This window comes from Bradyrhizobium sp. Rc2d, from assembly GCF_900099855.1.
Classification (GTDB): domain Bacteria; phylum Pseudomonadota; class Alphaproteobacteria; order Rhizobiales; family Xanthobacteraceae; genus Bradyrhizobium.
Genome location: NZ_FNCU01000009.1, coordinates 57,672 through 115,342 on the forward strand (window position 1 = coordinate 57,672; position 57,671 = coordinate 115,342).

The window sequence follows — 57,671 nt, forward strand, 5'->3', positions numbered from 1 at the left end:
CGTCGACAAGGACCGGAAGTTGGCTTGAATCCACGATCCGCTCAACGGCGTCGACAAGCTGGCTCCACGAGGCTTCGTTCGCGTCGCGGTAACCTAGAGAACAGGCAATCGACAGACCGGACGCCCAGAGCCCCTTGAATCCCGAGCGCTGGGCGATTGTAGCGGACAGGCCGTCATGCGCTTCCATCAGAAACGAGAGCTCACCATTCGAGCAGACCTGGGCGCGAAGTATTTCGACAGGCGACGGCCGAGTGCATTGATGACCTGCGTTGGGCCGATTGGGTTGTGATTGATCCTTCATACAGAAGTCCTGAAGGCCGGCCTTCGATTGGCGCAAACCGCACTGCTCATACCTTTTTGTTGTGATGCCGATCAATGACCAGCGTTGGTAGTTGATTGGGACGTAAAAGCTTGCATTATCGCCATAGCATGGCGCCGAACGCGGGGCTGTTGTGATGGGTGGATCGGAGCCGACACGTTGGAAACGAAAGCTTTGGTGCAAATGAAGGATCTCGGCTCGCCAGCCGGGTGCTACGGCCCTTCACAGAGCATTCACCCTTGCAGGAGGAACGCCTGGCCAAGGGTGATATCCAGCTCACACAGATGTTGAGCAAATATCGACTGCTACGGTTGTCGTAAATACTGCTGTTGCGTTTTCGACATATGTCGCAATCCCGTCGATATGGCTGCAGTTGGATGGCAGTCTCCGGAGAAGTGAACCGGCAATCTCCCAAGATCTTGTCCTGCTGCGAGAGTTTGCGGTGCTACTGACTGGTACGGCATTTGCTGATCTCATGCCACGCCCTCTCGGCTCCAGGAGAAACTCATGGCGAATATGCAAGAGGTTGTGCTGTCGGAACGGCAAAAACAGTGTTTGCGATGGGTCGAGGAGGGGAAGTCATCCTGGGCCATCGGAGTCATCCTGAAAGTAAGCGAGAACACCGTCAACTTTCACGTCAAGAATGCGATGCGAAAGCTGGAAACGACCAGCCGTACCCAGTGCGTCGTCAAGGCGCGGCGTCTGCGTCTTATTGAGTAGCGGCCGCGGTTCCGTTGCCGCTGATGCAGAGCGAAATGTAAGGGGCGACTGTGGGTTGCTCCGGCGGAATGCGAAGCGAATTACGCGCCCGCAGCTGTATAGCCATAATACAGGCGTTGTTACGATGAACAGGGCGTGCTTCTATTTCGTCGCCGATCGTCACTGCGGGGCGCCGCGGACCACTAGGCGAGGTGAGATCATCGGCGCATAACGCTGTTGAAGGCTCGACGGCCGGTCGGATCCCAGTGTCAACGTTGTGATCAATTGCGAGAACTGGTAGGTGACGCATCAATGGAACGTATCGCTGCGGATGAGATGGCGTGAAGCCCGCGAACGCGTTCCACCTCAAGGTAGCGCGATGCAATGAAACCGACGAGTTCTTTGGCGTTATGCTTACGTAGTGAAACTGTTCCAGATGGACAGTCGATGGCGCGTCCTTGGAGTTCTCCTCTTATGTCGTCGCACGGAACGAGTCAGGACGGCTCATGTTCAGGTGCATAACGATGTAACGCTCATCGAGCGGAGGCAATGATTGGCCGATGATTGTCGTCCGACAGAATCTGCCCGGAAGGCCTCTGAGCTGCCTAATTGAATGCTTGAAGTGAGCACGCTCAAGAAATCGGCTGGCCGCGGTTGGTCCTGCGACGATTAACGAGTGGCCCGGCTTCGACAGGGCAGCAGGTGCAGAAGAACGGTCACATCCTTAATGTTCTGCAGTTCACGGGCTGGGAATATCGAGCTCGATCTCACGCGTCACTTCGATGATGCTCTCTGGATGGCGTCCGTTCTTGAAGAGAGCGTATTTCAGAGCTTCAGCGCGGTTGATAAAAAGCCCGCCAAACGCGCCCCGTTGTTCACGGGCAACCCAGTTACCGGCCCGATTTCTGCCGACAAACACAATCGGCGGAGCACAGTCACTTGAAGGGGAATCGAGGACCTGAATCAGCATGCCCCTTCGGTGAGATGACAGCTCACATTCATGTGGAATAATCCATAGCGGAGGTGCTCCGGCTCGCGATCGTAAAGCGATTGTTGACTTTTCGTGCTACTCACATCGCGGCATTCGAGAACCAGCATCAACGACTTCAAAGCTTGGCTATTGGCCGCCAATCGGCTGTGGCCTTCGCTGGGTGGCAAGTATTCATCAACCTGGAAGGAATAGCTCAAACGGGAACGGAGTTCTCCTATCAGTTCTGAGAAGAGAAGAGGGTTTCGCGAGGATGCGCTGCCCGAGCGCGCCAACGGCGAAAAATACCGTGTGTGTGCTTGCGGGGTGTCGCTGTTGATTTGGGGCCAGACGATGCGGTGGATGCTTAAGGGCTTTAATACGTCCTCACCACTCCGGCTGTTTGCAGGTCTTCATTTGATTTCGGAAGCGAAGATGTTCACCTTCGGCGCATAGTTGATAAAGACGGCAACGCTGTCGCGAGATGGAGAGTGGCCGCCCCAAGGACACGCGGTCGGGCAACCGTCTGTCCTTCGGATCACGATAGCTGCTGGTATGCCAGGTGGGGGTGACGGCACGCTCGTTCCTGATCCACTGCCGGCACTCGCGTCCTTCACGATGCCGCCGTCCCACATCCTCGTCGGCGCAAACGGGGTGGCAGACGAACGATGATCGCGTCGCGCTGCGCTCCCTCGCACAGTGTTCAATGACTTTCCGCAACACCCGTGGCTTGTTACCGTGGTCGATCGAGAGGTAAACGTCGCATCATATGAAGCGTTGTGTGAAGCCGGAATTCTGCTCAAAGGACGGTGCACGCATTGAATCTGCGGCCGTGCGCGCCGCTCGGCGGAAAGAAGCTTACCCGTCTATTTCGGAAGTAAGCATCAGGCTGGCCAGCGGTGCAGCGCTGCGTCCCGTTCACGGTCTCTGACGATCGAAACGACCGGCGCTGGCTGCAGACGACGGGTGGTCCGGCCCGGCGCTCGCCAAGGTCAGCTTCGCAACCAATGAGATGGTCATGCGGAGTGTCGGTCCAGTGCAGGAGCTGGCCGTCCGTTTTTACGCATGGAGAACAATCACCCTCTCAATCCGCTGATCCGGTCCCGCGCTGCCCGTGTCCAATTGGAAGAAAGCCAAACACTCTTGCCATGTGTGCGCGCCACACCCGATCTCTGCGGTAGTCGAAAAGTCGCCTCTCTGGAGGCTCGCGAGGTCAGTCCTATGTCTGCCGAAGGCGTTGGACGCTTGGACGCGGCTACCGCTTCCCCAGTTTGGGCTGCACCCGAGGCCGCCTCTCCGACGTGGGTGCGCCGGGTGCTTTCGAATGAACTCGGGCCCCCGAAGGTGCATGCACCATGGGGGGAAGTGAATGTTCTAACCGCAGCGCTTTTTTGGAGCGAAGTGTGGATGTCGCGCCCAGTAGCTTTCCGCCTTCGTTGCGCCCATCCAGCGATCCTGCTCGAGCAGAACGCGGGTCCGGTTGTCCAGCGTGGCCCGCTAATCGCCGGACCGCATCTCGCGGCTGAACGACGACGCTTCAGCGTCGCGACAACCCCGCAAGCTGACCAACCCGCGTATCGCCGGCGATCGGTTACCCACCGCCAGCTACACGGCGCAACGGGAACAATTGATTTGTGACGTGGCCTTTCCCGGTGGGGAATTGCCTCAACTTCGCGTCACAAGAATCGAGAGGACGCAGAACACCAGTCGCGAGTTGCTAGCTCGCCTGTTCTTCGCCGAGAGTGCGGACTGATGAGGAGGCATAGGCAGCTGAGACGAGCTTGTAGCAACAGCATGCTTTCTCTTCGAGCAATTTGGGTTCATCGATCTGCAAGACGCCCCGCATCTTGCGAATCAGCCCTTGCTCCTCGAACCGGATCAAGGTTTCGGTCACCCCGGCGCGGCGCAGTCCCAGCACCGAGGAAAGGTAATCGTGGGTGACTGGCAGCACGCGGGCGTCAACAGCTTCACTAGCAAGGCAAATCCAGCTCGCGAGGCGCTGTTCACGATGGTGCCGAACCCCGCACAATCCTGTCTGGACGCACTGAAATGTCAGCGCTTGCACGTACTCAAACAGATGGTCTCTGATCTCGGGATGCGCCTTCATGATCCGACGAAGATCCTCGACGCGAATTCTGTGCGCGCTTCCGGAGAAGACGACGACAGATTGATGGGTTGAAAGATGTCCTCCCCACAAGAAAGAAGTGCCGACCGCGCCCCGATAGCCTATGACTGCCGTTTCGAGCATACTGCCCGCGGCAACAACTCTGAGCGAGACGAGGCCGCTCTCTACAAAGTAGACGTGCTCGACCGGCCTTTTTGGCTCTTGCAGAACCATCCGTTCTTTCAAGACGACCGGCTCGAGGCACTCCCCTATTGCCGCAAGCTGTTGGATAGAAAGACGCGCCAAGATGACGTTCTTCACAAAGGGCCGTTTCGCAGGACGCACCGGAAGAGAGCGCAGAGGCTCCTGTCGTGTGCCGGGCAGCTGCTTGAGAGCTCTATCTTGAGAGCAGTCAAGCACTTCGAGGACGGCAGGCACGCGATCGGTCATGGGTCCCTCTCCTGGCAGGAGGCTTTTGCTAGCCTGCGCCTGACCGTAACGAGAACGTGATTACGAACTATAGCAACCTCTTCATCTTGATTGATGCAACGAGTAACTCAACCGCGCCCAAATCACGCGTTGAGGGGCCTGTCTTCGACGAATTTCGACTAAGCGAATGGTGGCGCTCGCTCCGGCTCGGACTCAACGCGCCACATTCTTGCTTTTGCATCTTGTCGCTAGCGATACGATGATTGCGTCCACGACATTGCAGTGTGACCGGGCTCTACGAGCGTCTTTTCTCGCTATCCCTGATTGAGGTCCTACGAAGCCACCGCAGAGGTGGAACGGTCAGGTCAACACCTTGATTGCGGGCGCGAGACGATCGCCCGCATCAGTGCGATCAATCGTCTGGGGGAAGCTCAACCGGAACAGCAAATCCAACCTTTACGCGATCCAATATAACCATGCTCTTGAAGCCCTTGATGTCGCGATTTTCGTAGAAGAAGCGCCGCGTGAACTCCTCGTACTCCTCCATGGACCGCGCGGTAATGTACAGGACGAAGTCGGCATCGCCCGTGACGTAAAAGCCGTGGACGACGTCGATTGATGATTTGATGGCTTTTTTAAACCTATCGATGATATCGGCGCTTTCCCGCTCCAAGGTTACCAGTGCAAGCACTTGAATAGGTCGTCCGACCGCCCTTGGCGATACAACCGACACGTCGGCCTGGATGATGCCCTCCGATCGGAGTCTCTTCAACCGTCGTTGGCACGCGGTAGGAGAAAGCCCGGCCATCTCGCCAATCACATCTGAAGTCAGACGATTATTCTTTTGCACGATCTCGAGAATGCGGGCATCTATTCGGTCGTACTGCATAACCACCTCCCAGCCTGTGACGAATTTCGCCGCGAGATGACCACTCCGCGCAGGAAATCCTCGAGGGTGAAAAATACGAGGAAATCTTCCGTGACAAAGGCCCAACTTGGATGGGTGTTGTCGCATACCACTATCAAAGTAGGGATGAGGGGCCTTGCCATGGGCATTTTGCGGCGCAGCAGGGAGCGAAGCCGCAAAGCCGGCCTTTCGGATGAGAGATCCGGGCCTTCGTTTTCGACAAAGATGTGAACCAATGCGAAGCCGAAACGCAACCGAGCCGTGCCGTGTGATAAATTCGTGCGGAAACGGGGATTGAGGTTAGCCAGCTACTCGCCCGCTGACGAGCGCGCGACAAGGCGCCGTTTTGCCTCCGAGAGGTGAACCTTTGGGTCGACTTCGTCCTGCAGCTCGATAACAGCCGACCCGCAGCTCATTCCATTTTGCTGGGCCGGTCAGCTTCTCGAAAGCTAGACCTACCATCCTGGCGAAGTGGAGATATCTCGGGGCTGATCTGCGACTGCACCAAACGTACACATCGTCAAACGGAGTTGCGAGATGGTTCGAATCCAAGACACGCTCGATGCGGCAACGTTAGACTCCGGCAGCACATCAGCGGCCACTCGGCAAGATGAAACCATAGGTCAAGCGGCCTTTGACCAGCACCTGGACGAGAGACCGCAAGAGCAACACGCTAGTGCAGGTCCTTCCGATCCTACTGTATCGGACGAGGTGGAGGATCGCCTTGATGCTGTCAACCAGCAACCCGATCTGAGGCTTGTCGTCATTTCGAACCGCGTTGCACCCTTCGACCCCAATAAACCCCAGACCGGCGGGCTCGCCGCGGCTCTCGAGCCGGTGGTGGAACGTTCCGGCGCGGTTTGGATAGGCTCTTCGGAGACCCGCGGCGACGGGATCGAGCGGCCCCTGCCACTGGTGCCGACTGGTGCAGGCCACGTCGCCAGGCTCGATCTGCCGGCCGCGGACCATCCTGGCTACTATCGAGGTTATTCGAATTCAACACTGTGGCCAGCATTGCACTCCCTGCCGGACCGGATGTCGGGCTCGGAAGAGGATTATGGCAGCTATCGAAGGATCAACGACTTCATCGCGCGCGCGGCTTTCGACGTACGAGATAGGGACGCATTCTGGGTGCATGATTATCATCTGCTCCCGCTTGGGGCCGAGCTGAATGATCTCGGCATTGAGCGGCCAACCGGCTTTTTCCTCCATACGCCATGGCCCACGCCCGACATGATAGAGTGCGTACCCAACCATCGCGAACTGATGAAATCGATGCTGAAGTACGATCTGCTCGGCTTTCAGACGAACCGGGATCTGAACAATTTCCTGGCCTGCCTGAGAACCCATTTCGGGCTGGAGAGCAAGGATGGCGTTGTGACCACGGAACGTGGCCAGACGCGACTTCAAAAGTTCCCAATCGGTATCGATCCCGAGCAGTTCGCAGCGTATCTTGCGGCAGACCTCTCTCCTGCAGAGGAAGAAAAAGTCTCGTCATTATTGCAAAACTTCCAAGGCGCCAAGTTTGCCATCGGCGTAGACCGGCTCGACTACACGAAAGGCATCGATAAACGGGTCGAAGCGTTCAATGAGCTTTTAACGAAGGAGCCGCAGAGCATCTCGCTGTTACAGATCGCCCCGTCCTCGCGCGCCGACGTCGACGAGTATCAGAAGTACAAGGAGGACGTGGAGAATGCGATCAACCACGTCAATGACGAGCATGGCACCGACGAGTGGAGGCCGATCCACTACACGAATGACTCGTTTAGCCAGGCTGCGCTCGCGCGTCTCTACCGCGAGGCACTTGTAGGTGTGGTCACGCCGCTGCGGGACGGCATGAATTTGGTAGCGAAAGAATATGTTGCTGCCCAAGACCCGAAGGATCCCGGCGTTCTGGTACTATCGAAGTTTGCGGGGGCGGCTGAAGACTTCAACGAGGACGAGGCGCTGCTGGTGGATCCAAATGATCCCAAAGAAATCGCAGATGCTATTTCAAGAGCGGCCAACATGCCGCTTGAGGAGCGTGTCAAGCGCTGGCGGTCGATGATGGATAAGATTGAATCCTATACCATCCACGACTGGTCGGCGGACTACGTCCGGGAGCTGGACAAAAGCCGTGTCACCGTTCCGGCTGATCAGTGCCTTATTCTCGGTCGCGGCTGGACCAACGTGGCTTCGATGCCGCTGTACCGGAACCATGCCGAGGCGCTGGCCACCTATAACGAGATCGACCCCGCGGATGTCGCCCTGAAGGAGGCTGCCTATGCAGACGAGAAGAAGGCCTATGAGGCGCTAGAGGCCCGACTGATGCACACACAGGGCAGACTCTGGGATCTGCCGATACCCACAGCTTCGCTCAGCGGTCGTCCCGAAGAAGAGCCCGGTGCCGGGGAGGACTGAGCAGACGAGGAGCGCAGCACGGCAGATTACGCTGTTCTGCAGCAGCACAGAGCAACAATCCAGATCTTTAACGCTGACGCGGTTCTTGCAGGTTGCGCAAGCCTGGATGATGACCGGGAATGTTGAACGAGCTGCATCAAGGTATCACGCGAGTGATCCATAATGGAACGGGAGGTGTGCCGCCAACGCGTTGTTCCGTACCCGTAAACGACGCTTCTGCAAGTGGCGTCGGCATCAGCGAACTGTTGGTCGTTCCGCGCCGGAAAGTGGCGGCTACCTGTTGCAATGGAGGGCCGCAACAGCACCGTTAAAACAGAGCAGCATGGCTCGCACTCGCCTCGCGCCTGCCAAGCTGCTCCGCCTGCAGCCGGGCTCTCTATCGACATCTCGCCCCTTCGTCCTTTGCGTGGTACGCTTCGATGAAGGACCACGGGCTCGTGGGCCCGTTGCCACCGGTAGATTCAGGATCATTTGAGCCTGACCCTAGCGACCATAAGAACTGCTGATGACAGCTTCGTTTCGTCATCTTATCGAAAGATTGAACCTGACCCGGCGCTTGAACCCGTTTGGCTAGGGGCTCGACCTTAAGACGCGTTGCGACTTAGAGCCGTAGTCGGTGCTTCTGCCCTCATCGTCTTGAGTGCACTCTGAGAAACGCGCTGCTCTTTATCATGACGACCCCCGTCGACAAGTCTGCCAAATGAACTCGCTCGAAAAGCGTTGCGATTGGAGGCGGGGGCGCATTCTTGGCCGCTGAAATCGAAAAACCGGTGCCGTTTGACGGACTATCCGGCCGACACGCTGTCGGTGTCTGCTTGGCAACCAGTGTCGGGAAGCGGACATGGTGCTGCAGCCGGAGCGGCTGAAACTTGCGGCTTTGGTCGGCACGCAGTTTGCAATGAGTGGTCCGCGAGATAGCGCAAGCGCTATGTCATGCGTGCGTGCTTTCCGCCGCTTGTGCTTGACGCGCCAGGCCTGCGAGCGCAGCCCTTCGACCTCTTCGGGAGAAAGTCCATGAACACGTCACTCCGCTCCGCCGCGCGGCCTTCGGCTGCCCGCGCCACCTCTACGGCGCTTTCACAGGAGCAAACGGCTGGAGCCGCCAGTGATGATCCATTCCTCTGGCTCGAGGACATCGAAGGAAAAGGCGCATTGGCTTGGGCTCGCGCCGAGAACGAGAAGACGCTCGGCGTGCTCCAGTCAGACCCCCGCTATCGGCGCTTCTACGAACAGGCGCTGTCCATCCTGCAGGCCAAGGATCGGATCGCATATGTTTCATTGGAACGGCGCGGTTTGGAGAATTTCTGGCGAGACGAGAACCAGGTGCGCGGCGTCTGGCGGCGCACCACGCTCGAGAGCTATCGTAGCCAAGACCCACAGTGGGAGACCATCCTCGACGTGGACGCCTTGGCCGTCGCCGAGAACAGGAATTGGGTCTTTCAAGGTGCCAGTTGCCTTCCGCCTGAAGAGCGCCTCTGCCTGATTGGTCTTTCCGATGGCGGCAAGGATGCCGCGTCCATGCGAGAGTTCGACCGCGACGCCAAGACCTTCGTTGCGGACGGCTTTTATCTTCCAGAGGGCAAGCAGCACGTCAGCTGGGTCGATGGTGACACACTCCTTCTTGCACGGGACTGGGGCGAGGGGACTTTGACGCAAGCCGGCTACCCCTTTGTCGTGAAGGAGCTCAAACGCGCTCAGCCGCTCAGTGAGGCTCGCGAGATCTTTCGTGGTGAGCCCACCGACGTTCAGACGCATCCCTTCGTGCTTCGTGACAGCGAGGGTCATATTCATGTGACGGGCGCGACTCGCGTGATCAGCTCTTTCGAGTACGAGTATGTGGTCTTCCGCCCCGATGGGCCCGTCAAGCTCAATCTGCCGAAGAAGGCCGCGATGATCGGACTAGTGGGTGGTCGCCTGCTTGTGAAGCTTGACGAAGAATGGACGCCGCCCGGGGATATCAGGTTCGCCGCCGGATCGCTGATTTCGTATGACCTGGCCCAATGGAAACAGGATCCGCTGCGCGCCAAAGCCTCGCTTGTCTTCCAACCTGGGCCCCGCCAGGCCCTGAGCGAGTTAGGCGCCACAAAGAATTTGTTGATCTTGACGATGCTTGACAACGTTCAGAGCAAAGCGTTCGTTTATAAGTACGATCAGGGAGCTTGGTCGGCGACGCCGATCCCACTGCCGGAACATACAAATGTCAGCCTGTCAGCCGCCTTCGATCAAGCGGACCAGGCCATGTTCACCGTATCGAGCTATCTCAGACCAACGTCAGTCTGGTATTTTGATGCCGAAACCAAAAGCCTTGAGGAATTGAAGAAGACACCTGCCGCCTTCGATCCGTCCAACCATGTCGTGGAGCAGTTCGAAGCCACTTCGCGTGATGGCACGTCAATTCCTTACTTCCTGGTGCGACCGAAGAACGCAAGGTTTGACGGCGCAATCCCGACACTTCTCTATGGCTATGGCGGCTTCCAGATTCCGCTTCTGCCCTCTTATCTGGGACCGGTGGGGCGGCTATGGCTCGAACAAGGCAATGCTTATGTCGTTGCGAATCTGCGCGGGGGCGGCGAGTTTGGCCCGCAATGGCATCAAGCGGCCCAGGCGGCAACGAAGCAGACGACATGGGATGATTTCATTGCCGTTGCCGAGGACCTGATCCGCCGGAAGATCACAAGTCCGCGCCGGCTAGGCGCGATTGGCGGCAGCCAGGGCGGCCTGCTCGTTGGCGCCGCAATCACCCAACGTCCCGAGCTCTTCAACGCGGCGATCATCCAGGTGCCGTTGTTTGACATGCTTCGATACACCAAGTTGAGCGCGGGCGCCTCCTGGATCGGCGAGTACGGTGACCCCGCCATTGCCGAGCAGCGTGCGTGGATCGAAGGCTACTCGCCCTACCAGAAGCTGGTGGCGGGCAAGACCTATCCCGCTCCCTTAATTCTGACCTCCACCAAGGACGACCGCGTGCATCCAGCGCACGGCCGCAAGGCTGCCGCGAAGCTCGCCGCGCTGGGCCAGCCTTACTTCTACTATGAGAACATCGATGGGGGACACAGCGCCGCGGCCAATCTCATGGAATATGCGCGTCAACTCGCCCTTGAATTCACCTATGCATCGAGGCGGCTTTGTTCTGAGTAATTCGGTGGACGGCTGATCGAAGCGGGTAAAATCGAGACAAGTGGTTATCTCAACGTCTTCACGTTGCTCAGCTGAACTCATCGAGCCCAACGCGAGAGGCTGACGAGTCGCCGGCGGCGCGATGAAGCTCGTCAGATGCGCAAGTTACCGGTTTGAACAGCCTCCACCTGTGGCGAGCGGGTTTCCTGGCTTCCCAAACACAACATGACGAGCGGGCGGTAAGTTGCCAGATGCGCTTCCCTGAGGATTGTCTCGGCAGACCCCTGTTCGTCCGAAATGGCCCGGCGTGCGGCTGACATGCAAAGGCGAACAGCCAAAGCGCAGCCCTGCGAGTGTCTTCGTGCTTGAGAAAGCATGTCACGTATCTTCAATGCAGGCATGCCGCGGATTGATGATCCTGCTCCAGGCTGCGCGAAGGAGTTCACCGCCGCCCTGTTGTTCAACGTCGATCAAACCCATCCGCTCTAGCTCGGCTTGGGATGAGCGCGGCGTTTCGAGGCTCTGCAACTCTTCTGTAAGCCGGTAGCGCGCGACGAGTGAAGCGAAGGTCAAAACGTCACGCGGATCTTGAAGCCTTGAAGCGAAGTGCCGTCGACGACAGGGCGCTTTCTATCGTTTGCACAACGTCGCGGCAGCTAGAGTCACGCGACAAAAAAACGAGCACGTGACCTGCGCAGCGACGCCGGGCGTCGCTTGCCGCCCGTCTTGATAGACGGGAGACTCTTCGCTAGATCACAACGGTTCACTATGGAGATGCCGCCGTGGCAATGGGTATTGTGAAGTGGTTCAATTCGACCAAAGGTTATGGGTTCCTCAGGCCTGAGGACGGAGGTCCCGATGTCTTCGTGCACATCAGTGCCGTCGAAAAGGCCGGTTACACCACACTCGAAGAGGGGGCCCGGGTAAGTTATCAGCCCAAGGCCGGGCGTTCGGGCAAGATGTCAGCTGAGGATCTCCGGGTTGGCTGATCCGACTGGTCTCCGGAAACTGCTCTCTGCAAGCGTGTTCTCGCACCTGTCCGGCGATGCCTTGTCACGGCGCGCCGAACCGTTTGGCCTTTCGACCGCCTAGCCATGAGGCGGTCTCGCAATCATGACAGCCTTGATCTCCTGAAGCCGTCGACAGATCACTGCCGCCAGAGTTACAGGAGTTGCCAGCCCGGCCGCAATGTGGGCGTGGAAAGATATTCCTGCGAGCGGGCCACGAACGGTCCGAACGTACGCTCGTGACCAACACGCCGGGAAGTGCACGCCGCACGGCTCGTCGCAGCTGATAATGCACGGGCTGGTGCTCCCCTGTCCAGGCGTGATGCATGTAGCTCATGAAGGTGCTCGCACAAGCGGGTTCGTCCGTTGTGGACCATACTGGCCGGCTGCGCTGCGGCTGCAGGTCTATTTCTGCTACGCTGATCCGTGAGCCTTCGAGGGCCGGTGTAAGCAAAGCCGCATTGGCTTGATGCGGCGCGGCGACGTCAAATCCCGGGGCGCCGGCGCTTGGGGTTAGCCAATCTAGTTGACGTTAGCGGCGCCATGTTGTTGACGATGCGCGCCTGACGTCGATCCACTACAGGGGAACTGCACAAACACACAGCCGTTCGGAGACACGGCAGGTCTCCTTCCAGCTGACCGTCCTGAAAGTGCTGGCCGGCCAGCCTGCGGCGGGCTTCCGTTGCCGAAGTCCGACGCGCCGTGGAGATCCTGATGAACGCGCTGATCTGCCGGTACAGAGGTCGCCCATCCGACTTTCGTGATCTCAGGGATGAACCACCGGACGGCGATCCCGATGGTGTATTTTTCGGGATGCGCTTGCGCGTTGGATATTCATCTTAACGGACAGCGGCAGCCTCAAAGAACGGCCAGCGCGACAAGTCTAGCGGCTCGATCCGCGGATCGGAGTTGGAGCGTGGCCTCCTAGTGGTATGCTAGGGGCATCCATCGCAACGCTCGGGACTCACACCGTCTATCCGCTGCCGACTGGCCTTCCGACGCAGGAGGATCGGCCCGTGCTCATCTAGCACATTGCGGAGATCCTCGATCAGCCCACCGCAACTCCTCGTGCGATGACGCGCAGCTGATCGATAGATTGACGAGTATTCTGTTGTCCGTCGCGATGGTGTTTGGGACGCGCGCAGGCGCTGTTGCGCTCGATGGTCAAGATCGCGTCTCCACTCTTGCGGTCGACGCTATATAGAGCCGTGGTCGCGCCATACCAATGGCATCGGCGCCAATTCTGGCGCCGACGTCGATGCTCACCAGCCGGCTTCGGATGGCTCGAGAGGAATCTGGAGCTTGGCTTTGGTGGGCCTTTCAATCGAACTTATAGGAGGCCTGGAAGAACGTACCCCAGCGCTCCATACTATACTTCGCAAACATGCGCGGGTCACCGACGCAGCCGCTGCTGCTGCACAAAGAGTCGCTGTCCTTTTTGGTCCACATGGCCCAATAGCGGCCACCGACCCCGACGCTGATGTTCTGGGTGAGGAAGTAGGACAACACGCCCTCAATCTGGACTCCGCCACCACCATTGCCGCGTTGCTCGTCAAAGGTGGTCTTGTCGCGCAAGAGATGATAGTCACGCCCCTTGAAATCGGTCCATGGCAGGTAGGCGACGTCGGCGCTCAAACGCCAACGCTCGGTCAGCATGGTTTCGGCGCTCAGGCCGATCCGGGGCGCATTCCATTGAGTATCCTCGCCGCCGATGACCCTGTTGTCACCCGGTGGCAAACATGAATCCAGCGGGTTAGCCACCTGCATGCATCCGGTCGAGTCCGAGCTTTGGCCGTAATAGGTCCAGCCTATAAATCCGCCGACCTTGTAGTCGGTCCTGCGCAGGAAATCATAACCGACGTCAGCCGTGTAATAAGTGAATCTTCCGTTTGACTGGCCTGAAAGGTTGTTGATGTAGGACAATCCATCCTCGGGTATCCAATCTTCATTATTTATTTTTCCTTTGTTGAAGCGCCCGATGCCAAGGATACTCTTCAAGAACACGCCCCATGGACTATCAACACGGCCGAATAACTCCCCGGAAAGTCCGTCCAGTCCATGATAGGTGAGCCTCGATCCCAGTACGCTGGGGTCTTCAGGCCAGCCATACGGAAATGCGCTGTGATCCCATTGGAATCGTCCCCGGCTCAGCCAGAGCCGCGAGCCGCCTTCGAAGGACCAGCCGGGCGCGTAAGGAATGGGTGGTACGGTGCCGGCTGACTGCGCGTACAGCGGCATATCGGACGATTGTGCGGCCCCAGGGTCCGCACCGAAGTGGTAGTTCAGTCCGATCTTTCCGATGTGATAGTTGCTGGACAGGTTGGTTGTGTTCGCCGGCAGAATTGCAAACGGCGGAAACTGCACTGTCGAAGCGGTCGCGACACCTGGCCCGCCAAAATGCAGATAGTCATATTCGACGTTCACCGACCATGCAGGCGTTAGGGCTTGCTCGACGCCCAGCCCGATGATGCCACCGACCCGGCCATAGTCGAAATGGGTTTTCTCCTGTGGCAAGTCGCCGCCTTCAAAGTTGTTGACGACGTCGCCCCGATTGTTTTGCCAGGCTAGGCCTGCCTTGAGATAGGCCAGCGTGTGCCCGAGCGCGCCAAAGGCGTAACCAACGCGACCGGTGCCGGTGGCAAAGAGGCTCGGACCTGCCTTGCAGTTTGCGCTCACAACGAATCCCGAAGGGGCAAGGCATGTATTTGTGCCGTCAGAGACAGCACCGCTGGCGTCCAGCTCGATGCCAAACACCCAGCTGTTGTTCTGCCAGTTGTAGCCGATCTGGCCACCTGCAAGGAACGCCGGGGTATCGACGATGCCGCCATAGATTGATGGACCGTATGGATTGCTGAAGGAGGTGCGGCCGTACCCGCCGCCGGCGTGCCCGCCAATATAGCCTCCAGACCAGTTCCACACCGCCTGTGGCAGTTTAAGTTGTGGCTCAAGGTCCGCCGGCTTGGCTGCGCTGCTTGCGACGAGCGCAATTGTTGTCGCACCACAAAAAATAATTCTCGATCGCATCAAAGTTTGCCCTGCACTTCCCAGTTCACGACCCGGCTCCTTAAGTATCGCCGCACGACAGATCGTCGGAGCAGACCAGACACGCGGTAACACGCGCGCCAGGGCCGTCCCGAAGATCACCGCACGACGATTGGTGATGATGTTCCGAACGAAGCAAACCGCGTGCCGAACTGAATTCGTACATTTCGCAGAAGTTTCGTAAGAGTGTGTCGCGTCAGCTTCCTGACACTGGTCTCAAGGCTGACAATCGAATCGTGCGAACGAGAAACACGGTCGCAGCCGCTACTCGGCAGGCTTGGATTGGAAGAGATACCCAGGCAACGTCAAAATCGGTTCGGCCCGCCGGCTGTAGTCCAGTTTCACGAGGACGGCTTTCCTGCGCGTATGCTTCCGTTCACGACGATGCGGCCCACCACCAGGAAGCGCTCGGCATCTGCCTCTTGCGGCTTACCGCGAATTCGCTTGCAGTAAATGGCAATCCGCTTTCGGCTTTGCCGTGGTGAGTTTTTGTACGTGGCCGGCTCAGCCGGGGCGGGCGGTTTATTGTTCCCAAGAATGCCCGAACCCGCCAGCTGCCGACGTTTTCGACCTGCGACGCGATCAAAGCTATTTCGGTGGGAGGCAATGTGAGTGAAGTGTTGGCCGGTGCCATGCCAGGTATTCCGCTGCGATGGACGACGGGCATGTCGCATATCGAGCTCAAAAACGGTTTGATGAGCCATCAGAAATACCGGACCTACACCAATCTGATGGAGGCGGAGCTCGCCGCGCTTCAGGACCTCGGCTACACCATCGATCGGCGCAATTTCTTCGGCTACTCACTGTACGGCAGCGGCCAGAATCTGGTGAACGACAACCCCTTCTTCGGCCGCAACGCCGGTCGTACCGCCTACCTTCCGAATACCGACAACACGGCCACGCTCGGACTGGGATTGCACGTGTACGGCAGCAACAATACGGTGGTTCAGCGCGCCGACCTGCTTTCACGCGGCGTCGAGGGGCGCCGGCATCCGCGTCGACGGCGGAAACAATTCAATAGCAATCCTGCCCGGCACTCGCGTCGATGCGGACGGTGCCAATGGGCGCGCCGCCATGTTCTTCTACGGCAAGAATCACACATTCACCCAGCGTGGCGACGTGCAGGCTGTCGGCAACCATGGCATCGCCGCAAGCTTCGATTTCGGCAACAACGTGTTAGGGAATCGCGTCGAGTACCGTGGCTCGTACATTCACACCGCGGGCAATGAACCGGCCCCAATCCTCGATGACATCACTGGTCCGCTGGTCAGCACGTTCGACCTGACCGGACGTCTGGCTGGCAACTGTGCGGCGACGTACACGTCGAACAACGGCTTATGTGGGCCAGATCAACGTGATGCGTGGGGCGGTGCTGTCAGGGCACGTCTGTTTAGATTACGCCCAGGTTGATGGGAACGGTGCGCCGCGGCTAACAAAGTTGACGTTCGGTATGACACCCGATGCGAGTGGTCACTCTACAGGGCAGCCAGACCCAAGCTTTGCATTTCGCTATGATGGCAATATCGTCGGACGCAACAATCTGTCATTGCAGTTGTTGGGCGGCAGCTCTTTTTTTAACGCCCATCATGAGGTGTACGACGCGAATATCGAAGGTACAACGTTGGCTCCGATTACGATGCACGCACCTTCCAGATCTTCGGAGAGGTGGGTTACAAGGCTCACGTCAGCGACCATTCCTAGGTCGAGCCCAATCTCGCCTATGTTCGGGCATAACAGACGATTTTAGCAAGAAGGGATGGAGCGGAGCGATCCTTGATATTCGCACCGACACAATGGAAACGACTCTCTCCACCGTCGGCATCCGCACCACTAACAGCCTTCAGCTTGGGCACGTAACCTCGACAGCACGAACCGACCTTGGCTGGCGCAATGCCTTTGGGGACTACATTCCACTGTCAACAGGCAGCTTCGCTGGAGCGCGGCCTTCAATAATCTCGGCTTCCGCGACCGCGAGGCTTCAGTTCGGATCTGCTCCGTTTCCGATCTGAGTGATATTTCCAAAGCGGCCCAGTTCAATTTTGAATTCCGCACTGCCGACGCCACCGCGAGCCCGCACCTGCAACTCGCCGCAATCGTACACGCGGGGGTGCAGGGTATTGAAGAAGAACTGCCGACATCTGATGCAACCACCGAGGACCTCTCACTTCTTGATCCGGCACAGCGTGGATACTGCAGGCTGCCAACGTCGTTGCCCGAAGCTCTCGATCGCTTGCTGGCAAATCAACCCGCAATCGCTGGTTCCCGCCCGGGTTCGCCGAGACCTATGCAAAGCACAAGAAGGGAGAGATTGCGTTCGTAGAGGCAAGTCCCAACAGGAGATCTGCAGCCTGGATGAGCAGGTCTACTGAGTAACGGAGAATCCATTACCGGTTTGATACAGGAACGATACTTCGTCACCCCGAGAGCAACTCACTGCGTCGAAGTCCAATCAGCTCCGGCTCAGCAGCACGAGACAATCCCTGTGTTGACCAACTCGGGAGACACAGATGAAGTCACTTTCCGCTCTGTCGATTGCAGAACGACGCAATTTGAAAATCTGCCTCCGACAAGACCGGCGGGAGGGTAGACCGCCGCGTCGTCATGGACCCGTGTCATGGCGCTCCATCGGTACTGCTACCCCGCCGATTAGCCTCAGTAACCGCTTGTTCTGGACTTGCACAAAATCGGCCATAGCAGACCCTCTCACTCTTGTAGTTGGCCAGCGCTTGAACCAATCGCGACGCCGCATGCTCCTTCCAGTCCACTTCGATGCCGAGCGACCTCAGCGACAGCTCCACCAATTCGATAGCGCGCTCCTTGTTGCCGATTGCGTAATAATACTGAGCGACCGCCTCATACGAGTTTATTTTCAAACCGGTACCGGCGGGAGGGTTGAGCTTGAGGACACGCTCCGACAAGTCTTTCCCGATAGCGAGGCGCTCGGCCGATGGAAAGTCGGAGTTATCCTTAGATGGATCAAAGAGTTCGCGGATTGCGTACGCCATCCAAAGTTCCGAATTTCTGTCGATCGCATCCCGAACCAGTTTGCGCATGACCGAGATCCCTTGAACGTCATGCATTTTATGAAGCAAAACATCCACCTGTTGCGTGCGTAAGGTGATGTCGTCAGGCATTGCACGAAGAGCCTGCTCGATGATCGAAAGCGCACCAGCCCAATTCTCGGCCTTCATGGCTGACGTGAGTTCGTCCAGCATTGCAAATCTGCGCGCAACCTGTTCATTTTGAGTGATCCGGCGCCTTTCTTCGAGCTCAGCTTCCTTGCTATCCCGCCACGTGCCTTCGAGAATCTTGGGCAAGAGATCATCGAGGCGCGACGGGTGATCTATCATCGCGATTCGACCGTCACGATCGATCACAAAGGAGGCAGGTATGGTGGGAGAGGTGCTCGCCTTCAGCCAGAGCTTGTTCATTTCTCCACTATCGTTGAGCGCGATCCTGTAGTTCAGGTCGGGGACCTTTGCGTTCAACCATTTGTCCAACCTCGCTTTAGCCGCATCAGCGGTTGGGCCTCTTTCTGCAGCTGCTACGCCGACCACCTCAACCGCACGATCCCGGTATTTCTCTTGTAGCTGCACCAGGCCTGACATCGCCTTCGCACACGGCCCACACCAGGTTGCAAAGAACTCGACGATGTAGACTCTGCCAGGTTCAAACTTCGCTAGCGGCCGTCCGCGCACCCAACTCTCAACCGCGAGCGCAGGAGCCGGGGAACCGATTGTAAGCGCCGCGGTGGCCTGCGGCAGCGCTGCCAAATCTACTATCATTTCGTACACCATCCTCGCTCTTCTGCAGACGAGCCACCAGGTCACCCGGGTTGGAATGACAGCACGCCGTGCGTGGCTCGCAGACATCCACTTTGCCATTCAGCTGGTGACGCATCAGCAAGCGCTGTGCCAGCGCTGTACGTTCGGGTGAACGCGAGCTTGCTTGTGACCAGGCTCGTGATCGAATTACTTCATCATCGCTTCGGCTTCTGCACGAAAAGCCCGGCGCGAGGCCTCTCGTGAATAGAACATGTGGCCCCCCGGAAAGACGACGAGTTTGACACGCGGTGTGGAGGCAAATGGCGGCAATTGATCGAGCACGATCTGTGATCCGAAATACGGCGTGACGAGGTCAAACAGGCCGTGCGCGACCAGCAATTTCATGTTCCGGTCCGTCGCCAGGATCTGGCGCAGCTCCGAAAGTGACTCCGGAGGGCTGCGGCCGAAATCCCAGGCCCGCCTGACCGTGTCGTTGAGGAGCTCATAGGGCCCGTCCGGCCGCCAGTTAAGCTTGCGCGCAAGCAGATCGACAGTGGCGCTGGTCAGAGGTGCCAACAGCGTATCGCTCGAGGGATCGCCGGAAAGGTGGAAATCGGACTCAGGATATGGATCGAGGCCACGCACCGAGGCGTCATAATTGCCGATTAACTTGCCGTTCTTACGGTCGAATTCACGGCGGAACTCGGGGAGTTCGAAGCGCCCGGCGAGCCTGCGACTGACCGCCTGGTCGATGCCAGTCAGCGCCGCGGACTTGTCGGCCAGACGCGTGGTCGCTTCCTTGTCGGCCTGGCCTTTGATGAGATCGACCAGAAACTCGCCGCGTGCATAAGCTTCCACGTCGGCGAGATCGGCTCGGTTTACCGGACCCTCTGCTTCACGCCGGGTCGCGACATAGCTTGGCAGTCTTGCGACGTATTGCAGCAAGCTCCTGTGGGCACTGTAGTCGAACAGTGGCGAGACCATGATCAGACCCTTGACGCCTATGCCCTGCCGCAGCTGCAATTGGCGGACAACCTTTGGCCCGCGAATGCCGCCATAGCTTTCACCCGCGATGTACTTCGGCGACAACAGCCGGTCATGCTTTTCGAGCCAGCGGCGGACCACCAGAGCGAGCGAGTTGACGTCGCCCTCAACGGAATAGAGCCGCTTGCGCACATCATCGCCGGTCGCCACGAAACGGCTGTAGCCGGTGCCTACGGGGTCGAGAAACACCAGATCGGTAAAATCGAGCCAAGTTTCCGCGTTTGGCCTCACCTCCGGAAATGTCGATGGCGTGACCTCGTCAGCATTGATCGGCAGCCGCCACGGTCCGGCATTGCCAAGCTGCAGCCAGGCCGATGATGAGCCCGGTCCGCCATTGAAGAAGAATGTTACCGGGCGCGTGCCGCGATCGGTGCCGTCAAGCTGATAGGAGGTATAGGCGATGTCGGCCTGCGGCTCGCCCTTGTCGTCGAACAGGCGGATGGAGCCGGCGGTCGCGACAAAAGAAAGCGTTCGCCCAGGGAGCTCAAGCGTGTGCCTAGTACTGGAGTCCGGCGGCAGGCGATGCTGCTCGCTCGGCGACGGCATACCCGGTGTTTGGCCGGCGCCACCCTTCTGGCCGGCCGGCGTCGTGACCTGGGTGGGCGGAGGCGGATCTGCGGCCCGCGCGCTCTCCATTAACCCACAGGCAAACAGGATCAGCGCAAGAGATGTGCGGCACGGCGCGATCAACTGCATCGAGTTTCTCCTGTCCCGGCGCGCACTTTGGTGCGCGAGGCGTGTCTGTCAAAACGGCTCTAACCATTAGCTCCGGCCGGGGAACAACAAAGCTACTAGATCCAGTAGTCATCACCATTGCCGAGTGCCCTATCAGTCACGGTGCGAAACCCGTCATTCCAAACAAATCTAACAGAGTGCCCCTCCACAGCTTCAGCAAACGCGCCTACAGAGGGCGCAATGTTATCGAGGGCTGCTTTTGCCGGCTCAAAGATTTCCGGTGCGTTGCAACTCGCTACGACAAACTTGCGAGAGACTTCTTGGCTGCCGTGTACCTCGCCGCCATCGTCACCTATTGGATCAATTGAGTCTGAACCGTAATGAAGACTTGGGATATTACCTCGCAGAAGATGCATATAGCGCTGCTCCCTTTGGCGCGAGCAAGGTGACCGTCATATGCCTGCCGCGCGCGGTGCGGCTCGCACGCAGGATCGATGTGTAGGACAATCCAATGAGGACACGCTTCCGGCATAGGAGATCAAGCACCCAGGTCCGGCAAGTCCAGTTTGGATGTAGGGTCTGGCGAAGAAATACTTCGATCCGTTTGCGCCCGGGAACTAGCCCACGCTTCTCATTGGTTACCGTGTCCCGATAGCGCGTAAGGACTTGTGCGACTGTGATCGTATTAAGAGTCCGCACGTCGTTCGGGATCAACGTGCGATCTAGCTCGGCTTCAATCTGCCGTGCCCATTGTTGTGCATCAGATTTGGATTGAAACGATTGGGCTCGCGTCGAATGTCCGTGTCGTCTGACTTGACCTGCCACTTCCCGTTTCTGAATCGTAGGCTTGCCACGTGAAAAGCTCCTCTCGTGTGACGGGGTTGTGACCGGCTGGTCCGAGCGGCTTTTGAGGAGCTGCCACCACGCTCTAAGATGTTGGCAGATCGAGAGAAACGATGGCGCACCCGACACGATTCGAACGTGTGACCTTTGAAGGCGTTTAGTTTCAATTCGTTATAGTCATCACGCACATCCAGATTTGTCGTCCTTTGGCTCTCGAAGTCAGCGGTGTTCCGACGTGGACCGCGTGGGAGAGCATGGGTCCGGTTCCGGTCGGAGCCGTTCTGGCATTTCCCGCCACCGTCGCACCGGCCGGCTTCATCAAGTACAACGGCGCGCTGCTGTCCCGTACGGCTTACCCGGCGCTGTGGGCCTATGCGAACGCGTCCGGCAACATCGTCAGCGAAGCGTCTTGGGCGAGTGGCAACGCCGGCGCGTTCTCGACAGGCGACTTGTCGACCACTTTTCGCATCCCTGACGGCCGCGGCGAGTTCTTCCGCGGCTTCGACGATAGCCGCGGCGTCGACACGGGGCGCACGATGGGTTCGCAGCAGGGCGACCTGCTCAAAGACCACACGCATTCGTATACGTCACCTGCGTTCGGGTCGGGTACTGGGAGCACGCCAAACTATTTCTTCAGCAGCTTCGGCTCGGCAACGACGGGCGGCATGAACGGCGGGCTTGGCGGCGCAGCAACGCGGCCGCGAAACATCCGGTTGCTCATGTGCATCAAGTTCTAGGAGAGCTGCGTGGTGAACATTTGGAACTATGATCGCGTCACGGGGGCGCTGCTCGGCCAGAGCGAAGCCGATCAGATCCTGAGCAAGAGGGTAATTGGCTGATACCGGCGTTCGCGACAACGGTCCGGCCCCCCGTCATGCCGCCGGGCTGCGTCGCCGTCTTCGACGGTGGTTTGACGGGTCAAGGCTCTTGGCGGATCGAATTGAAGTCGAGCGACGATATTCGTCAGCGTCTTGCGCCGCAGCTCGCTGATCTCGCCACCGTGATAGGCGAGTGCTGCCAGCATGCCGGCTTGGACCAGGAAATTGCAACGAGTTTGGTGCTTGAGACCGCCGAGGCAACGATAAAGCACGTCACCGATGACGAAGCGGTGCGTGCGGAGGCTCGTGCTTTGGTACAGGATATACTCGGATTTCAACGGATCAACTGAAATCCACGCTAAGATCGGTTGCGCCGAGACTTTTCGGCCCAGGCAAGCAAAGCGTCCACGTTGTCCGTCGGATTGAAACTTTTACCGTATGCCTCGATCGCTCGCGCTGAGATCATGATAAAATTCTGCGTCAGCCGCGCAACGTCGCGCCTTTCTACCTCGCCGTCCCGGTTTGCTAGCGTTGACCAGGTCCCGTGCAGAATTCTCGATCTGGCCGTCACGATGGCCTCGACAAACTCGTCAACGGTCACCGGCAGGATAGCATCGAATTGAGATGGGCCGTCGACCCCGAACAGCGATTTGAATCCTTGAAGCAAGCGTGTGCGGCTTCCTTTCGCGCTCTCGGCGCAAAAGAGATTCTCGATCGCCGTCTCCATTTTTGTGATTGCAACGGAATCGAGCGGTTCCGAAAGCCCCTCATGAAACCAGAAGAGGGCGTCGCACCATCCTTGCTCCAAAAGCGGAAGTAAACTCGACTCGTCTTTGAAGCGGCCGATGATCCTGCCCATGTTCTGGATATCTGCGGCGGTCTGCTGCAACAGCTCGCCTAGAATTGGCCCTGGCATGTCGAAAGATTGGCGCGCCCTCCAGCCATGCGACCAGAATCCCGTCGGATCGGATACCAGAGAAAGCTTGTGATCGAACATGGTTCGACCTGTCAGACGGGAAATGTCTCGCCCCCGCGGATCTCGAGTGACGGTTTGCAGTGCGCCAAGACAGAGATCGACGGTCATTTCCGCGACCTCCAGCGACCGTTCTTTCTCCCTGCCTGTCACGTCGACAACTGCGATCCAATCTGCACGATAATCTGTTTTCCACCGCTCGAGGTTCACGGGCTGACCGTCCGCATGCAGTTTCAGTCCGAATGTCTGGGGCGCGAAGTTATCCATATGCACAAAGGTCACGGGGCCGATGTCGAAAGAATCGGCCGTCTGAGACGAAATCTTGCACGGGATGAAGTGTGTTTGAGGACACGCCTGCGATGATAGCCAGGCGCCTACCTCGTTCTTCAGCCAGTCGACATCTGGGCGCTGGGCGTCGTCGCGTTTCCATCTATTCCTCAGAAGGTCAGCGACGTGGTCGGTCAGTACGCTAAGCCCGACTTGCTTCATGTAACGATCGTCCGATCGCCGTATGCCTCTGATCAAGAGGCGGAGTGACAACAGCCCTGAACGATTGAACCCGACGCATCTCAGGTCCTCCATCCCAAGGGACCATGCGTGGATGTCCTGCATCTCTATCCAATTAGCCATCGGCGTGTTGGGCGGCAGGTTCCGCCACGGGAGCGGAAGCTCGAATAGCCCGGCCCAAGCGTCGAGCAGGCATGCTGCCGGGTCAGGAGCTGCGCGCATCTTCACTCGTCCCACCCGATTGCCTCCGTCTCAGGCGATCAGCGCATCCTTAACCGGTGTTTCATTGCCTGGCTCTTGACCTTATAACGATTTCCGGCCGGTGCGATAGGCTCGAACAGCGGCCCGCGCGTTCGACGTTTGCGCGCGGCGGCTTCCCGATCGGCGTACGGGCGCACCTGGGCATCGCAAGGATCGGGTGTTGCGAGTCCCCGCAACCTCCGATGCTTGAGATAGCAAATAGAGTGCCAGCCTCCGAAAGGAAGCCGGGGTTCTTCTTGCCCGCCGCAAACCGCAGGATCGCAGGGAGGTCGCCGAGACTCGCGGACTGACAGACATGCCGTCGTTTCCGTCGAACCGTGCCGGGAAGGCTGGGTGCGAGTAAACGGGCAATGGTGACGCACATGAATCGAGTTCGAGGCGCCTGGCGATGTGATCTCGCCGCGTCCGGCCAACCGGCGGTCCGGCCGACGTCCTCGTCGGTATCGTCCAGATCGGGTACAGCCGACGTGGTACAGACGTTCGAGCCGCGGAAATGGGCGGGGAGTCGCGCAATCCTGGTGAGGTGACTTTTCCACCGCGAGCCTTCCTTCTAACGAGCGCCGTCGCCGCGGTGGCCAGCAGCCGGATCACTAAACAAGAACGAGAAATCGCACCTAAGCTTGCCGCTGAGTTCGTGGTCAGGGAAACGCTCCATCGCCGCCGCCCAAACCACCGCTGCCGTTGCCCCATCACCGCTGTTCCAGTGAGCACCGCCAGATGATCGAACATCGCCACGGCATAGTCTGGGTCGAGCGCAAGCGAACTCTCGTAGGCGTCGATCGCCTCTCGCACCCGCGGGGGCTGGCGAAAGCCGCAGCCAGCTGAAACAGCTCATGGCGTCCGGCTGAACGATCTGGGCCTGCTCAAGCAGCAGCGGCACGCTCTCATCGAACCGCCCCAGCGCTTTGGGGACAATGGCCAGGCCATAGCCGTATTCACCGCCCGCCAAGTCGTAGGCCCTGCGGAAGCAGCGCTCCGCCTCCACCCAGTCCTCGTCATCCTGCGCCCAGTGGCCCAGACGATCCCAAGGCAGCGCGGCGTTCTCGGAATCGATGTGGGCGATTTGGCGATCAAATTGCTCGCGGAATTCACTGTGGCTCTTCCCGATATTCTCCCCTTGGCGGCGCAGATAGAACGTTGTCATGAAAAGCTCCCACCTCGCGGCTGCGTCCTCGGGGTTGCCCTGACATAGCGTTGTCAGAAGGGCGCCGCCTGCCCGCTCCAATTACGCCGCCAACACTCAGACGGCTAAGAGCTCACGCCCTCTGTCCGAACGCAAGCAGCCCCGCCGCAATATCGCACTGCCGATGCGGTTTTCGCGGTTGAACCGGCGGCCTCAAAGGGCAGGCGAGGTTGTCTAATGTCGAAACGTTACCCGGCGGACACCTGATTGTCAGCTTCGGAGCCAATGTCGGGAAGCTGGCATGGCGATGCGGCACGATGCGGCAGAAACCTGCTGTTTGTCGGCGGCATGCTGCTTGCACAGGTCGAGCTGCGGGCGGCGCGACACAGCGCGTGCACGGTCGCAACACGAATTTCGCTACTTTCGTCCAGTCCCAAGAACCTGCCGGCTCGCCCTGTGCGTGCCCGTCCGAGGATAAGGCAATGAAAAAGTCCCTTCTGCGCGCCGCGTTGCTCTCGATGATGTGTTTTACATTCGCGCTGCCCGACGGACAGTCTCGTGCGACGCAGGCCGACGATCCATTTCTCTGGCTCGAGGAGGTCGAGGGGCCGCGCGCATTGGCCTGGGCACAGGCCGAGAACGAAAAGACGCTTGGCTCGCTGCAGTCGGATCCTCGCTATGATCGCATTTACCAGGACGCGCTCACCGTCCTCCAGGCAAAAGACCGGATTCCGTACGTTTCGCTGGGACGGCAAGGTCTCGAAAATTTCTGGCAAGACGAGAACCATGTGCGCGGCATCTGGCGGCGCACCACGCTTGAGAGCTACCGCGGCCAAGATCCCCAATGGGAGACCATCCTGGACATTGACGCCCTCGCTGTCGCCGAGAAGAAGAACTGGGTCTATAAGGGCAGCAGCTGCCTCGGGCGCCGCTGCCTCGTCAAACTTTCCGACGGCGGCAAGGACGCCGTGTCCATACGCGAGTTCGATAGGGATGCCAAAAGCTTTGTTACAGGTGGATTCGAACTCCCAGAGGGCAAGCAGAGCGTCAGATGGCTCGATCGTGACACTGTCCTTGTTGCACGTGATTGGGGCGAGGGGACCACGACCGAGGCCGGCTACCCTTTTGTGTTGAAGGAGCTCAAGCGCGCTCAGCCGCTCGATCAGGCGCGCGAAGTCTTTCGCGGCCAGCGCACCGACTTTAGCGCCGCGCCATTTGTACTTAGTGAACAGCGGATCCATGTGACCGGCGTCGCCCGCCGGATCAACGCCTTCGAGCGGCAGTACGTGCTGTTCGGGCCCGCAGGGCCGATCGAGCTCGATCTGCCGAAGAAGGCCTCGATCGTCGGCATCGCGAGTGGCCGCGTGCTTGTGAAGCTGGACGAAGACTGGATCCGCCCCGGCGATACCAGCTTCAAGGCCGGCTCAATGATCTCGTATGATTTGGCCGAATGGAAGCAAGATCCGCTGCGCGCGAAACCATCTGTCGTTTTCCAGCCCAACTGCCGGCAGGCACTCCGCGGATTTGGCAGGACCAGGAATTTCCTGGTCCTGACGATTCTTGACAATGTTCAAAGCAAGGCATTCGTCTACAGGTACGATCAGGGAAAATGGCATACCACGCCGGTCCCGCTGCCGGAGAATGCGAGCGTAAGCCTATCAGCCGTTTCCGGGCAAGCGGACGAAATGATGTTCACCGTCTCCGACTATCTTACGCCAACGTCGCTTTGGTACTTTGATGCCAAAAGCAAACGGCTCGAGCTCTTGAAGACGGCACCTGCGACGTTCGACGCATCGAAGCATGTCGTGGAGCGGCTCGAGGCGACTTCGCGCGATGGCACGCGGATTCCATACTTCCTGGTGCGGCCCAGGAGCGCAAGATTTGACGGCTCGACCCCGACGCTTCTCTATGGTTATGGCGGGTTTCAGGTTCCGCTTCTCCCCTCCTATGAAGAAGCTTTGGGTCGAGTATGGCTCGAACAGGGCAATGCATACGTTGTTGCCAATCTGCGCGGAGGCGGCGAGTTCGGTCCAGCATGGCACCGGGCGGGCCAGCAAGCAATGAAGCAAAGCACATGGGATGATTTCATCGCGGTCGCCGACGATCTGATCCGTCGGAAAGTCACAAGTCCGCGCCGGCTCGGCGTGATCGGCGGCAGCCAAGGGGGCCTGCTGGTTGGCACTGCAATAACCCAGCGCCCTGAGCTTTTCAACGCGGCGATCATAGGAGTGCCGCTGTTCGACATGCTTCGATTCACCCAGTTAGGGGCGGGCGCGTCCTGGATCGCCGAGTATGGGGACCCGGCCATTCCCGAACAACGAGAGTGGATCGAAGACTACTCGCCCTACCAAAAGCTGGTACCGGGCAAGGCCTACCCGGAGCCTTTCATTTTTACCTCCACCAAGGATGATCGCGTGCATCCTGCGCACGGCCGCAAGGCCGCCGCGAAGCTCGCTGCGCTGGGCCAGCCTTATTTTTACTTTGAGAACATCGATGGGGGACACCGCGCCGCCGCCAATCTCGTCGAACATGCGCGCCAGCTGGCGCTGGTATACACATATGCATCCAGGCGGCTTTGCCCCGAGCCACCGGGAGGCGCACCCTAAACATAGGTCAACGGTACCATTGTCGTAAACTTCAGCTCTTCCATGCTAATGAACGAGCTGACATCAGCAAAGTCCAGGCGGGTGATCAGCTTCTTGTAGACCGCGTCATAGACCTCGACCCCTGGCACCACGAGGCGGAGCAGATAATCGGTTTCACCGGTCAAGCGATAGGCTTCGACGATTTCCGGAATGTCTGCAATGGCACGGCGGAAGTCCTCGAGCCACGCCATCGAATGACGCGACGTGCGTACACCCATGAACACAGTCATCGGCACGTTGGCTTTGCGTCTGTCAACCAGAGCGACGCGCCGGCAGATCAGGCCACTGTCCTCCATGTGCTTGATGCGCCGCCAACAAGCGGACACCGAAAGATTGGCCGATTCGGCAAGCGCTGTGACGGGAATTGCTGCGTCGAGCTGCAACTTGTCCAAAATCTTCAGGTCGCGATCGTCCAACGCCATGTCCTTTCAGCCCGCTTCGGAGGCCGGGTGAGAAGAGTTTTTGCTATCGCCGAGATAAGGCCTTTGATTTGCACTTTCCAGAGCGATTGCGCGAAACAACGCCGAGATTTGCCGCCGAAGGCGCGGTAAGCCTGTGTCGCCTTCGCATGAAGTGGAGATCTCAAAGTGCAGCGGACGATTGGGCTGATCGGAGGGATGAGCTGGGAAAGCACAGCCATCTATTACAAGGAAATCAACGAAATCGTCCGTCAGCGCCGCGGCGGTCTCGCCTCGGCAGACATCTTGCTGCGCTCGGTTGACTTCGGGTATATCGTCACCCTTCAGAAGGCAGGAGATTGGAGGCAAGCCGCTGCTTATCTAACGAGGATAGCCCGGCAGTTGGTCGACGCGGGCGCCAGCTGCATCCTGATCTGCACCAATACGATGCATGTGATTGCCGACATTGTTGCTGCCGAGCTGGGTGTGCCACTCATCCACATCATCGATGTGACCGCTGCGGCTCTTCTCGCCGCTTCCTTCAAGAGACCACTGTTGCTCGCGACGCGCTATACGATGGAGCAGCCATTCTATTGTGATCGCCTGCGGCAGCGCTTTGGCCTTTCAGCTGTCATACCGGCGGAGAACGAACGGATCCGGATCCACGATGTCATCTTCGATGAGCTGTGCTGCGGAGTTATCTCTGATCAGTCGCGCCAGGAATTTATTGACATCATCGCGCGCGGTCGTGCACGGGGCGCCGACGCGCTCATCCTCGGCTGCACGGAGATTGGTCTTCTCATCGGGCCCGAACATACAGAATTTCCGGTGTTCGATTCGGCAAGGCTGCACGCCAGGGCGGCAGCTGATTTCGCTGAGGGTAAGCTGTCACTTGGTACCGTCTCCATAAACGCGGGGCGATAATCGCCTCGCCGTTCGGCACTTGATCTCGTCCTCGGTAGTGATGCTGACCTCGGCCTGAGCCGGGGGTCTCAACGCCGCTGTACCTGGCCATGTCGCGCAGCGCGGTAGCGCAGGAAGGGCAGTTGTCAACTTGTCACAAAATCAAGCGATGGTCGATCGCGTTCGACCTTCAAGCATCGGTCTCCGAGGAGTGAACTTTAGTGAGCGCTGCCATGGACGTCGTGGTTGCGGCTTTGACTGTCTCGTTCAAGACGTCGGTTGTTTCAGGCGCGACAACAAGGACGCCTGCAACCAGGTGATGCGCGAAAGCCCACATCGTTTCGTCATGAAACGCTCAAGCGGCCTTGGCATGCCGGTTGCTTGAGGATGTGACGAAACCACTTGCGATATGATGGTCGTTCACCACCCGATCCAGGTATTCAGATGAAACTTGCCCGCTTGATCGATGGCAGAGGTCTCCTGATGCGCTTTCCAAACCGCGCGCCTGCGTCGCGAACTCTGCCATCTTCGGATCGCGCTTCGGTTTGCCGGCCAGAACCCAATTGTCTTGTAAAGGGCTCGCGGCGAATGGCGGTCCTCAACAAGATGGTGCACACCAGGGTAAAGGCGTTAAACCTCAGGACGATTGTTTGCGTCACTTTTGGCCGGTGGCTCAAGCGCTGGCATCTGCGAGATGCCGAGGTTCTTGAAGCTAAGCGCCGGCCTTGCGTCGGTGCTTGCAGATGGTCAATGAGCTGATGCGGGACGATTGGGATCTTGAGAAAATAGTCAGGCAACAGGACGAGCTCAAGGTCAAGCTGCTTCGCGCCCAATCGGTTGTCGCCGAATGCAAGGCAGGATTGGCGGATCTGGAGCGGAGGCTTGAGCGTCGAGCAGTCTCATCGCCGGTCAATGAACGCCAGCGCAACTCTGCGGCAAACAATTCAACACGTAACGCACGACCGCGCAAATCGCGAAGCCGTCGATGATCCTGTTGACCAGGATGCTGCCGTGGCGTTTTCGGGTCGATCATGGGACCGTTGAACGCTGCCACCGCGCACGGCAATGGCGACAGATTTTGTCACGGACCTGGCGAAGATCTCCAGACGCATCGTGTTGCGAACCCGGCGGGCGAACTGGACTAGTGGGTGCGGCCCTGCCGATAGGCTCGGCTTTTTGGTTGATCGCGGTGCGTTGGCCAGAGGGTGCGCGCAGAGTAGCACCACATACCGGACACATCGCCGCGTTTTTGACTAGAGCCTCCTGTTTCGGGGGCTGCTCACGCAGACTGGATCGAATGTCAAAGAGCTCTCCACCTTGGCCCAGGGCCAGTTCGGTCGTTTTGTCCGTCTTCAAGTCGTTCAAATTGCCGGTAGACGTGTGTGGAGGGGGAGCAAGGAGGCGCGTTCAATGATCACGATGGTTCGCTATGGCCGTGGCGCAAGGCATGCGACGTCCCGGGCGGTGCTGACCGCGGACGCCGACCATGCCTCATCCGGCATCGCATGGATGATGACGAGAACTGGCTGACTATTTCCCGCAAGCGATCACAATCCGATCCGGAAGAGGGCGGGTACCGGCAGTCACCTAAGTTCGTGAGACGCCAGGAAGAGGGTTCCCGATGCGAATGCGATCCGGTGCCGGCCGTAGCCTCGTCAGCTTCTCGAAAGCTTGCCCGATTACGGACTAACCCACTGATCCTGGACGAGAGGTTGGCGTGGACTCGCACAATATCGACATATCCAATGCAGCACCGCCGCCATCGGTACAGCACGCCGTTCGAGGCGATCAGCAACCGAACCAGGCGGAACAAGACGCCTTTGAGCAGCAATTGGAAGCAGCGCGCGTGGCCGATCCCGCCGGGCTTGACCGACGCCCCGGCCGCAAACCGCCGTCGAATGTGTCTCGCGCGGATCGCGATTACATTCAGGCGATGATGAACGGTACCAGTACTCGCCGAAACCTGTCACCATTGACGGCCGAGAAGTATGCTCAAATGCTTTACAAGGTGGCGAATTACCTCGGCGAGCGCGGCCAGTCGCTCGAAGCCAGTGATGACAATGCACTAAATCAGCTCTCTGACACGGTGTTCAGTCTCGATAGATCCAAATGTTTTCAGTTCCGATCCCCTGCCGCTTTCTCAAGGGGAGCCTGGTCGACTGCTCCATGATGCGCCCGCACCGGGCGGAGTGGACCTGTTCGCCGGCCACTTGCCGCTCATGGCCGATCCCGCGGCACTCGATTTCCAGTACCTGCCATTCTCACCAGGCGATCTCCGTGGACAGCTGGATGATGAGCCCGTGCCGTCCGGCCTGGATCAGCCGGTCGGCGATTTGCCGGTTTCGGCTGATCCAGATGCGTTCATATTCAACGAGGAGCACATGCCGCCAGGAGAGCTTCGGCGATTGCTTGATGATGAGACGGCATCCTCAGCGGCGGATCAACCGCCACGCCGGTTGCCCAGCGACTATTAGAGGACACGAGCCATTGTCGCAGACGCCCTGAACTCGCTATCGCGGCCGGTTAAATTCCCGGGAAAAACCTGCGACGCATCTAGCTTGTATCGAGCGTATCGCGTTGCCTTTCGGCGAACCGGCTTCGCGTCCATCACTACCTGAGCGAGCGCCAGCTGGCGCGGATATCGGCCGCATTTTCGGCTGGCGGTGGGAGTGCTGAATGTTGCGCGCCTTGTGGATCTCTGCGGCTAAGTAGCCGGGGCTGAATCGAAGCGCAGCGGATCGCCTTCGACAACGTTTAGCGGCAGCGGCGATGAACAGTCCATGTCCCTAACCCCGCGGGCGCTCGACCTCGATCTTGCCGCCGTGAAAGCCGATCCGCCCCCGCGTTCGTCCAACGACCTGTCGCTACAAATCTTGCGTCTTCCTGGCTGAACGGCAGCTTCGCTGTCGGATGACCGTGTGCGCTCCTGTCAGTTCTTGTAGCTCGGGTCTTCGATCGAACGTCGATACGACGGAGCGTGCGCGCTTAATCAGTGTGAGCAGGCTGAGAAGCTGTTGGATTTTGGACTATCGCACAACGCTTCGTCTTTTTCGCGCATAGGCAAGGTGCTACTGCGCGATCGCAAGGTTCAGGCAGCCTCTGCTGCGTCTTATAAATGTCATCTTGCGCGGGCCAGTGACGCGCGCGGCGGCTCGATCGAGCCAGCGCTCAATACCAGACAAAGCACGCGGCAATGATGCGCGCGACAAAGCACGAGCAGATCGATGACAAAGCGTTTTCGCAACTGGGCCCTATTGTCCATACTCGCCTCCATGGTTGTCTGCCCCGCCGCAAAAGCGCAAGACCGCCGGACTATCGCCGAACCTGTTGCACCTCATACGGTCTGCGATCGCCCTGTGCCTTCCGGCAAGAACGATACAGTTAGGCTGCAGGACGCCATTCAACATTGCCCCGCTGGCGCTGCAGTTTATCTCGGGCGTGGCGAGTTTCACTCAGGTCCACTCGAGATGAAATCGGGCGTGACCTTATGGATCGGACGCGGCGCGGCGCTGATCGCCATCCCTGAACCTGCTGCTTACGACAAGGGCCGCGGACAGTGTGGTCGCATCACGGGTAAGGGCGACGGTTGCCGGCCATTCATCAGCTTTTCCAAAACGCGTGGCGGCGGCATCTACGGGGACGGCATCATCGATGGTCAGGGCGGCGCAACTATGGGCGGCGGCGCCGAAACCTGGTGGCAGCTGGCCCGCCGCGCGCAAGCCGAGGGCGGCAACCAGAACGCCCCGCGCTTGATCCAGATCGATCATGCGCAGGACATCACGTTCTCTGGTGTCACCTTGCGCAATGCGCCCAATTTTCATGTCGCAATGAACCGGGTCGAAGGTGCCACGTTTTGGGGCCTCACGATCGATGCACCGGCGGATGCCCGCAATACCGACGGCATCGACCCTGGCGCGAGTCAGGATGTGACCATCACCCACAGCTTGATCCGCACGGGAGACGACAACGTCGCAATCAAGGCCGGCGACAATGGCTCAAGCAGCCATATCTCCATCATTGATAATTATTTCGGCTGGGGGCATGGCATGTCGATCGGCAGCGAGGTGAATTCCGGGGCAAGCGACATACTTGTGCGTAATCTGACGCTGGACGGTACGACGTCTGGCCTGCGCATCAAGAGCGATGTCAGTCGAGGCGGTCTGGTCGAGCGCGTGACTTATGAGAACGTGTGCCTGAGGGGCAACCGGTGGCCGGTGGCGTTCGATGCAAAATATGATCCGCGCGCACAAGGCACGAGGATTCCGGTCTATCGGCAGATCGTTCTGCGCCATGTGCGTGGCGACAATGGTGTGCTGCTGATGCGCGGCGTAGACGAGCGGCATGCCCTTGACGTGACGCTCGAGGATGTCCGATTTGCCAATTCCGCGACTTGGCAACTCGAATACGCGAACGTGACCGCAAATCACTCTGACGTATCGCCGCCGCTGACGGGACGAGCTACAGAACCGCTGCCGCGCGGATCGGAGGCATGTTCCGGTGCATTCCGCGACGGCAATCGGTAAGCACTACACCCGGCGCCGAACCCGGGTGGTGAGTTCCGCCTCGGCGGGCCTAAATTGCTGGTGTTGCGGAAGATCAGCCTCCTGGTGCTTCGTTGCAGGCGGCCGCCGGGTTTGCAGGACCGGACTTGCGAGAGTTACGTGCAATACTTGTTTGGCGAGGAAAATGTGTTTGACCATGCACGGGGGCTATCCCGCGGCGGTACCTTATATCGACTGCGTCGAGCGTGCCGCGAACTCGACGAAGACTGAGATCACATGCGAATTTTCTTGCCGTCTGCTGCGCTTCTGGCCGGATGTTTCTGCATCCCGGCAGCGTACGCTCAGCCACTATTGGTCTCGCATGCCGGAAATGCAGACTATCTCTCCGTGCAGCAAGCCATCGACGCATTGCCGGCGGAAGGCGGAAATGTCCGGATCGTGCCGGGCATCTATCGCGAGAAGGTCAAAATCTCCAAATCCGGTATTCACATCGAAGGGACTGGCAGGAAGCCGGAGGATACGGTCATTGTGTATGGCGACGGCGCGATCAATGTAGGAGGAACCGCCCGTTCGGCGACGCTGGATGCCGCTGGCGATGACTTGCGGCTCGAGAATCTGACGATCCAGAACGACTACGCCCTCAATCCGGCCAATCCACCCTCGCAGGCGGTAGCGCTGTCCGTTACCGGAGACAGGGACGTCGTTACGCGCGTCCGCCTGCTCGGCGCCCAGGACACGCTATTTGCCGGCAAGGGACCAAACGGCAGAATGTCACGACAATACTTCTCGAACTGCTACATCGAAGGGCATGTCGATTTCATATTTGGCAACGCCAAGGCCTGGTTCCGGCAATGTGAGTTGCACGGCATCGCAAATCAAGCGGTCATCTATACCGCTCAGAGCAAGGCAGCGCCGGATGAAGACAGTGGCTATGTTTTTGATCATTGCAGGCTAACTGCCGACCCTGCTGCGGGCTATATCGCACTTGGCCGCCCTTGGCGTCCCTACGCCACAGTGGTCTTCCTGGCGGCGAAGATAGATGCCCCCGTGATCGCGGAAGGGTGGCGCGAATGGACGCCCGGCAAGACCAATACGCTGAGGACAAGCTATTATGCTGAATACAGATCCTTCGGCGTTGGGGCCAACCCCTCAGCCCGCGAGCCTCACTCCCATCAACTGACAGATGGCGAAGCTGCGAGATGGTCGCTGAGCGTGTTCTTCGGAGGCGCCACAGATTGGCTGCCAAGGGAACCATATCGATGGAAGACAAAGTAACGGTGACGAGACGACGGCGATCGTCGGATGAATGACGGGGGAGTGCGGATATGACGGCGGCTTGGGCTGTCACCGACATCGCGCTGGGCACCATATTTGTGGGTAATCGAAAGCCTCACCAGACGGTTACTCACGAAAAGGGAAACGCGCAACTGCGTGCGATAGCCCAGCGCTTGATGAACGCGATGCACGGTGTGGAGCGCGATCAAGTTCACGATGCCTGCCTTGCCTCGCGGCGATCGGCAGAGCCCTTGAGATAGGTGGGTGGCGCGGGGCGCTACAGCCCCTAGCTATGTCAGAACTGGCCGTGAACCCCGCGATGCATCGGGCTCTCGTGATCGATCGTTGATCCGGCGCCACCGAGCGAATAGGCCTGGCACGGGTCGCTTCTGCGCCGAAATCCTTTCCATACAGCCAACGAGTGTCCCCGGAAGGTTTGTACTTCGTGTTGCCTCTCGAACAACGGAGGGATCGATCGTCCGCAACTCCTGTTGGAGCTTCGAAGGTGGAACCGGCGGTAGGGCGACTCAGCCGTCAGGAGTGGAAGGAGCCGTTTGGCATTTCCACGAACTCACCGCTGGGCCGATGCAGCCGCCATTTGCGCAGGATCTTGCCGCATCCCTTTTTCCGGCCCTTCTTCCTGACCGCTGCGCGGAACGAAACGAACCGGTCATCGTGTCGATTGTCCGCCATGGTCGCCCGAAAGCGTTAGCCCGGGAAGTCAACCTACCCGCGTAGCCAGAGCGAAGCTCTGGATGGTTCCGTCCTCCACTTCCAATGCGCCGTTGAGGCCCGCTGAGATGTTCGGGCTAGCTCTAGCGCACCACGGTCTTCAGGTACTGGTAGGCCTTGATGATCTCGACCAGGCGATCCTGCGTGGAGCGGTCGCCGCCATTGGCATCGGGATGGTGCTGCTTGACCAGCACCTTGTACTTCGCCTTGATATCGCCGAGCGTTGCATTGGCATTCAGGCCCATCACCTGCAACGCTTTGCCCTCGACATTGAAAATCTTGCGCGCCTCAGGCTTGGCCTTCGCGCGGTGGCGGGCACCGGCGCGTCCGTTCAGCTCGACGAGCGTGCAGAGGGTATGCCAGTCGTCCTCGAAATTGGCAGTGCTGCCGTGTGCGCTGATGTTCTCGCCCATCTTCCAGGTCGGACGATGGCCGGTCAGCGCGTCCTTCTGGTAGCGCGCGACTGCTTCCGAGTCCATTCCGGAGAAGAAGTTGTAGGACTGATTGTATTGGCGAACATGGTCGATGCAGAAGTGCCAATAGGCGCGCGCATTGTCGCGGCCCTTGGGCGCGCGATGGGTAGCCTTATTCTGGCAGCCAGGCCATTCGCATAGCGCCGCGGGCTGGCGCTCCTGCGCTTCCTGCTTATTGATGCGAATGGAGTCGAAGATTTCGGATGTGTCGATCAACATGACCTGGCTCCGTTGACGGAGCGGCAGTTAACAGAGCCGCTTCTATGCTAGAGACTTGGTTTGGACGGCAAGTCGGGTCTGACTCGGCCTTTGCGTCTAGTTGGTGGCATGATGTAGCGGGCACTTCCTAGCAATTGACATGCCAGGACTCGCGAAGTTGATTCAGGCCATCATCTCTTTGAGATTTCAGATCGACCCAATCGAAATTTGCTGTCGGGTTCTGCACATGGAGGTCTTCAATGGCACGGGGTGAGTACTCTCAAAAGCCAAGCGAAGGCACTGCTCGGCGGTAATCTGCGCAACCACGAAAGCGAGCGACGTCTTCTGAATCTTCTTTCGAAGCTTGGAAACTCTTCCGTCTCGCGTGGTGAAACAGAAAGCGCATTGTCGCGATTTGAAGGGCATTCGGAACCGCTCGTTCACGGATCAACGCAAGTCCCAGCGGCGGCGGGCCGCTGACGAAGCCCCCTGTTCACCAGCCTACCCAGCAAAGGCTCGAACAATTCGCTGTTGGAGCGGGTGCATACCGGCCCTGGCACGGCAGCCGGATTGCATCGAGGGCCGAACCGCAGCTATCATGGAGGCGTTCGCCGAGGACTACGACGGTATAAAGTGCTTCAGATCGCTTTGCCAAGAATACGAGCGGATCATGAGGTTCGCATCTTACCTGCTTGGGCACATGAACGGCCTGGGTAGGGAAATCGATGCCGCGCCGAAATTCAAAGAATTTCTGGGGTCAAAGAACTCGCTGAGTCAGTACGTCATCGAGCTCGATAACACCTTCGATGAGCTCTGGGACAATTACGGGAACTGGACGAGCTACGAGGAGGTTGACGGTCTCGGCACGATTGTGCCGTCCCTTGTAGGGACCCACGGTGTCAACGCACGTGTGCAAAAACGGACGGATGTACGTCACCATTACTGTTCAGGTTCGCTACACCAACGTCCGGCGGCGCACCGCATATTCCGTATTGGCACGGATTTCATCGGCCAGTTCTTGCGGTGCGACGGCGACATCGAGTAGGTCAATGTCCTTTCGTCGCCCGGCATGAACAATGGCCGCAGCGGTGACGCGGAGTGCATCGATCGTTTTTCGATTCGCCAGCCACTTCGCAACGAGGACCATGACGTCATCGATCGTCGCGCCGATTCCGAGGTAGTCCTCGATCCAGCCATCGATCCAACGCATGTTCTGTCTGACGATGAATTGATAAGCGAGTTCATCGCGCGCACATCATTGGCAAACTGAGCAACTCTGAGATTCTGCAGCGACACTCGTCAGCTGATCGACAGGTAGGCCTGCTAACGGCAGAAGATACGCTACCCCGTTGGCTGTCCTATCGGACTTATCCGGTCAACGAAAGGCAGAAAACTCGCAGCAGTATCGATCCATTTGCCGCGGTCGGGCTCGTGTGAAGCTGTACGCACTTAAGTCGGGCGGGAGCCGCAGCGCACGTGCACAGGCTCTCGAATGTTCATTGCGCTACGCAACCACCTGCTTCGCGAGCTTGAGAAGCGGGGGTATCCTTGTTCTTACGATGGAGAAATTGATGGACACAGGACAGGCACAGCGGAGCGCAGGTTCCTCCGGGGACACTTTTGACGAGGGGGAGCAGGAAAGCTACCTCGGCGGCTTCAACCGAGCCGTGGCGGATTGGGTCGAAGCCTTGACAGGGTATCGGACCCCCGCCTCCTCGCGCGCGCGGATCCTCGAAAACTGGGCTGCCGAAGAGGGGCAGGGCGAAGCCGAGAATCGGCGACAGGGGCGCTCGCGAATTAGGGCTGCGGACAACACGCGCTCACATTCATTAGATTTGTCATCCCTCTCGCTGACCGCTTTGCCCGCCGCCCTGCCGCCGAGGCTGCTGGGACTGCGCGCCATGCACAACGAGCTAAGCAGCCTGCCCGCTGGTCTCCCACCCGGTCTCAACCAACTTCTTATTAGCCACAACCAGTTGACCAGTTTGCCGGACGCTCTTCCGGCGAGCCTCTCTCACCTCGATGTGAGCGATAACAGGTTGACCACTCTACCAGACAACCTCCCGGCGGGGCTGGGGATCCTGAACGCAAACAACAACCGACTCAGTAGCCTGCCCGACGCTCTCCCGAGTAGCCTCACCTCGCTCGCGGTTGGTGGCAATCAGCTGACCGAGCTTCCCGAGTCGCTCCCATCGGGTCTCATTGAACTCGATGTCAGCAGCAATCAATTGACCAACCTCCCCGAACCCCTTCCGAGCTGGCTTCAATCGCTCAATCTCAGCGCTAACCGGCTGACCAGCCTGCCCGAGGATCTCTTATCGAGGAGTTTTAACTATCCGTATTTGGAGAACCTCGCGTTCGGCGATAACCCATTCCCGGACGAGGTCCGCGCTCACCTCGCGGCACCGCATCTTCAGCAGCTGCCTCTGTACGAGGCTGCCGCGCACTGGCTCGGAGACGATCCGGCGGCACTGGCCAAATGGCAGCACTTTGCGGATGAGCCAGGCGCCCAAGACTACGCCCGGTTCCTAGAAAGGCTACGAGGGACGGTCAACTATGGCAATGACGAGTTTCGGCGGGCCGCGGCTGATGATCTGCGGCAGGCGGCGACCAATCCGAGATTGCGCGAGCAGTTCTTCACACAGGCTTCCGAGGCCAACGCGAGCTGCGAGGATCGTGTTACTCTGCATTGGAACGGTATGCAGACCGCGCGCCTTAATGCTGACGTCGAGGATGGGTTGTATGATGATAGGCTTGGCGAACTGATCCAGCGCGGCCGCGTTGCGTTCCGCCTGGAGGCGCTGGACGGGATCGCGCGCGGCAGGGTCAACTCGCTCCTCAGCGTCGACCCGAACATAGACGACGTCGAAGTCTACTTGGCCTATCAACATTTGCTGCGCGAGCCGCTGGAGCTCAGTCACATCGCCCCTGACATGCGCTTCCTGACGGTCTCTCACGTAACCCCGGATGACACTGCGCAGGCGCTGGACCTGGTTCGGGAGCAGGAAGCGACCCAATTCACCGACTACATAGCAACCCGCTGGCAACCCTGGGAGACGGTGCTGAGGCGCATCGCTCCGGACGAATATGAAGCGATGCAAGACCGGCTCGTCGAAGCCATGGGCGAGGAGTTTCAAACCCGCTTGGATCAGCGACTGGTCGAGCATGGTCTTCTAGGCGATCCGGATGCCGAGCGGGTGCTCGGAGCCCAAGTCCGAAACGAGATCGCTGGCGAGATCAAACGCGAGGTCATGCACCGTGTGCTCGCAGAACGTGGCCTCGAACTATGAGGCTCCCAAACCGCCGCAGAGATATTTATCATTGCTCTGCGGCGGTATCTAAAGATCGATCGTGAAGCCTCGCCCATCGCTGCCAAGGTGCTTTTGCACCTTGGAAAGTGCGCTGCCGTCGATCAGGGCCTTTCGGTCTTGCCGAGCGACGAAAATGCCCGCGCGCGAGGCGAGGGCGTTTCTGCGTCCGGTCGAAAGCCGCTTCGAGACGAGAGCTCCGTCGGTCGAAAAAGTTGTTGAGCAGACCAAGGCGCGCCGCGGTGAAACCATCGGTTGCGGAGGCGCTGCCGCAGCCAACCAGCTCGGTTTGACGAGGCAGCTTAACTGTTCGGCAGGCCTATTTGACTTCGGGTCCTTCCCGCGAGCTGCATCTTGGCAAGCAAGTTGTGGAGTTCAAGCATGCACCGCGTTGGCAGCTTACGATGGCCGAACCGTCGTGCAGGTGAGATCGTGCGCGCTTGATCGGGTCGGTCCCGAGACTGCACGACAAGCCTTGCGGTCCCTTAGTCAAAGACTGAGCCCGATTGAGGCGAGCGAATTGAAGTCTGCCGGATCTTCATTGCCGGCTTGGCTTTTGTCAGGCCCGTAAGCGAACTGGGCGCTGGATAAATTTTAAACCTATCCGATCCCGAGCGCCCACAGGCTCTCAGCATTACTGCTGCGAACTTACGACGGCCTGCACATCTTCCCGTTTTGGCGGTTTGATGCCTGAACGCGCTTGTTCGTCGCCACTGGGCGGAACGTCCCTTTCGAAGGCTTAAGGCGCAATTCGCCGTTTCATGGAAGACGTGGATCTCACATACGGATTCGAGCGATAGTTCCGGACTGGTGAAACACAAGCGAGGATAATTCGGTCCCTCAGAACCGCAGTCAAAGCAAAAGGTGGAACCCAAGACACGAGAACGACTCCCGGTCTGCGTCAAGGAAAAGACGTTGTCCGTCATCACTGAGCGCCTGCAAGATGACAAGACTCAGCGCCAAAGTTGATGCCAAGGACGACAAGATGCTCGTCACGTATGATCCGTTGGAGACTGGTAGCGGCTACGTGAGCCCCGCCTTGATGCTTGAATTCGGCGCACGATCGACAGGCGATCCATTGTTATATCGGTCAACGAATTTCGTCGGCTCGCACAGGGGGCCGGCGAAGAGGTGCGGCAAAATTGGAGCGACCCCGTCCTGTCGTCAGGCGGGTGCCGATGCGAGGCCGGTCTTGCGCGCAGCAATATCCTGATCTCGTCAGCTTTTCGAAAGGTTGCGGCTACAACAATCGAGAATCTGATTCTTGCTGAACGAGCTGCTACCTGGCCGTAATCCAGGCCGGTCTATACAAACATGAGGAGAGCAGGATGGATCCGGTTGACCCATTCATCGATTCAGGAGCCTGGATGCGGGAGTACGCCGCCCTGCAGCGGCGGACTGGGCAGCGAGCGAGCAGCCCAAGCGAGCAGGGTGACTTTGAACGGCGGCTGGAGGATCTGAATCTCGATCCGTCTGATGAAACGAAGTCAGCTTCGCCTGATCGGGCTCCCGCAGGAGGTGGTCGAGCAGTCCGGCGGGACGATTTCGGCGGTTCGATGCGGGTGCCGCCGCACTCCGCTTTTAGGGAGAGTGCGCTAGGCGGCACGCGCCGTAGCGTAGACATTCCCAGCTTTCAGCCTGCAGCTTCCGCGCAAGTGCCGCAGTCCAGTTTGCGAGATGATCTGTTCAGCAGCGCACGCTACAGCTTTCCGGACGCAGAGTCTGCCGCGTCGGCCAAGAGCGGAAAAAGCCGCGGATTATGGTCACGCTTCACGTCGGGAATCGGCAAGGTCCTTGGCGGGAGCAGCAGCGGAAAGTCGTCGCGCGACGCGGGGCAATCTGACGTCTTTTCGACGAATTTACGAATTGATTACGCCAGGCAGCCGGGCCGGACGCGCGGGGTCTCTGCGGAGGATGAGGCGCTCATTAAAGACTTCAGAAACAAGGCGGAGGGTAACCTCAGCGACGGCACCATCAAAAATGCGGCAACCGATCTGCGCCATTTGAGCGCGCGCCTGAGCGAGGCCGGCAGGCCGTCAATTGCCGATCGAATTCAGCGGGAACTGGAAAACGCGCAGTTGGAAAATCCGGAGGTGGAAAACCACCAGCTGGAAGCTGAGCTCGATGAGGACGTCGACACTTACGCAAAGGACCGCGGCAGGCGCATCAAGGCGGCCCTGAAGAAGCTTCGTGAAGTTGGTGCCGGAAACACCCTGGCAGCCGATGTCCGTCGCCTAGTTCCTCATGGCGCTGACGCAACCCTCATCGGCCGGTGGGCCGCGGCGGAAAAGGCGACACAGAGGGTCGAGCCAAAGACGATCGACAGGCAAGCTCGCCGCCTGTCCAGGCTGAGCGAGTGGCTGCAGACGCACGACAGGCAGCCGATGGCCGGCCGCCTCTTCACCGATGGGTTCGCCCGAGATGTCGAGGAGTACAAGCAGGAAACCGAGGACGGCAAGATCAACGCTGATCTGGTCAGGCTTGGCCAGTATCAACAGATCCTTGAGGCGAACAGGGCGCTCGGATTGCAGCCTCCGGAGGGCGCGGGCCAGCCTTCCGGGGAAGCTGCTCGACAGACCCTTGCGCAGGAGCTTCCCGCAACGCCAGCCACGCCGAGCGCGGGAGCGTGGGATTGGCTCGGCGAGCAGATCCACGGACCTGCCTCTTCGATGCCAGCGCCGCACAGCGGATCGCAGGCCGGTTCATTGCAGCAGCTTCCCGCAACGCCGGCGACGCCGAGCGCGGGGGCCTGGGATTGGCTCGGCGAGCAAATCCACGGCCCCGCCTCACCCGTGCCAGTGCCGCACTGGGGGCAGCAGCCCAATCTGCCGCTCGAACTTCCTGCGACGCCAGCCACCCCGAGCCAGGGAGCCTGGGATTGGTTTGGGCAGCAGATGCAAGAACCCGCATCGCCATCGTCCGTGAGGCCTCGGTCGTCCAACATCTACGGCGGTCTCGATTCCTTCGTCGATCTGGATCCGCCGACGCCGTACGACTTGCGCGACGATGCGCGCTCTGCGCCACCGCCTGAATTTGCCGGAGCGTCGGCGTTCGCGGGACCGCCGGGAGGCACTCAGGAACTGCGCGATATTGGAGCGATCGTTGGCGCGGACTGGCGCCACGGCTCCCAGGCGGCTTCAGACGTGTTGATCGATGTATTGGGCAACATCAATCTGTTGCCAAGCCAGTTCGGGCCAAGTCAGTTTGCGATCAATGGGGAGCGCTATTCGGCGACGTTTGGACCAGGCGGGCGCAGGGATGTTCGCCTCATTCATCACCAGCGCGCCGGCGGGATCAATGAAGCTGGCCCTTCCCAGCCGCTCCATCGTCCCCCGCAGATCGTTAGAGCATCGCAATCCGGTGAAGGTGCAGTCGATCTTGGCTATCTGATCCGCGGCGGATGGGAGCACCGAGAGCGATTCCTTCCGCCCTACCTCGTCCGCGTCCTGGAAGGCCAGCGCATCATGCCCGAAGTCGGGCGCCCGACCTATTTCGAGATCCGCGGAGTGCCTTACAGGGGCGAGTTGGTGGAAAGCGAAGGACGCCAGCGCGTTCGCGTCTATCCCGAACGTCGGTGAAGAAGCAAGTTGGCTGCAATTCCAAATGCTCGGCGGGCAGCTCGCGCGAGGCGTTCTATCACGCGGCGCTTGACCGGCCATGCGCCCAATCGATGCAGATCGCAGAGGTGGGGCGTGAATACACGCCTGATATCGACGGCGGTGTTGGCTCAGTCAGTTTATCGGGCGGGGACGTCCCCAAGACACGTGCCCGCACTTGAACAACACGGCACTCACGTGGTGCCGTCACGTTTACTGATACCGCACAGGGAGGCAAGAGCGCGCCTGTTCTCAGAATTCCGCCAACCATCGTTGCGAACAGGCTGATCCGGATCATTTAAGAGGCTAAGTCCGGACCCAGCTCGCCAAAGCCACGAATCCCAACAGAAACCAAATCACAAGAGCAAGCGGCCACAACGGAGAGGGAGCCTTTTCGGGTTGCGGTTCTGAGTCTTGATGGTCGGTCCAGGCTTTCCATGATCGCCAAGTTTGAGGCGACATCGGTTCGTCAAAGTCACGAAGGCTAGTTTCGTCCACGGCTATCTCCCACCACAACCTCTGCTAGATCAACCAATGGTAGAAGAGCCTTCCCAATGAGAGAACTCGCGTCTACTCGGTACAAGCAACCAACCCCGGCGCCATGTGGGGCGGATCGGCCCTCGCCAAGAAATGGGGCGCCACCAGACGGTTGGCCCCAATGATGGGCTCGGGCAGGGCGATAAAATCGCAGTATTCCCGACGAAGGTGAAAGGCGCCGCGGCCGTGTTCGGTTGTGGGTTTTTCTGAGCCGCATATTGAGCAATCGCCCTGTCGATAAGATCCCGTTCTTCTGTAGATAGATGGGGATAGGAGCCCCCACCGCCGACGGGAGCGGGATCGGCCTGCCTTGGCTTGGCCAAGTGCTGCTCAAAGCCATCTTGCCCGGCCTGGCTGGTCTGCGGCTCTTCCGAGACGGCGTGCTGCACCTGCGACCAAGCTGGTGCATGAAATGGGTTAAAATCTTGCAGGTCCACGCTCACCTCACCTCCAGGATCACCTGAACAGGTCTCCGTAGTCGGGCAAGCTTTCGAGAACCTGACCTGGCCATGGTTCCGAACGGGAATTATTCGCGCTGGCCAACCTCGAAATGACGGCGCTCGGACCAGCCTCTCCTCAACAATCCTCCGAGTGCCGCCACGTTGTATCGCGGAGAAGGGCTCCGGGGCGCCTACCAGGATTGGTGGCCGCCCTGATCAACTACCTTCGTCTAAGCTGCCTGCAGATCTAGGAGAGACCCGATGGCCAAACGCGCACGCATTCGTTGCACCAACAAGACGGGCAGAAAGAACCCTCACGAAAGAATCACACATGTCGGCGGACTAAACCCCGACGGAACGCCGTGGAAGCGATCCATCGATCAGGCTATCAAAGATATCGAGAGCGACGAATGGGAGTTTTATGTCGAAGAAAACGGCCGCAGGGTTGATGTGGTGTGGGCCACGCACAACGGGCACAAGTACATCAAGACGACGGCAGACGACATGCAACCCGACAATGTTCTCTCGCTCCTCGTCGAGTGTCCCTGATGATCACCGGCCCGCACGTTGATCCCGCCACTCTGCCAGCGCTGTGTCAGGGTCGTTCGACGCGGTCTCCCCGGTAGTTAGCCTAGACGCCTGGTCCAGATACCAGTCAATCGCATTGCGATCCAAGCTCTGAGTGCCGGGTATCGCGGCCTAGCACCGCGTCCTTCTTGACCCCATGTGTCGAACGCGTCCTCGGAGCAACCGCAATAGGCGGTTGCGTCGGCCTTCGTGAGGCCCCGAAAGGCGATCTGGTCAGCGTGCAATATCCGCTCCGAGCGCCTCAGCTCGGCGGGCGAACGCTTGTGCCGTGTATGGTCACCGTCCACTCGGACCAAAGTGGAAGTTAGCGGCAACGTGACTCGGCGCTTTGTCGGCCCTGAAAAGCGCTGTCCCTGCCACGCGCCGCTAACTTCGGTGGCCTGCCTTGCCTAACAAAGCTACCACCTCGCCTTCCCGGGAGCGTCGTCAAGCTCACGGGCTGCGGATTGTAGCGCCAAGACCGCTCGTGGGGCGCCTACCAGAATTGATGGCTGGCCTTCACTTCGTGAAGGCGCACGATAAGGTGAGGTTGGCCGCACAAGAGGGGCATAAGCATAAGCACATCAGGATGAGGCCCGCCTCTGAGCCGCAGCTCGCAAGCTTGGACAACTACGGGCGCTCACCTCAGCCGCGGTCGTGCAATTGATTCCCTAAGCTCCTGCGCCATCCAACTCGTACCGTCGCTCCTAGCGATCCTCTAGGCGCGCTCGAAGGCCTGGCTTCGGCCGCATCATCGCCCAACGAGGATGGGGGTTGGCTTCTTCAACGCGATCGCGGCTGCGGCTCTCAATTTGTCTGCCGTTTTTGAACCGAAGCCTGGTCGATTAGGAAATCGTCCAACTTCCGGCCGCCTCGAAGCTGCGGCCGGAGCCACCGAGGCAGCCTGCCGCGACCCGACCATGTCTCCGCCGGGTTCTTCGGATTGCGATATTTGGGACGAACGGGCGGGTACGGGCGGCGCTTACGATCGAAGCGTGCGGCGTCGTCGGCCAGTCCAATCTTGTGGAGCCGTTCCTCCAATCGTGCTTTTTGCACTAAGATTTTCTGAGTGAGGCTGGCGGTGACCTGTTGGTGAAGTGTCCAGAGCTCGTCAAGGGAGAGCGAATTAAAATGCGCGGCGTCCATGGCTCGATCCGAGTTTGGGAGAAGGCCCAGGCAGACAAGTCGGGAATGAAGGAGCAGGCAAGCCACCAGTTAAATAATGACCGTACAATCCACATTTAAATGTGGAGGTAGCAGGGAGAAAGGCCTGACGGCGGTAATATCATGGCGGAGCATTTAATTTCGCGTGAGGGGCAATGCTCGCTAGGTCTGCAGACCGGGATCGTGACATCCACGAACTTACCGACAGTGAAGCGGTGTATCTAACGCGCCCACCGCGGCATCGATGAGTTCACGTTGATATAGCCGAATTGCCACACGTACAAAGGTTCCGCGCGCCGCACATGGTTTGGCGCTGCCTTTAGACGGACATTCGATTTACGATGACGGTCCCCTTTTGGATGGGACTGCCAGCATGCGGTACAAAGTGTTCGTGGTTGACAGCAGCCGGCGAGTGATCTGCGCCGCAAAGCTTGACTGCATTGACGAGCAGGCGGCGAGACGTCGAGCCGAGCAAATGTGTTGCGAGCACGACGTGGAGCTTTGGGAAGGTGATCGGCTCGTTGCTGTGTTTCAAGGTGCAACGTCGGACGGAAGCGAATCCGCCTGAATAGACGGCCCATTTCGCCGCCAAGTTAGTTCACGGCTCTTGCTCTGCTGCCCGGTTTAACACGCCGGCTTCTGCCGATTGTTCTCGCTTCAACGTGTCGGAGCTTACTTCGAAGCTTCTCCACTTCTCTCAGCTCCGCCACAAGCGCTTGGCGTCGTTCATTCAGAACAGCACAAGTATAAATCTGACGCATACTGGAGATGACCCACCCCAAAATATGACTTGCACTACGAAGTCGATGAAAACTTGCCATTGGGATAGACGACGTCAAACACAGATCGTTCGAAGTAACGCGAAATATGTTTCAGTCATTCTGATCGAGCAGCTTACTACCTGCAATGGCTATGCTGGTTGCAATGTGCAGCGCTCCGCGACTTGTGCTTCTATGCGGGCGCATTGATCTAGTCGTCCACCCACGAAGCGCCGAAATACGTTCGACGCCCTTGCCCTACGGAGCGGGCACCTGTTGCACAGCTCGGGTGCCTGGATCCCTGAGAAAGTTAGCTACCGAAACCGAGACATCTATTTGGTCAATTTTGTTAGAAACCATATTGGCAACTGGGTCATCACGACCATTGCCATCGACGGGTGGCATCGCTGCCGATGATGATCTCATGGGTTTCTTCGGGATATCCACCAACGCCTCGACCGAGAGACCTAGAGGGGGTTCGCTTACTGGGTGTACAGGAACGTTGCTATCGCCGCACGCTGCAGATCCCATTTCGGACGGTAGCCCGGCTTGCGGCATGGTGCATGTCCAGAAACCCGGCGCGCCATCGTTGCGCCATGGCAGCTTCCGACAAATCGAAGGATTTTTCGGGGCCGGCTTCTTCGCGGCCCGGCCGGTAGCTCAAGAGATAAACCCGGTCGTTGTGATCCAGGCTCTGAAGCTCGGCGCGAAGCTGACGCGCTTCCAGGGCGTGGCCAAGGCGCTGGAAGGTTTGGTTGCCGTAGGTCAGATCGCTTTTGCGCTCGGCCGCAGCCTCGAGTCCGTCAGGCACCTGACCGTCACGCGCAAAGAGATCGACGACGTAGAGCCGGAGTGAGGCAGGAGTCTCGAGAATCGGATCAAATGGCGCGTTCAGCGAGAACCCGCCATCGCCAAGCCACCGGCCGGCGATCTGCATCGGAGCGAATTCAGGGATGAATCCGCAACTCGCCAGAATATGATCGATTTCGATCCGATCCGACGCAGAATCGAACATCACGGCGTCGCCGCTTTCGAGGTCCGTGGCGCAGATCGTGATGCGGGGATCACCATCATTCAGACGGCCGAAATCGATCAGCTGGCGAAGGCGTTCTCGTGTAGGGCTGAGATCATACAGGCCGCTGAAGTGAGATGCCGGAAGGGGCAGCCGGGGCTGGAAGAACCCGCTATGGCCGAACAGGCGCGTATTGATCGAGCTCAGCCACGCGAAAAGATGGCGATTTTCGTTCGTCCTTGCGGACGGACCGCCTGCATGCCAGTAGCTGCGCAAATTCCGCAGTCGATCGGCACTTGGGCTTCCCGCGATCAGGGCGGCCGTGATCGCGCCCGCCGATGAACCGCTCACCCAGTCGATCGGCTGCGCGAGACCGGTCAAGGCCTCGAACACTCCGCCATGATAGGCACCAAGGCCCAGACCGCCGGAGAAGACAACGGCGGTAAGGCATCGATCCGGATTCATGATGCGGCTCGGCTTAGTGGAGTGATACAGCTAGGACAGCCACAGCTCCTACCGGTATCCTCTATAACGGCGTGCATAATAGCGCGGATTGACCCCGCAATAGGCGTTCGTTCCAGATGCGCTCGCCATGCACTGAGCATAACTCGCAAATTGGCAATTGCCGGGATAACCCCAAATACGGCCCTGAAGGCAATAGCGATCCTGTGCGACGGCATCGGTCGAAGCGCCGAAGCTCGCCACGATCGCAGCGGCGGCGGCAGCCATGAGTAAACGATGTTTCATCCGAACCTCCAATTTCGACATTGAACGCCGGCTTTGAAGCGGCGTTCCAAATGCTCCTCAACCCGCATATGGAGTTCCTTGGCAAGGCGCATCTCTTGCCGAGATCTCGGCGATCCTGGGGGGCTCGACATCGTGTCCCGGCGAGGTGGATCGCTGATCGGTCGTGTCAGACTGGTCTATCTAGCCAGACAGAGGTGTGTCTGCGACATCCAACAGTGCGCCAAGACCCTGCTGCAGGCGGCGCGTCGCGATGTTATCATTGGCAAGCCCAAAGACCAACAGGGATCGCCCGGTCACCGCGTAGGCATGCCCGAACTCGAACTCGACCATCCGCGCGTCCGGCTGGTTGGTGTCGATCAGGCCCAACCGGCTAAGGCCGTCGGCTACGGCCGGCAAGGTAAAGGTCACGACGTCGTGGTGCGCGTTGTACACCAGCAGCATGGTCGCATCAGAGCCGCGGCGCTTGATTCCGGTCTCCTGCGCGCGTCCGTCGAGCAGCATCCCGAAGCACTTGGTATTGCCGTCCTGCCATTGCTCCGTCGTCATCTCCTCGCCGGATGGTGATAGCCAGGTCACGTCGCTGACGTCGAGCTCCTCATTGTGCGAGCCAACCAGGAAGCGACTGCGGTACAGAAGTCCTGCAGAGTTTTCCCACGAAAAACAGCTCGGTCGTAGAACCACGCCGCGACATTTGCAGCGTGCACGAGCGGCAGCAACCCAAGAGCTATCGACGGTACATCGACGCGGACACGGGCAAGCCGCAGAACAGGCGAGAGACAGCGTGGTGGAAATTTGTTGCGACGTCTTGTGAATCGAATCGCAGATCGGGCCACCCAGACGCAAGTATGCCGGCGGCTATTGACCCGCCCGAGACGCTCGAAACTCGATCTATCTTGCTCAATAGGCCCAACTCGTTGAGCCGGATCAGACTTCCCAGATGGGAAGCATGGCGCGAAACCCGCCGCCGGACAGGCAAAGGCCAATCCCACCTTCCAGCTTGGCTCCCTCCAGGACGTCCGCAATCGCAAAGTGCGCGAGCGGCCGTTCTTGATCCGCTTCCTCGGTCATCTCTCTAGCGCTTGCTTGAAGTCAGCCGTCCGAACTGACCGACAATTGCGGTTGTGAAACATGCAATGCGTCTCTCTCGCGGCGAAGATTGCCGCGGGCTTGACGAATGAAATGCAACAATGACTTGAAGTAAGTAGCAGTTATATTACGATACAACCATCGCCGCCGGCTCGCAAGTGTGCTGACTGCGCTATCATCCGTCTCGTGATGAGCTTGCTAGGCGGATGTAGGCTAGACAGTGAGCGGGGCGAGAGACACGCGTCACGAAACTGTCTTGAGCAACATTGTATCGAGATTTGAAGCTGAAAGTATTTCCAGATAGCTGAGGCACTGGCCGCCTCAACATCATGGTGTTTGCGAGGGGAGCATTTGATGAAGCTGTACCTGCTGGATATGGGTTCGAAAATCTATGGAGACTGCATTCTTGCCGTAGAGGGCGATCGAAGCATTCTCATAGACGGAGCGCATCCGGGAGATTGGAAATCGAGCGGAGATACTCCGTCTATCCCGGATCAGATTTCTAAAGTGCTCGGTAAGCCTCCGTTCAATGTCGACCTGCTGGTCGTCACTCATTGCCATTCAGACCACATCGGATGCCTGCCGAAATTAGTACAGGACGGGACAATCACCTTCGAGCAAGCGCTGGTGGCCGATGAGAACCTCGGTTTTCCAACCGATGGTGAGGATGCCCCGATGGATGCCGAAACGGCAAAGGTCGTGGCTGCAATCGTCGAGGAGCCCCAACCCGAACTGGACGGTCCAGCATTGGACCAATTCCTCGCAGATGCCGCGAATCTTTCGGCGAACTATTCGGCGATGCTCACGAAACTGAAGACCGATCGGACAAAGATCGTACGCTACACCGGCCCATCCGCCAAGGTGACTCAGATCGAGAAAGACTTCGCGGATTTCAATTTGAAAATTCTCGGGCCGAGCGCCAATCACCTCAAGATTTGCAGCGACGAGCTCAGGAGGCTGAAAAACAAAGCCCGACATGCGAGCGACGCTTTGAGACATACCGACGCCGCCCTGCAGGCTGCGGATATTTACAAGAAATTGCTCTCCGCCTCCGGCGCGAAGGGAGCCGACGCTGCCGTCGACGACATCCAGGAGTATTTGGACAGAGTCGGCCCAGGCGCTGCCTTAAACGATCAGAGCATTGTCCTCAGTCTCGGCAAGACCGGGCAGAGGATCCTGCTCACCGGCGACATGCAGCTCGCAGTGCCTGAGGTCCCCGGGCTGGACAAAGAAATGGCCTCCATGATTGAGGAGATCAAGAAGGGCGGGCCATACCAGTTCGTCAAGTTGCCGCATCACGCGTCATATAATGGCTTTGACGAGGAGGTCCTGAAAGCCTTTGAAGAGGCCCAAGCCTTCGGAATTTCGACGGGCAGGGGAGACCCTGGCCACCCGGACCCCGGCGTGCTGAAGCTGCTCGAAAGCATCAGCGATAAGTATCACTGGGCAAGAACTGACAAAAACGGGGTCATGACCGTTTCCTTCGTGCGCGCCAAACTTAACGTCGGCATTTCCGAAGGCGACCTCGACGATCCGGCTCCCAATGCAAGGGATGTCGCCCCAACGGAGCAGGAGCAAAATGAAGAGCCGGGCGGGCCTCAACCCCCGCCACCTGCCAAGCCCGTCCTTTCCGAACCTGCTCAACCCCCAGCGAAACGCGGCGAGGCCGTCGTGCGCCAGATCGCGGGTGAGGAAGTGGAAGTCATCGCAAGGATCCCGCACACCAAGACAAAGGTGACGATCACGGTTGAGATCGACCCAGCCGATTCAGGCGCCGCACTAGGTGCGGGACAACACGACTTTGGAAAAAAAAAGATTCCTCCCAACCTGCCGCCCCTTCTGTTCGTAACAAATTCAGAGCGTCTGACTGAGAACATTGGCAAGGCGGAGGCAGCTGGAATCCTCAGTGCGATCGCCCCGGCGCAGCCGATGGTGGACTTGGCACAGGAATCCGATGCGTTCGCTGCGATCCAGCGGGAAGCTCGCAATGCCTCTGTGAAGGGGGTCGTCATTGTCGGAGGCTATGACGTCGTTCCATCCGAGCGATACGACACGCTCCCTCCAAGCTTGCGCGGCAGTATCGGACCAAGCGCTCGCAACGATCCTGATAACTTCATTGTCTGGAGTGACCAGAGCTATGGAGACCTGGATGGTGACCATTTGGCTGACGTGCCGGTCTCCAGAATCCCCGACGGTCACACGGCCCGCGTTGTGGAGGCAGCGTTCAAACCCGGCGCATCGCCGCCAGCGAACCGCTTCGGCTTGCGGAATTTCGTGCGCCCGTTTGCTGACCAGATCTATTCAGGCGTTCTGGGCGCCGAACAGATGCTTACATCCGAACAAGTACATTCGACAGCAATCCCCGGTAATCTATCGGCAAAGCTCATCTACCTCATGCTTCACGGCTCAGACACCGACACCTCGCGTTTTTGGGGCGAGACGCAAGGCGACATGCTTGAGGCGATGACGGTCAACAACGTTCCTGACCCCTGCGGAGCCATCATATTCGCCGGATGCTGCTGGGGTGCGTTGACCGTACGCACGCGGGCCGCGGTATATAGGGCCGGCGATCCGATCCAAGTGGTCACCCCGGCGCAGTCCGTCGCGCTCTCTTTCCTGGCGGCGGGGGCCAATGCTTTCGTGGGGTGTACCGGCGCGCACTACTCGCCAATGGACGGGGACCTCAACTTCTTCGGTGCCCCCATGCATTCAGCGTTCTGGAAGCACGTCAACGCGGGAAAGCGGCCCGCAGAAGCGCTCTTTCAAGCCAAGATCGATTATATAAAAGGCATGCCTCACGGGCGAACGAAAATCGAGGAAATCGCGATCGAAAACAAGATTCTGAGACAATTTACCTGTCTTGGACTAGGCTGGTGAACGAATATATGATGGCAACGAACCCCGTTTCGCAAAGGTGACATCATGGCGGGAAAATCAGACCTTTTCAGTGGCCCGCTCGAAGATTGGGAACCCTTGGATTCACCCCCAAAGGGGCTTGATTCCAATGCTCCGCCCCCCAAGCCAGACCGAGTGGCTCAGGAATGGAGTAAAGTTGCTCGGAAGTATGCCGCAGATTCCGGCGGCTCCGGTTTGCCGTCTGAACACTCCACCCTGGTGCGGGCGAAGAAGAAGGGATCCCGGGATACCGACGTGAACGCCAAAACCTTCGTCTTGTCTGGAAACAAAATCGTCGGCTCACAGGGTTAATTGCTGCAATGCAGCATTATGGCCGTCGCCGGTAGCAGGCGGCGGCTTTTTCGTATCGAGTTTCCGGTCTCGGTTTCGCGTCTCTTCCAAGTCACGTTTTCCGGATGACTCGCGGATAACTCTGTCAACAGACTGAATTCCCATCAAGTTTGAGCGGCCCCGTTCAACGAATCTGCTGAGTTTGCGCGGGAACTCGGGGGTTCCGGCAGCTTCATGTGGGTCAACGAGCCCCTTGTTGATAGTAGGCTCGGCCGGGTATCCCGTGTCTGAAGCGCCCTATAGTTGCACCCTGTTGGGGCGTGTATTTTTTTGGTTCCTTTCTCCATCTCACGCTGAACTGGCAGTGCTGATGGGCTTGACAAAATATAAGGAATTCCCTATATGCTTGTTTCGTTCGAAGATCCCCACTTGGGAGATGCGGCTGATGAGTTGGAGCAACTTGGGCACGATTTCGCCTGCGAGGTCCTGCTGTACCTCCAGAAAATTCACAGCGGAGCGGTGGACGCCAGAGATCTGTCGCCCTTCTGTACGTATAGGGGCATTGAGATGTTCCAAGCGGTCGGAGCGAACAAGTTTGCAATCTTCGCTGTCGAAATTGATGATGATGGCGACGTGGCGGTGACGCTGATGCTCGCGGCTGAGCATGGCGTGCCGATGTATGCTGGAGGGTCCTCCTGGAATGGCAACGACTATAGTGCATTGAAGACCGGAATACTGAATGCGCGAGCTTCAGTTTGGTTTGTATGAAGAGTGGAGGCTGCAATGGTCAAACTCAAAGTCGAAAAAAGCCACGAACGTAGACCGCAAGCCGTTGCTGAGGTCAGCAGCAAGGGGCGCGGTCGCTCGCTCGCCGACCTTGTGGAAAAAATCGAACATGCTGATCCAGGCCTTGCAACTGAAAAGAAACTATCGAGCGCGGCGATGCGTGCTGGTGAGTTAGTTCGAGCCATGCGCAAGGATGCCGGACTCTCACAGTCTCAATTGGCAGAAAAGCTGGACGTAAGCCAAGCTCGGGTTAGCGAAATTGAATCGGGAGTCGGAATCCAAGGACCAACTTGGGATTTGATGGAACGAATTTCAGTTGCATGCGGCAAAACGCTTGGGGTTGCTGCGTCCAGCGATGATCTAGAACTCGCGGCTCACATGCCTATGGCTATGTAGTCTGGGTTTGTCGATGAGAACCTGAAGTAGATGGGGTACTCTTGGTGGGACGCACTCAAAGATTTTCTGGGCGCCGCGAGTCCAATATTCATTGCAGTGCCGTGGCTGAGAGATTTCTGGCTGCGTCATCGGAAGTCGCAGGTCGAACAAGTCGAAGCAACCGGGCGCCTCGGTCGATTAAAAGTATCGATCGAAGGTGCAATCCGGCAAAAAATCGAATCGCCGAAAGTCGCAGACTTCGTGTGGACCATCCTTGGTCTCGCGCTGATACTCGCGAGCTTTTTAATCGCGTTTGTTCGAGGTCTCAGTGATCTCCTCGGACAACCCAGCTAAGTCTCGCGATGGTGTCTCGCATTGAGCCGGTGTGAGTCGTCGGTACCTTCCGGCAATGTCCATGACAGCTGATTGCGGAAAGCGGTTTGTGGACTCGTCCGATCGAGCGGGGCAATTCGCAAATCCAGGCGAAAGCTTCCCTATCTGTTTTCGGTAAACCCGCGGACGCCGGATGATTGGGCCGCATGTACGTCGTTGACATCGATACCGCACCAGGATTGGTGCCGCGCGCGCTTTCGAGAACCGCACGATAGAAACATCGTCGCGCAAGCTCGAACCATCCATAAACGCCTGCAGTGTGGTCATTCGCCCCTTGATTGAGCGGAATCGAACCTCGACTGTATCGGCGTCTGCATCGAGGATACCGTTCACGCCCCAAAGTTCTGTTCCCAGCCGCTCGCCGATCAGCCTGTGTTAGCGATGGCGCACGCGGCGGTTCGCGCGGGACTGGATGTGGATTATGTGTGCTCCTCAGCCCGCCAAAATGTAATATCGAGACGGTCACGAGCGTATCAGCCGCCTCTTGGCGCGCTAGTTGCCCGTGTGATTTTTGAGAATGTGATGCGATAAGTTGAATTGGGGGCAACGCAATGAAAAAACCTACTCTTTACGATGCGCTCGAACAGTTCGAGGCAATAGAAGCAAATGTCGCGAAGCTTGAAAGACTTTGCGGCGATGTTGAGAGCTTGATTCCAACCGGAATTTCATTTTGTTCGGACCCAGCCTATGAAGACAAATGCCGTGCAGCGGCTGCAATTCTCGAGCACATGCCCGCTATCGACGGCTGGCAGCTCAAGCTTGAGTTCTTCGATCTGGACGAGATTGCGCAGATCAGGTTTGATTTGGCGGAAATTATGGAGCCCGCCGCCGAAGCGAGTTTTGAAAACAGCCTACAGGAGCCTTCCCGTCAACTTCGCGAATATCGGTTCAGGTTCAACCGCAAGCGCCGCCAACTAATAAGACACGCCCTTGACGACGCAATCGATCAAGTCGATCGGCTAATCCGGGCGACTCGTCCTGCCATCGAAGCAATGGAACCGCGCGATTCGATCCCCGAAGCCGCACTTGCCGAGCTGCGCACCCATTTCAAGGAAATCACTACGCTAATGGGCAGCAGTATGCCGCGCCCCGATCGTTGGAATGAAATGGGCCGCCATCTGCATTTCGGGCAGGCTTGTGACTTCGATGATGTCGAACATGTTGACTGGCCGGCCGCCAAGGCGAGCCTACGAAAGAGCCTTTATGGTCAGGATGACCCGATAGCCGTAAATGTCGGCGATCTCCGGGAGCTGATAGCGAGCAAGCCGTCTGGACCGATACCGACGAAGCTCAACTGGGCGAAGCTGACCGAAGAACAGTTCGAACGGCTGATTTTCTCGTTAATTGCATGCGAGCCAGGCTACGAGAATCCGGAATGGCTGACGCAGACCCGCGCCGCCGACAAGGGGCGGGATCTGTCCGTCACCCGCGTGGCCAAGGATGGGCTATCTGGCCATTTACGCGCGCGGGTCATTATCCAATGCAAGCACTGGCTGGAGCGCAGCATTTCGCCAACGGATGTCGCTCTCCTCAAGGAGCAGATGGCCCTGTGGGAGCCGCCGCGCGTCGATGTACTCACTATCGCAACAAGCGGCCGCTTTACGGCGGACGCAGTGGCGGCCATCGAAAAGCAGGGGCAAGCGGACCGGGCGCTCAGGATCGAAATGTGGCCGGAAAGTCATCTAGAGATGCTGTTGGCGGCGCGTCCGGCCTTGATTGCTGAGTTTGGACTTCGATAGCGCGAACATGATGTCCTTCGCTGAAAGCCCTAATCGGCGCCGATTGGGTAGGTCTCAATTCGTCAATCATCAAAGCCTCGTTGTACAATCTTGGCAGGCTACGCACTAATTGAGGCTCTTTCGGACTATCTTGCCATCGCTCGATGGGCCGGCCAAAGTCCCATTGGACTAGGGACTATCGGGCCCCGCGGCGGAATTAACTTGGGGAGCGTCGTGAACACACACCGACTTTAAGAGGGGGTCCAGTGTGAGGCCAATGGCATTTACAAATGGCTCAAGCAATCCCGAACCGCTGCCCATCAAGGACGTCATTTGGTTCAATGCCAAGTCTCACGCTCTTCCAGGTTCCCACTGGCTTCATCAAGTATATCGAAACCGGCCTTGGATTTCCAAAGGAATATAGCTCAATCGTCGACGGAGCTCGACGACGTCACAAGCCGATCATCACCAAGCGAGGCTCGACTCGCCTGGACGGCCTGTGCGATCCGCTCAATTGAATCAGCGCCGCATTGAGCAGGATCGTGCCGATCGAGAGGCTGCCCAGATTGCAGCGCGGCTGGCGTCTCTGGATAGTCTCGGCAAGAGCATCGCCAAAGACGAATGTGAGCAGGTAGCCGACGATCTTGGCCTGCCCGTCCGCGGTGCGCTTGAGGCGATGCGCGCTTTTCACGAAACCCGATCCGCCCAACGCAAGGCCGAAGAAGAAGCGGAATGGCTGGAGCGTCTGGAGCGGCTGAAAGCAATCACGGCTCTGTCAGACGCGTTGATCGGCGATGCATTGGTTAGAAACACCGCGAGTCCCGATCAATAAACTCAGTGCTGTGTGCTCGGTGTGCCAAGCGCCGCAGAATCAAACTTTCCGAGCGGCGCCGAAAGCTGTCGTCGGACTTCGGTGATCTGATGCGGTTATGACAGATGACGACACTCAGGTGCCCCCGAAGTACCAGAGGGTCGTGGTGGGTCGATAGTCGCATGCGCCGCCTTCACGGATCAGTGCATGACACTTGCTATTTGACGAGCGTCTGACGACGCCAACTCTCGACGGCCTTGTCGAGCGCGGCTGCAGCCCCTGAACCGGCCCAGCAATCCCAAAATTCGATCGTGCCGCTGAGCGGCTCGTTGACCGGCTTGGCGATCCGAATACGCGTGGGCAACAAAATAGCATCGCCCACCACCAGAGCCTCGCCAGTGTCGAGTACTGGCAGCAGATCACCGAACCCACCAAGGCTGTCGGGCAACAGACGGCGCACCACCGCCTGATCGTCCCCATTGGTAAGCCGCATGGCAATCAGATTGTTGCACTGACTGACGACGGTACGATTCACCTCGGCAGGCCGCTGGCTGATCACAACGAGGCCAACGCCGTATTTTCGGCCCTCCTTGGCGATGCGCTCGAAGGTTGCGATCGCATTCTCAGCAGCGCCGGAGGTGGCATCTTGGGGAATGTAGAGGTGCGCCTCGTCGCAGAACAACGCCACGGGATGGCGGGCGCCCTGCGCGCTCCATTGCTGCACATGAAAGGCCATGCGCGCGACCATGCCAACGATCAGCGGCAAGATGTCCGAGGGTACCTCTGAAAAGTCGATCACTTTCACCCCGCCGTGACCACCCTTGGCGGCGCGTCCGCCCAGTAAGAACGTCACGGCTTCGTCTAGCCACTTATAGTTATCGGCAACGCCCGCGGCCGGAAACAGGAACCCAAGTCGGCGGTCTGTGCGCTTGCCTTCGAGGCGCTGAATCAGGCGGCTGAGCTTGCCGTGAAAGTCGCCTTGCTTCTCGGTTCTAGCGCCTGGGACCATTTCCGTGTTCAGGCGATTGAGCTCAGCAAGTACCGACGCCATCGCGAACGGGA

The 57,671-nt window shown here is 58.7% G+C and carries 41 protein-coding genes and 4 pseudogenes (2 of these 45 cut by a window edge); 27 read left to right on the top strand and 18 right to left on the bottom strand.

Features of this window, described 5'->3' with window-relative positions; translation table 11 throughout:
* Nucleotides 1–232, bottom strand: partial view of a phosphoenolpyruvate mutase gene (aepX, locus tag BLV07_RS13860; protein WP_091886503.1) — the 5' portion only. The gene continues 641 nt to the left of window position 1, outside the view; the window shows 232 of its 873 coding nt (coding positions 1–232); it begins with the start codon at nt 230–232; its stop codon lies beyond the left edge, outside the window.
* A 594-nt stretch (nt 233–826) separates the two neighbouring features.
* Between aepX and BLV07_RS13865 the strand changes: the two genes are divergently transcribed.
* On the top strand, nt 827–1,039 hold the full coding sequence (locus BLV07_RS13865; protein WP_091886205.1) for a response regulator transcription factor: 213 nt from the start codon (nt 827–829) through the stop codon (nt 1,037–1,039).
* A 718-nt stretch (nt 1,040–1,757) separates the two neighbouring features.
* Here the strand turns inward: BLV07_RS13865 and BLV07_RS13870 are convergent.
* From BLV07_RS13870 to BLV07_RS13885, 3 genes are all read right to left on the bottom strand, one after another.
* Entirely contained in the window at nt 1,758–1,988 is a 231-nt protein-coding gene (locus BLV07_RS13870) for a hypothetical protein (protein WP_091886208.1), read from the bottom strand.
* A gap of 1,714 nt (nt 1,989–3,702) precedes the next feature.
* Nucleotides 3,703–4,539: a Crp/Fnr family transcriptional regulator gene (locus tag BLV07_RS13880; protein WP_091886215.1), complete on the bottom strand. Its 837-nt coding sequence runs from the start codon at nt 4,537–4,539 to the stop codon at nt 3,703–3,705.
* Nucleotides 4,540–4,930: 391 nt separating this feature from the next.
* On the bottom strand, nt 4,931–5,407 hold the full coding sequence (locus tag BLV07_RS13885) for an Lrp/AsnC family transcriptional regulator (protein ID WP_091886219.1): 477 nt from the start codon (nt 5,405–5,407) through the stop codon (nt 4,931–4,933).
* A 555-nt stretch (nt 5,408–5,962) separates the two neighbouring features.
* Here BLV07_RS13885 and BLV07_RS13890 point away from each other — a divergent pair.
* The 3 genes from BLV07_RS13890 (at nt 5,963) to BLV07_RS13900 (ending at nt 11,931) form a co-directional block, all read left to right on the top strand.
* Nucleotides 5,963–7,825, top strand: a complete 1,863-nt coding sequence (locus BLV07_RS13890; protein ID WP_244551094.1) for an alpha,alpha-trehalose-phosphate synthase (UDP-forming) — start codon at nt 5,963–5,965, stop codon at nt 7,823–7,825.
* A gap of 1,014 nt (nt 7,826–8,839) precedes the next feature.
* On the top strand, nt 8,840–10,963 hold the full coding sequence (locus BLV07_RS13895; RefSeq protein ID WP_091886510.1) for a prolyl oligopeptidase family serine peptidase: 2,124 nt from the start codon (nt 8,840–8,842) through the stop codon (nt 10,961–10,963).
* A gap of 761 nt (nt 10,964–11,724) precedes the next feature.
* Nucleotides 11,725–11,931 carry a cold-shock protein gene (locus BLV07_RS13900; protein ID WP_091886222.1) on the top strand — a complete coding sequence of 69 codons (207 nt, stop codon included), beginning with the start codon at nt 11,725–11,727 and terminating at the stop codon, nt 11,929–11,931.
* Between the two features lie 1,338 nt (nt 11,932–13,269).
* Here BLV07_RS13900 and BLV07_RS13905 read toward each other — a convergent pair.
* Nucleotides 13,270–14,973: an outer membrane beta-barrel protein gene (locus BLV07_RS13905; RefSeq protein WP_244551095.1), complete on the bottom strand. Its 1,704-nt coding sequence runs from the start codon at nt 14,971–14,973 to the stop codon at nt 13,270–13,272.
* 626 nt (nt 14,974–15,599) lie between these two features.
* On the opposite strand from BLV07_RS13905, the gene BLV07_RS48775 reads away from it, so the two are divergent.
* The 3 genes and pseudogenes from BLV07_RS48775 to BLV07_RS13915 all read left to right on the top strand — a co-directional run.
* Nucleotides 15,600–16,220, top strand: a complete 621-nt coding sequence (locus BLV07_RS48775) for a hypothetical protein (RefSeq protein WP_244551096.1) — start codon at nt 15,600–15,602, stop codon at nt 16,218–16,220.
* Nucleotides 16,221–16,784: 564 nt separating this feature from the next.
* Complete coding sequence (locus BLV07_RS50325) at nt 16,785–17,000, top strand: hypothetical protein (RefSeq protein ID WP_502689984.1); 216 nt, start codon at nt 16,785–16,787, stop codon at nt 16,998–17,000.
* A pseudogene (locus BLV07_RS13915) lies at nt 16,922–17,360 on the top strand (glutamine synthetase); the annotation flags it as partial. The gene BLV07_RS50325 and the pseudogene BLV07_RS13915, both read left to right, overlap by 79 nt.
* A gap of 243 nt (nt 17,361–17,603) precedes the next feature.
* On the opposite strand, the gene BLV07_RS13920 reads toward BLV07_RS13915, so the two are convergent.
* On the bottom strand, nt 17,604–18,788 hold the full coding sequence (locus BLV07_RS13920; protein ID WP_244551097.1) for a TlpA family protein disulfide reductase: 1,185 nt from the start codon (nt 18,786–18,788) through the stop codon (nt 17,604–17,606).
* A gap of 174 nt (nt 18,789–18,962) precedes the next feature.
* Nucleotides 18,963–20,495, bottom strand: a complete 1,533-nt coding sequence (locus BLV07_RS13925) for a S10 family peptidase (RefSeq protein ID WP_176945522.1) — start codon at nt 20,493–20,495, stop codon at nt 18,963–18,965.
* A 131-nt stretch (nt 20,496–20,626) separates the two neighbouring features.
* Between BLV07_RS13925 and BLV07_RS13930 the strand changes: the two are divergent.
* From BLV07_RS13930 to BLV07_RS13940, 3 genes and pseudogenes are all read left to right on the top strand, one after another.
* Nucleotides 20,627–20,842: pseudogene (locus tag BLV07_RS13930) on the top strand (IS5/IS1182 family transposase); the annotation flags it as partial.
* Nucleotides 20,843–21,571: 729 nt separating this feature from the next.
* Nucleotides 21,572–22,054, top strand: coding sequence for a phage tail protein (locus BLV07_RS13935; protein ID WP_091886226.1), 483 nt, complete (start codon nt 21,572–21,574; stop codon nt 22,052–22,054).
* Nucleotides 22,055–22,191: 137 nt separating this feature from the next.
* Nucleotides 22,192–22,485 carry a hypothetical protein gene (locus tag BLV07_RS13940; RefSeq protein WP_091886229.1) on the top strand — a complete coding sequence of 98 codons (294 nt, stop codon included), beginning with the start codon at nt 22,192–22,194 and terminating at the stop codon, nt 22,483–22,485.
* Nucleotides 22,486–22,493: 8 nt separating this feature from the next.
* Here the strand turns inward: BLV07_RS13940 and BLV07_RS13945 are convergent, their stop codons facing one another.
* On the bottom strand, nt 22,494–23,597 hold the full coding sequence (locus BLV07_RS13945; protein WP_143035407.1) for a hypothetical protein: 1,104 nt from the start codon (nt 23,595–23,597) through the stop codon (nt 22,494–22,496).
* Between the two features lie 829 nt (nt 23,598–24,426).
* Nucleotides 24,427–25,020 (bottom strand): tetratricopeptide repeat protein, encoded by a 594-nt coding sequence (locus BLV07_RS13950; protein WP_210187795.1) that lies wholly within the window; start codon nt 25,018–25,020, stop codon nt 24,427–24,429.
* Nucleotides 25,021–25,481: 461 nt separating this feature from the next.
* Here BLV07_RS13950 and BLV07_RS13955 point away from each other — a divergent pair, with 461 nt between their 5' ends.
* On the top strand, nt 25,482–27,605 hold the full coding sequence (locus BLV07_RS13955; RefSeq protein WP_091886235.1) for a prolyl oligopeptidase family serine peptidase: 2,124 nt from the start codon (nt 25,482–25,484) through the stop codon (nt 27,603–27,605).
* Here BLV07_RS13955 and BLV07_RS13960 read toward each other — a convergent pair.
* Complete coding sequence (locus BLV07_RS13960) at nt 27,602–28,066, bottom strand: Lrp/AsnC family transcriptional regulator (protein WP_091886238.1); 465 nt, start codon at nt 28,064–28,066, stop codon at nt 27,602–27,604. The genes BLV07_RS13955 and BLV07_RS13960 overlap by 4 nt on opposite strands.
* 165 nt (nt 28,067–28,231) lie before the next feature.
* Here BLV07_RS13960 and BLV07_RS13965 point away from each other — a divergent pair, with 165 nt between their 5' ends.
* From BLV07_RS13965 to BLV07_RS13980, 6 genes are all read left to right on the top strand, one after another.
* Nucleotides 28,232–28,966 (top strand): aspartate/glutamate racemase family protein, encoded by a 735-nt coding sequence (locus BLV07_RS13965; protein WP_091886242.1) that lies wholly within the window; start codon nt 28,232–28,234, stop codon nt 28,964–28,966.
* Between the two features lie 722 nt (nt 28,967–29,688).
* On the top strand, nt 29,689–29,934 hold the full coding sequence (locus BLV07_RS13970; protein WP_244551098.1) for a hypothetical protein: 246 nt from the start codon (nt 29,689–29,691) through the stop codon (nt 29,932–29,934).
* 728 nt (nt 29,935–30,662) lie between these two features.
* Nucleotides 30,663–31,115, top strand: coding sequence for a hypothetical protein (locus BLV07_RS46145; RefSeq protein ID WP_143035409.1), 453 nt, complete (start codon nt 30,663–30,665; stop codon nt 31,113–31,115).
* A 19-nt stretch (nt 31,116–31,134) separates the two neighbouring features.
* On the top strand, nt 31,135–31,419 hold the full coding sequence (locus BLV07_RS46150; protein WP_143035410.1) for a hypothetical protein: 285 nt from the start codon (nt 31,135–31,137) through the stop codon (nt 31,417–31,419).
* Nucleotides 31,420–32,169: 750 nt separating this feature from the next.
* Complete coding sequence (locus BLV07_RS13975; RefSeq protein ID WP_091886245.1) at nt 32,170–33,468, top strand: glycoside hydrolase family 28 protein; 1,299 nt, start codon at nt 32,170–32,172, stop codon at nt 33,466–33,468.
* Nucleotides 33,469–33,723: 255 nt separating this feature from the next.
* A complete protein-coding gene (locus BLV07_RS13980; protein ID WP_091886248.1) occupies nt 33,724–34,722 on the top strand; it encodes a pectinesterase family protein in 999 nt (332 codons plus the stop codon).
* Between the two features lie 815 nt (nt 34,723–35,537).
* Here BLV07_RS13980 and BLV07_RS13990 read toward each other — a convergent pair.
* Nucleotides 35,538–36,146 carry a J domain-containing protein gene (locus BLV07_RS13990; protein ID WP_091886254.1) on the bottom strand — a complete coding sequence of 203 codons (609 nt, stop codon included), beginning with the start codon at nt 36,144–36,146 and terminating at the stop codon, nt 35,538–35,540.
* 934 nt (nt 36,147–37,080) lie between these two features.
* A complete protein-coding gene (locus tag BLV07_RS46155) occupies nt 37,081–37,335 on the bottom strand; it encodes a hypothetical protein (protein WP_143035411.1) in 255 nt (84 codons plus the stop codon).
* Between the two features lie 361 nt (nt 37,336–37,696).
* Here BLV07_RS46155 and nopM point away from each other — a divergent pair, with 361 nt between their 5' ends.
* The 4 genes and pseudogenes from nopM (at nt 37,697) to BLV07_RS14030 (ending at nt 44,555) form a co-directional block, all read left to right on the top strand.
* Nucleotides 37,697–39,415 (top strand): T3SS effector NEL-type E3 ubiquitin ligase NopM, encoded by a 1,719-nt coding sequence (nopM, locus tag BLV07_RS14005; protein WP_176945523.1) that lies wholly within the window; start codon nt 37,697–37,699, stop codon nt 39,413–39,415.
* A 21-nt stretch (nt 39,416–39,436) separates the two neighbouring features.
* Nucleotides 39,437–40,004: pseudogene (locus tag BLV07_RS50330) on the top strand (DUF6088 family protein).
* Between the two features lie 757 nt (nt 40,005–40,761).
* Nucleotides 40,762–43,011: a hypothetical protein gene (locus BLV07_RS14020; protein WP_244551099.1), complete on the top strand. Its 2,250-nt coding sequence runs from the start codon at nt 40,762–40,764 to the stop codon at nt 43,009–43,011.
* 1,256 nt (nt 43,012–44,267) lie between these two features.
* Nucleotides 44,268–44,555 carry a DUF3892 domain-containing protein gene (locus BLV07_RS14030; protein ID WP_091886268.1) on the top strand — a complete coding sequence of 96 codons (288 nt, stop codon included), beginning with the start codon at nt 44,268–44,270 and terminating at the stop codon, nt 44,553–44,555.
* Nucleotides 44,556–45,380: 825 nt separating this feature from the next.
* Here BLV07_RS14030 and BLV07_RS14035 read toward each other — a convergent pair.
* The 5 genes and pseudogenes from BLV07_RS14035 to BLV07_RS47490 form a co-directional block, all read right to left on the bottom strand.
* Complete coding sequence (locus tag BLV07_RS14035; protein WP_091886271.1) at nt 45,381–45,719, bottom strand: H-NS histone family protein; 339 nt, start codon at nt 45,717–45,719, stop codon at nt 45,381–45,383.
* A gap of 1,281 nt (nt 45,720–47,000) precedes the next feature.
* Nucleotides 47,001–47,972, bottom strand: coding sequence for a patatin-like phospholipase family protein (locus BLV07_RS14045; RefSeq protein ID WP_091886274.1), 972 nt, complete (start codon nt 47,970–47,972; stop codon nt 47,001–47,003).
* A gap of 48 nt (nt 47,973–48,020) precedes the next feature.
* Nucleotides 48,021–48,254, bottom strand: coding sequence for a DUF3551 domain-containing protein (locus BLV07_RS14050; protein WP_165405751.1), 234 nt, complete (start codon nt 48,252–48,254; stop codon nt 48,021–48,023).
* A 180-nt stretch (nt 48,255–48,434) separates the two neighbouring features.
* Nucleotides 48,435–48,890 (bottom strand): annotated as a pseudogene (locus BLV07_RS14055) (glycogen debranching protein GlgX); the annotation flags it as partial.
* 288 nt (nt 48,891–49,178) lie between these two features.
* Entirely contained in the window at nt 49,179–49,322 is a 144-nt protein-coding gene (locus tag BLV07_RS47490; protein WP_176945524.1) for a hypothetical protein, read from the bottom strand.
* 372 nt (nt 49,323–49,694) lie between these two features.
* On the opposite strand from BLV07_RS47490, the gene BLV07_RS14060 reads away from it, so the two are divergent.
* The 6 genes from BLV07_RS14060 (at nt 49,695) to BLV07_RS46165 (ending at nt 56,630) form a co-directional block, all read left to right on the top strand.
* On the top strand, nt 49,695–52,217 hold the full coding sequence (locus tag BLV07_RS14060) for an MBL fold metallo-hydrolase (protein WP_091886280.1): 2,523 nt from the start codon (nt 49,695–49,697) through the stop codon (nt 52,215–52,217).
* 45 nt (nt 52,218–52,262) lie between these two features.
* Nucleotides 52,263–52,547 carry a hypothetical protein gene (locus BLV07_RS46160; protein ID WP_143035412.1) on the top strand — a complete coding sequence of 95 codons (285 nt, stop codon included), beginning with the start codon at nt 52,263–52,265 and terminating at the stop codon, nt 52,545–52,547.
* Nucleotides 52,548–52,928: 381 nt separating this feature from the next.
* Nucleotides 52,929–53,294, top strand: a complete 366-nt coding sequence (locus tag BLV07_RS14065; RefSeq protein ID WP_091886282.1) for a hypothetical protein — start codon at nt 52,929–52,931, stop codon at nt 53,292–53,294.
* A 15-nt stretch (nt 53,295–53,309) separates the two neighbouring features.
* Complete coding sequence (locus BLV07_RS48315; RefSeq protein WP_091886285.1) at nt 53,310–53,708, top strand: helix-turn-helix transcriptional regulator; 399 nt, start codon at nt 53,310–53,312, stop codon at nt 53,706–53,708.
* Between the two features lie 923 nt (nt 53,709–54,631).
* A complete protein-coding gene (locus tag BLV07_RS14080) occupies nt 54,632–55,819 on the top strand; it encodes a restriction endonuclease (protein ID WP_091886291.1) in 1,188 nt (395 codons plus the stop codon).
* A gap of 493 nt (nt 55,820–56,312) precedes the next feature.
* On the top strand, nt 56,313–56,630 hold the full coding sequence (locus BLV07_RS46165) for a hypothetical protein (protein ID WP_143035413.1): 318 nt from the start codon (nt 56,313–56,315) through the stop codon (nt 56,628–56,630).
* 196 nt (nt 56,631–56,826) lie between these two features.
* Here BLV07_RS46165 and BLV07_RS14090 read toward each other — a convergent pair whose 3' ends face one another.
* Nucleotides 56,827–57,671: the 3' portion of an ATP-binding protein gene (locus tag BLV07_RS14090; RefSeq protein ID WP_091886297.1), read on the bottom strand. It continues 892 nt past the right edge of the window; only the last 845 of its 1,737 coding nucleotides appear in the window; the start codon falls outside the window, past its right edge; its stop codon occupies nt 56,827–56,829.

Excerpts from the sequence above, each read along its gene's own strand:
- BLV07_RS13865 (WP_091886205.1), top strand. The coding sequence starts at position 827 with ATGGCGAATATGCAAGAGGTTGTGCTGTCGGAACGGCAAAAACAGTGT.
- BLV07_RS13870 (WP_091886208.1), bottom strand. The coding sequence starts at position 1,988 with ATGCTGATTCAGGTCCTCGATTCCCCTTCAAGTGACTGTGCTCCGCCG.
- BLV07_RS13880 (WP_091886215.1), bottom strand. The coding sequence starts at position 4,539 with ATGACCGATCGCGTGCCTGCCGTCCTCGAAGTGCTTGACTGCTCTCAA.
- BLV07_RS13885 (WP_091886219.1), bottom strand. The coding sequence starts at position 5,407 with ATGCAGTACGACCGAATAGATGCCCGCATTCTCGAGATCGTGCAAAAG.
- BLV07_RS13890 (WP_244551094.1), top strand. The coding sequence starts at position 5,963 with ATGGTTCGAATCCAAGACACGCTCGATGCGGCAACGTTAGACTCCGGC.
- BLV07_RS13895 (WP_091886510.1), top strand. The coding sequence starts at position 8,840 with ATGAACACGTCACTCCGCTCCGCCGCGCGGCCTTCGGCTGCCCGCGCC.
- BLV07_RS13905 (WP_244551095.1), bottom strand. The coding sequence starts at position 14,973 with ATGCGATCGAGAATTATTTTTTGTGGTGCGACAACAATTGCGCTCGTC.
- BLV07_RS50325 (WP_502689984.1), top strand. The coding sequence starts at position 16,785 with ATGGAAACGACTCTCTCCACCGTCGGCATCCGCACCACTAACAGCCTT.
- BLV07_RS13920 (WP_244551097.1), bottom strand. The coding sequence starts at position 18,788 with ATGGTGTACGAAATGATAGTAGATTTGGCAGCGCTGCCGCAGGCCACC.
- BLV07_RS13925 (WP_176945522.1), bottom strand. The coding sequence starts at position 20,495 with ATGCAGTTGATCGCGCCGTGCCGCACATCTCTTGCGCTGATCCTGTTT.
- BLV07_RS13935 (WP_091886226.1), top strand. The coding sequence starts at position 21,572 with ATGGGTCCGGTTCCGGTCGGAGCCGTTCTGGCATTTCCCGCCACCGTC.
- BLV07_RS13940 (WP_091886229.1), top strand. The coding sequence starts at position 22,192 with ATGCCGCCGGGCTGCGTCGCCGTCTTCGACGGTGGTTTGACGGGTCAA.
- BLV07_RS13945 (WP_143035407.1), bottom strand. The coding sequence starts at position 23,597 with ATGAAGCAAGTCGGGCTTAGCGTACTGACCGACCACGTCGCTGACCTT.
- BLV07_RS13950 (WP_210187795.1), bottom strand. The coding sequence starts at position 25,020 with ATGACAACGTTCTATCTGCGCCGCCAAGGGGAGAATATCGGGAAGAGC.
- BLV07_RS13955 (WP_091886235.1), top strand. The coding sequence starts at position 25,482 with ATGAAAAAGTCCCTTCTGCGCGCCGCGTTGCTCTCGATGATGTGTTTT.
- BLV07_RS13960 (WP_091886238.1), bottom strand. The coding sequence starts at position 28,066 with ATGGCGTTGGACGATCGCGACCTGAAGATTTTGGACAAGTTGCAGCTC.
- BLV07_RS13970 (WP_244551098.1), top strand. The coding sequence starts at position 29,689 with ATGGTCAATGAGCTGATGCGGGACGATTGGGATCTTGAGAAAATAGTC.
- BLV07_RS13975 (WP_091886245.1), top strand. The coding sequence starts at position 32,170 with ATGACAAAGCGTTTTCGCAACTGGGCCCTATTGTCCATACTCGCCTCC.
- BLV07_RS13980 (WP_091886248.1), top strand. The coding sequence starts at position 33,724 with ATGCGAATTTTCTTGCCGTCTGCTGCGCTTCTGGCCGGATGTTTCTGC.
- BLV07_RS13990 (WP_091886254.1), bottom strand. The coding sequence starts at position 36,146 with ATGTTGATCGACACATCCGAAATCTTCGACTCCATTCGCATCAATAAG.
- BLV07_RS46155 (WP_143035411.1), bottom strand. The coding sequence starts at position 37,335 with ATGCGTTGGATCGATGGCTGGATCGAGGACTACCTCGGAATCGGCGCG.
- nopM (WP_176945523.1), top strand. The coding sequence starts at position 37,697 with ATGGACACAGGACAGGCACAGCGGAGCGCAGGTTCCTCCGGGGACACT.
- BLV07_RS14020 (WP_244551099.1), top strand. The coding sequence starts at position 40,762 with ATGGATCCGGTTGACCCATTCATCGATTCAGGAGCCTGGATGCGGGAG.
- BLV07_RS14030 (WP_091886268.1), top strand. The coding sequence starts at position 44,268 with ATGGCCAAACGCGCACGCATTCGTTGCACCAACAAGACGGGCAGAAAG.
- BLV07_RS14035 (WP_091886271.1), bottom strand. The coding sequence starts at position 45,719 with ATGGACGCCGCGCATTTTAATTCGCTCTCCCTTGACGAGCTCTGGACA.
- BLV07_RS14045 (WP_091886274.1), bottom strand. The coding sequence starts at position 47,972 with ATGAATCCGGATCGATGCCTTACCGCCGTTGTCTTCTCCGGCGGTCTG.
- BLV07_RS14050 (WP_165405751.1), bottom strand. The coding sequence starts at position 48,254 with ATGAAACATCGTTTACTCATGGCTGCCGCCGCCGCTGCGATCGTGGCG.
- BLV07_RS47490 (WP_176945524.1), bottom strand. The coding sequence starts at position 49,322 with ATGACCGAGGAAGCGGATCAAGAACGGCCGCTCGCGCACTTTGCGATT.
- BLV07_RS14060 (WP_091886280.1), top strand. The coding sequence starts at position 49,695 with ATGAAGCTGTACCTGCTGGATATGGGTTCGAAAATCTATGGAGACTGC.
- BLV07_RS46160 (WP_143035412.1), top strand. The coding sequence starts at position 52,263 with ATGGCGGGAAAATCAGACCTTTTCAGTGGCCCGCTCGAAGATTGGGAA.
- BLV07_RS14065 (WP_091886282.1), top strand. The coding sequence starts at position 52,929 with ATGCTTGTTTCGTTCGAAGATCCCCACTTGGGAGATGCGGCTGATGAG.
- BLV07_RS48315 (WP_091886285.1), top strand. The coding sequence starts at position 53,310 with ATGGTCAAACTCAAAGTCGAAAAAAGCCACGAACGTAGACCGCAAGCC.
- BLV07_RS14080 (WP_091886291.1), top strand. The coding sequence starts at position 54,632 with ATGAAAAAACCTACTCTTTACGATGCGCTCGAACAGTTCGAGGCAATA.